The organism is Cryobacterium suzukii (assembly GCF_004403185.1).
GTDB lineage: Bacteria > Actinomycetota > Actinomycetes > Actinomycetales > Microbacteriaceae > Cryobacterium > Cryobacterium suzukii.
Map to the genome: position 1 here is coordinate 170,200 of NZ_SOHJ01000004.1, position 56,864 is coordinate 227,063.

54 protein-coding genes and 1 tRNA gene (2 of these 55 only partly in view) are annotated in these 56,864 nt (G+C 63.0%); 23 read left to right on the forward strand and 32 right to left on the reverse strand.

Annotation, left to right across the window (positions count from 1 at the left end):
- Positions 1 to 1,182: the 3' portion of a sensor histidine kinase gene (locus E3T39_RS05190; protein ID WP_134513665.1), read on the forward strand. 537 nt of this gene lie to the left of the window's left edge; 1,182 of the gene's 1,719 nt are visible here — the last part of the coding sequence; its start codon lies off the left edge, out of view; it ends in the stop codon at positions 1,180 to 1,182.
- A 134-nt stretch (positions 1,183 to 1,316) separates the two neighbouring features.
- Positions 1,317 to 1,607, forward strand: coding sequence for a WXG100 family type VII secretion target (locus E3T39_RS05195; protein ID WP_134513666.1), 291 nt, complete (start codon positions 1,317 to 1,319; stop codon positions 1,605 to 1,607).
- Between the two features lie 157 nt (positions 1,608 to 1,764).
- Here the strand turns inward: E3T39_RS05195 and groL are convergent, their stop codons facing one another.
- From groL to E3T39_RS05220, 5 genes are all read right to left on the reverse strand, one after another.
- On the reverse strand, positions 1,765 to 3,393 hold the full coding sequence (gene groL / locus E3T39_RS05200; protein ID WP_104127600.1) for a chaperonin GroEL: 1,629 nt from the start codon (positions 3,391 to 3,393) through the stop codon (positions 1,765 to 1,767).
- Positions 3,394 to 3,534: 141 nt separating this feature from the next.
- Entirely contained in the window at positions 3,535 to 4,587 is a 1,053-nt protein-coding gene (locus E3T39_RS05205) for a DUF3048 domain-containing protein (RefSeq protein ID WP_134513667.1), read from the reverse strand.
- 71 nt (positions 4,588 to 4,658) lie between these two features.
- The gene (locus E3T39_RS05210; RefSeq protein ID WP_035834941.1) at positions 4,659 to 4,862 is read right to left on the reverse strand and encodes a cold-shock protein; all 204 of its coding nucleotides are present in this window, start codon (positions 4,860 to 4,862) and stop codon (positions 4,659 to 4,661) included.
- A 282-nt stretch (positions 4,863 to 5,144) separates the two neighbouring features.
- Entirely contained in the window at positions 5,145 to 5,708 is a 564-nt protein-coding gene (locus E3T39_RS05215) for a LytR C-terminal domain-containing protein (protein WP_134513668.1), read from the reverse strand.
- A 56-nt stretch (positions 5,709 to 5,764) separates the two neighbouring features.
- Positions 5,765 to 6,082 (reverse strand): DUF3263 domain-containing protein, encoded by a 318-nt coding sequence (locus E3T39_RS05220; protein WP_134513669.1) that lies wholly within the window; start codon positions 6,080 to 6,082, stop codon positions 5,765 to 5,767.
- A gap of 230 nt (positions 6,083 to 6,312) precedes the next feature.
- On the opposite strand from E3T39_RS05220, the gene msrB reads away from it, so the two are divergent.
- Positions 6,313 to 6,714, forward strand: a complete 402-nt coding sequence (gene msrB, locus E3T39_RS05225) for a peptide-methionine (R)-S-oxide reductase MsrB (protein ID WP_134513670.1) — start codon at positions 6,313 to 6,315, stop codon at positions 6,712 to 6,714.
- 4 nt (positions 6,715 to 6,718) lie between these two features.
- Complete coding sequence (locus E3T39_RS05230) at positions 6,719 to 7,300, forward strand: nitroreductase family protein (protein ID WP_420898139.1); 582 nt, start codon at positions 6,719 to 6,721, stop codon at positions 7,298 to 7,300.
- A 45-nt stretch (positions 7,301 to 7,345) separates the two neighbouring features.
- On the opposite strand, the gene E3T39_RS05235 is transcribed toward E3T39_RS05230, so the two are convergent.
- From E3T39_RS05235 to E3T39_RS05250, 4 genes are all read right to left on the reverse strand, one after another.
- Positions 7,346 to 8,344: a DMT family transporter gene (locus E3T39_RS05235; RefSeq protein WP_241979530.1), complete on the reverse strand. Its 999-nt coding sequence runs from the start codon at positions 8,342 to 8,344 to the stop codon at positions 7,346 to 7,348.
- A 163-nt stretch (positions 8,345 to 8,507) separates the two neighbouring features.
- Positions 8,508 to 10,103, reverse strand: coding sequence for an ABC-F family ATP-binding cassette domain-containing protein (locus tag E3T39_RS05240; protein WP_134513671.1), 1,596 nt, complete (start codon positions 10,101 to 10,103; stop codon positions 8,508 to 8,510).
- 206 nt (positions 10,104 to 10,309) lie between these two features.
- Positions 10,310 to 10,382: transfer RNA gene (locus tag E3T39_RS05245), tRNA-Thr, on the reverse strand.
- A 114-nt stretch (positions 10,383 to 10,496) separates the two neighbouring features.
- Positions 10,497 to 11,411, reverse strand: coding sequence for a DsbA family protein (locus E3T39_RS05250; RefSeq protein WP_134513672.1), 915 nt, complete (start codon positions 11,409 to 11,411; stop codon positions 10,497 to 10,499).
- Positions 11,412 to 11,621: 210 nt separating this feature from the next.
- On the opposite strand from E3T39_RS05250, the gene E3T39_RS05255 reads away from it, so the two are divergent.
- Together E3T39_RS05255 and E3T39_RS05260 are read left to right on the forward strand one after the other, a co-directional pair.
- Positions 11,622 to 12,719 (forward strand): ABC transporter ATP-binding protein, encoded by a 1,098-nt coding sequence (locus E3T39_RS05255; protein WP_134513673.1) that lies wholly within the window; start codon positions 11,622 to 11,624, stop codon positions 12,717 to 12,719.
- A 68-nt stretch (positions 12,720 to 12,787) separates the two neighbouring features.
- Complete coding sequence (locus tag E3T39_RS05260; protein WP_134513674.1) at positions 12,788 to 14,098, forward strand: DUF4032 domain-containing protein; 1,311 nt, start codon at positions 12,788 to 12,790, stop codon at positions 14,096 to 14,098.
- Between the two features lie 163 nt (positions 14,099 to 14,261).
- Here the strand turns inward: E3T39_RS05260 and E3T39_RS05265 are convergent, their stop codons facing one another.
- The 3 genes from E3T39_RS05265 to cysS form a co-directional block, all read right to left on the reverse strand.
- On the reverse strand, positions 14,262 to 15,248 hold the full coding sequence (locus E3T39_RS05265) for a type IV toxin-antitoxin system AbiEi family antitoxin domain-containing protein (protein ID WP_134513675.1): 987 nt from the start codon (positions 15,246 to 15,248) through the stop codon (positions 14,262 to 14,264).
- 360 nt (positions 15,249 to 15,608) lie between these two features.
- A complete protein-coding gene (gene rlmB / locus E3T39_RS05270; protein ID WP_134513676.1) occupies positions 15,609 to 16,742 on the reverse strand; it encodes a 23S rRNA (guanosine(2251)-2'-O)-methyltransferase RlmB in 1,134 nt (377 codons plus the stop codon).
- Complete coding sequence (gene cysS / locus E3T39_RS05275) at positions 16,742 to 18,151, reverse strand: cysteine--tRNA ligase (protein WP_420898140.1); 1,410 nt, start codon at positions 18,149 to 18,151, stop codon at positions 16,742 to 16,744. Before cysS ends, rlmB begins: the two co-directional genes overlap by 1 nt.
- Before the next feature lie 131 nt (positions 18,152 to 18,282).
- Here cysS and E3T39_RS05280 point away from each other — a divergent pair, with 131 nt between their 5' ends.
- Positions 18,283 to 19,233, forward strand: coding sequence for a sugar-binding transcriptional regulator (locus E3T39_RS05280; protein ID WP_198416087.1), 951 nt, complete (start codon positions 18,283 to 18,285; stop codon positions 19,231 to 19,233).
- Here the strand turns inward: E3T39_RS05280 and E3T39_RS05285 are convergent.
- Positions 19,230 to 19,661 (reverse strand): PTS sugar transporter subunit IIA, encoded by a 432-nt coding sequence (locus tag E3T39_RS05285; RefSeq protein WP_166784045.1) that lies wholly within the window; start codon positions 19,659 to 19,661, stop codon positions 19,230 to 19,232. The genes E3T39_RS05280 and E3T39_RS05285 overlap by 4 nt on opposite strands.
- Positions 19,662 to 19,832: 171 nt before the next feature.
- Between E3T39_RS05285 and E3T39_RS05290 the strand changes: the two genes are divergently transcribed.
- Both E3T39_RS05290 and E3T39_RS05295 read left to right on the forward strand, forming a co-directional pair.
- The gene (locus E3T39_RS05290; protein ID WP_134513679.1) at positions 19,833 to 20,117 is read left to right on the forward strand and encodes a PTS sugar transporter subunit IIB; all 285 of its coding nucleotides are present in this window, start codon (positions 19,833 to 19,835) and stop codon (positions 20,115 to 20,117) included.
- Between the two features lie 87 nt (positions 20,118 to 20,204).
- Positions 20,205 to 21,641 (forward strand): PTS galactitol transporter subunit IIC, encoded by a 1,437-nt coding sequence (locus E3T39_RS05295; RefSeq protein WP_134513680.1) that lies wholly within the window; start codon positions 20,205 to 20,207, stop codon positions 21,639 to 21,641.
- A gap of 76 nt (positions 21,642 to 21,717) precedes the next feature.
- On the opposite strand, the gene ptsP is transcribed toward E3T39_RS05295, so the two are convergent.
- The 12 genes from ptsP to E3T39_RS05355 form a co-directional block, all read right to left on the reverse strand.
- The gene (gene ptsP, locus E3T39_RS05300) at positions 21,718 to 23,373 is read right to left on the reverse strand and encodes a phosphoenolpyruvate--protein phosphotransferase (RefSeq protein WP_134513681.1); all 1,656 of its coding nucleotides are present in this window, start codon (positions 23,371 to 23,373) and stop codon (positions 21,718 to 21,720) included.
- A 103-nt stretch (positions 23,374 to 23,476) separates the two neighbouring features.
- A complete protein-coding gene (locus tag E3T39_RS05305; RefSeq protein ID WP_134513682.1) occupies positions 23,477 to 24,865 on the reverse strand; it encodes an NAD(P)H-dependent oxidoreductase in 1,389 nt (462 codons plus the stop codon).
- Between the two features lie 146 nt (positions 24,866 to 25,011).
- The gene (locus E3T39_RS05310; RefSeq protein ID WP_134513683.1) at positions 25,012 to 25,440 is read right to left on the reverse strand and encodes a transcriptional regulator GutM; all 429 of its coding nucleotides are present in this window, start codon (positions 25,438 to 25,440) and stop codon (positions 25,012 to 25,014) included.
- The gene (locus E3T39_RS05315; protein ID WP_134513684.1) at positions 25,441 to 25,815 is read right to left on the reverse strand and encodes a PTS glucitol/sorbitol transporter subunit IIA; all 375 of its coding nucleotides are present in this window, start codon (positions 25,813 to 25,815) and stop codon (positions 25,441 to 25,443) included. It lies immediately after the preceding gene.
- A gap of 63 nt (positions 25,816 to 25,878) precedes the next feature.
- Positions 25,879 to 26,919, reverse strand: a complete 1,041-nt coding sequence (srlE, locus tag E3T39_RS05320; protein ID WP_134513685.1) for a PTS glucitol/sorbitol transporter subunit IIB — start codon at positions 26,917 to 26,919, stop codon at positions 25,879 to 25,881.
- A 3-nt stretch (positions 26,920 to 26,922) separates the two neighbouring features.
- Positions 26,923 to 27,624 carry a PTS glucitol/sorbitol transporter subunit IIC gene (gene srlA, locus E3T39_RS05325; protein ID WP_134513686.1) on the reverse strand — a complete coding sequence of 234 codons (702 nt, stop codon included), beginning with the start codon at positions 27,622 to 27,624 and terminating at the stop codon, positions 26,923 to 26,925.
- A gap of 184 nt (positions 27,625 to 27,808) precedes the next feature.
- Entirely contained in the window at positions 27,809 to 28,066 is a 258-nt protein-coding gene (locus tag E3T39_RS05330; RefSeq protein ID WP_134513687.1) for an HPr family phosphocarrier protein, read from the reverse strand.
- Between the two features lie 37 nt (positions 28,067 to 28,103).
- Entirely contained in the window at positions 28,104 to 29,363 is a 1,260-nt protein-coding gene (locus tag E3T39_RS05335; RefSeq protein ID WP_134513688.1) for a dihydrolipoamide acetyltransferase family protein, read from the reverse strand.
- Between the two features lies 1 nt (position 29,364).
- Positions 29,365 to 30,384, reverse strand: coding sequence for an alpha-ketoacid dehydrogenase subunit beta (locus E3T39_RS05340; RefSeq protein ID WP_134513689.1), 1,020 nt, complete (start codon positions 30,382 to 30,384; stop codon positions 29,365 to 29,367).
- Positions 30,385 to 30,389: 5 nt separating this feature from the next.
- On the reverse strand, positions 30,390 to 31,361 hold the full coding sequence (locus E3T39_RS05345) for a thiamine pyrophosphate-dependent dehydrogenase E1 component subunit alpha (RefSeq protein WP_134513690.1): 972 nt from the start codon (positions 31,359 to 31,361) through the stop codon (positions 30,390 to 30,392).
- Positions 31,362 to 31,543: 182 nt separating this feature from the next.
- Positions 31,544 to 32,746 (reverse strand): 2-C-methyl-D-erythritol 4-phosphate cytidylyltransferase, encoded by a 1,203-nt coding sequence (gene ispD, locus E3T39_RS05350; RefSeq protein ID WP_134513691.1) that lies wholly within the window; start codon positions 32,744 to 32,746, stop codon positions 31,544 to 31,546.
- A 190-nt stretch (positions 32,747 to 32,936) separates the two neighbouring features.
- Positions 32,937 to 33,419: a CarD family transcriptional regulator gene (locus tag E3T39_RS05355; protein WP_104192043.1), complete on the reverse strand. Its 483-nt coding sequence runs from the start codon at positions 33,417 to 33,419 to the stop codon at positions 32,937 to 32,939.
- Positions 33,420 to 33,597: 178 nt separating this feature from the next.
- Between E3T39_RS05355 and E3T39_RS05360 the strand changes: the two genes are divergently transcribed.
- Positions 33,598 to 34,113 (forward strand): hypothetical protein, encoded by a 516-nt coding sequence (locus tag E3T39_RS05360; RefSeq protein ID WP_134513692.1) that lies wholly within the window; start codon positions 33,598 to 33,600, stop codon positions 34,111 to 34,113.
- Positions 34,114 to 34,175: 62 nt separating this feature from the next.
- Here the strand turns inward: E3T39_RS05360 and E3T39_RS05365 are convergent, their stop codons facing one another.
- Positions 34,176 to 34,859, reverse strand: a complete 684-nt coding sequence (locus E3T39_RS05365) for a response regulator transcription factor (protein WP_134513693.1) — start codon at positions 34,857 to 34,859, stop codon at positions 34,176 to 34,178.
- Entirely contained in the window at positions 34,856 to 36,046 is a 1,191-nt protein-coding gene (locus E3T39_RS05370) for a sensor histidine kinase (RefSeq protein ID WP_134513694.1), read from the reverse strand. Before E3T39_RS05370 ends, E3T39_RS05365 begins: the two co-directional genes overlap by 4 nt.
- Before the next feature lie 180 nt (positions 36,047 to 36,226).
- On the opposite strand from E3T39_RS05370, the gene phoU reads away from it, so the two are divergent.
- Positions 36,227 to 36,883, forward strand: a complete 657-nt coding sequence (phoU, locus tag E3T39_RS05375) for a phosphate signaling complex protein PhoU (protein WP_134513695.1) — start codon at positions 36,227 to 36,229, stop codon at positions 36,881 to 36,883.
- A gap of 376 nt (positions 36,884 to 37,259) precedes the next feature.
- Here phoU and E3T39_RS05380 read toward each other — a convergent pair whose 3' ends face one another.
- From E3T39_RS05380 to E3T39_RS05395, 4 genes are all read right to left on the reverse strand, one after another.
- Positions 37,260 to 38,012, reverse strand: a complete 753-nt coding sequence (locus E3T39_RS05380) for a phosphoglyceromutase (RefSeq protein WP_134513696.1) — start codon at positions 38,010 to 38,012, stop codon at positions 37,260 to 37,262.
- 30 nt (positions 38,013 to 38,042) lie between these two features.
- Positions 38,043 to 39,260 carry a CAF17-like 4Fe-4S cluster assembly/insertion protein YgfZ gene (gene ygfZ / locus E3T39_RS05385; RefSeq protein WP_478213412.1) on the reverse strand — a complete coding sequence of 406 codons (1,218 nt, stop codon included), beginning with the start codon at positions 39,258 to 39,260 and terminating at the stop codon, positions 38,043 to 38,045.
- Positions 39,261 to 39,462: 202 nt separating this feature from the next.
- A complete protein-coding gene (locus tag E3T39_RS05390) occupies positions 39,463 to 40,158 on the reverse strand; it encodes a heme-binding beta-barrel domain-containing protein (RefSeq protein WP_134513698.1) in 696 nt (231 codons plus the stop codon).
- 142 nt (positions 40,159 to 40,300) lie between these two features.
- Complete coding sequence (locus E3T39_RS05395) at positions 40,301 to 40,552, reverse strand: hypothetical protein (RefSeq protein WP_134513699.1); 252 nt, start codon at positions 40,550 to 40,552, stop codon at positions 40,301 to 40,303.
- 72 nt (positions 40,553 to 40,624) lie between these two features.
- Here E3T39_RS05395 and E3T39_RS05400 point away from each other — a divergent pair, with 72 nt between their 5' ends.
- The 8 genes from E3T39_RS05400 to pstB all read left to right on the forward strand — a co-directional run bounded on the left by E3T39_RS05400 (position 40,625) and on the right by pstB (position 49,816).
- Positions 40,625 to 41,317, forward strand: a complete 693-nt coding sequence (locus tag E3T39_RS05400) for a response regulator transcription factor (RefSeq protein ID WP_166784046.1) — start codon at positions 40,625 to 40,627, stop codon at positions 41,315 to 41,317.
- The gene (gene mshD / locus E3T39_RS05405; protein WP_134513700.1) at positions 41,286 to 42,158 is read left to right on the forward strand and encodes a mycothiol synthase; all 873 of its coding nucleotides are present in this window, start codon (positions 41,286 to 41,288) and stop codon (positions 42,156 to 42,158) included. Before E3T39_RS05400 ends, mshD begins: the two co-directional genes overlap by 32 nt.
- A gap of 254 nt (positions 42,159 to 42,412) precedes the next feature.
- On the forward strand, positions 42,413 to 44,584 hold the full coding sequence (locus E3T39_RS05410; RefSeq protein WP_134513701.1) for an RNA degradosome polyphosphate kinase: 2,172 nt from the start codon (positions 42,413 to 42,415) through the stop codon (positions 44,582 to 44,584).
- Positions 44,584 to 45,531, forward strand: coding sequence for an NUDIX hydrolase (locus E3T39_RS05415; RefSeq protein WP_255455917.1), 948 nt, complete (start codon positions 44,584 to 44,586; stop codon positions 45,529 to 45,531). Before E3T39_RS05410 ends, E3T39_RS05415 begins: the two co-directional genes overlap by 1 nt.
- Before the next feature lie 212 nt (positions 45,532 to 45,743).
- Positions 45,744 to 46,835 (forward strand): phosphate ABC transporter substrate-binding protein PstS, encoded by a 1,092-nt coding sequence (gene pstS / locus E3T39_RS05420; RefSeq protein ID WP_134513702.1) that lies wholly within the window; start codon positions 45,744 to 45,746, stop codon positions 46,833 to 46,835.
- A 144-nt stretch (positions 46,836 to 46,979) separates the two neighbouring features.
- Positions 46,980 to 47,921 (forward strand): phosphate ABC transporter permease subunit PstC, encoded by a 942-nt coding sequence (gene pstC / locus E3T39_RS05425; protein WP_134513703.1) that lies wholly within the window; start codon positions 46,980 to 46,982, stop codon positions 47,919 to 47,921.
- Positions 47,921 to 49,009 (forward strand): phosphate ABC transporter permease PstA, encoded by a 1,089-nt coding sequence (pstA, locus tag E3T39_RS05430; protein ID WP_134513704.1) that lies wholly within the window; start codon positions 47,921 to 47,923, stop codon positions 49,007 to 49,009. The genes pstC and pstA overlap by 1 nt, the downstream gene beginning before the upstream one ends.
- A 27-nt stretch (positions 49,010 to 49,036) precedes the next feature.
- Complete coding sequence (gene pstB, locus E3T39_RS05435; RefSeq protein WP_104192028.1) at positions 49,037 to 49,816, forward strand: phosphate ABC transporter ATP-binding protein PstB; 780 nt, start codon at positions 49,037 to 49,039, stop codon at positions 49,814 to 49,816.
- 182 nt (positions 49,817 to 49,998) lie between these two features.
- Here the strand turns inward: pstB and E3T39_RS05440 are convergent, their stop codons facing one another.
- Positions 49,999 to 51,492 carry an amidohydrolase gene (locus tag E3T39_RS05440; RefSeq protein ID WP_134513705.1) on the reverse strand — a complete coding sequence of 498 codons (1,494 nt, stop codon included), beginning with the start codon at positions 51,490 to 51,492 and terminating at the stop codon, positions 49,999 to 50,001.
- A gap of 315 nt (positions 51,493 to 51,807) precedes the next feature.
- Here E3T39_RS05440 and E3T39_RS16095 point away from each other — a divergent pair, with 315 nt between their 5' ends.
- The 4 genes from E3T39_RS16095 to E3T39_RS05455 form a co-directional block, all read left to right on the forward strand.
- Entirely contained in the window at positions 51,808 to 51,972 is a 165-nt protein-coding gene (locus tag E3T39_RS16095) for a hypothetical protein (RefSeq protein WP_166784047.1), read from the forward strand.
- Positions 51,973 to 53,184: 1,212 nt separating this feature from the next.
- Positions 53,185 to 54,162: a sugar ABC transporter substrate-binding protein gene (locus E3T39_RS05445; protein ID WP_134513706.1), complete on the forward strand. Its 978-nt coding sequence runs from the start codon at positions 53,185 to 53,187 to the stop codon at positions 54,160 to 54,162.
- 70 nt (positions 54,163 to 54,232) lie between these two features.
- Entirely contained in the window at positions 54,233 to 55,834 is a 1,602-nt protein-coding gene (locus E3T39_RS05450) for a sugar ABC transporter ATP-binding protein (protein WP_134513707.1), read from the forward strand.
- Positions 55,835 to 55,841: 7 nt separating this feature from the next.
- Positions 55,842 to 56,864: the 5' portion of an ABC transporter permease gene (locus E3T39_RS05455; protein ID WP_134513708.1), read on the forward strand. Its footprint extends 15 nt past the window's final position; only the first 1,023 of its 1,038 coding nucleotides appear in the window; its start codon is at positions 55,842 to 55,844; its stop codon lies off the right edge, out of view.

Here is a 56,864-nt window from a genome sequence, read left to right on the forward strand (position 1 = left end):
GGGGTGGTCTTGATCGGGGCCATGCTCACCCGAGTGCTCGTCACGACCACCTTCGTGCCGCTGCGTGAGGCCGAGCAGACCGCCGCGGCCATCGCCGACGGTGACTTCAGCCAGCGCCTCGGCGGTGCCACCCCGAACACCGAGGTCGGTCGCCTCAACCGTTCGCTCAACATCATGCTCAGCCGCATCGACCGTGCTTTCAAGGACCGCGCCCGTACCATCGACCAGATGCGCCGCTTCGTCGGCGATGCGAGCCACGAATTGCGCACCCCGCTCGTTTCAGTCCGTGGCTACGCCGAGCTGTACCGCATGGGTGCGCTGCAGACGCCCGAAGATGTTGCCCAGGCCATGGAACGCATCGAAAAAGAGGCCATTCGCATGGGCGGCCTAGTCGAGGATCTGCTCGAACTGGCCCGCCTCGACGAGACCAAGCCGCTGGCTCTGACCCCGGTGGATCTCGTTCCGCTGGCCCGCGACGCCGCCCTCGACACCATGGCCAGCTCCCCCGGCCGCCAGGTCACCGTACTCACTCCGCCGCCGGTCGATCCGGGCGGCGACGACCTCGATATGAATCTTGACGGGGACTCCGGAGACGGAAACGACTCGTCGGAGAGCGTCACCACCGGCGCCATTACCCGCCCGACGGGAACCGGCACACCGACCGGCGCCATCGCCTTTGCCGGCGCCACCCTCGCCCGGCTGCGCACCCGCAAGCCCCGTCGGGGAAGCTCCGTTACGCCCGACGCCGACCTCACCACATTGCCGGTGGATGCGCAACTACCGCCGATCGTCATGGCTGAAGAGAACAAGATTCGCCAGGTCATCACCAATCTCATGGGCAACGCGATGCGTTTCACCGCCGCTGACAGCCCGATAGAACTCGAAGTCATGGTAGATTCGCGCAACCAGCGGGCATCGATCGCCGTGATCGACCACGGCGAAGGTATTCCGCCGCAGATTCGAGAGAAGATCTTTCAGCGCTTCTGGCGTGCCGACTCCTCTCGCGCCCGCGAAACCGGCGGCAGCGGCCTTGGACTGGCCATCGTCGCCGCGATCGTCGCGAGCCACAACGGCACGGTCGACGTCGTCGAAACCCCCGGCGGCGGCGCGACCTTCCGCGTTTCACTCCCGCTCGCCGGCACGCCGAGCGCACCACAGCACGCGCAGCCCGTCATTCCGTAAGGCACTTCGCCGCGTCCTCTACAGGCGGCCAGCGGCGGTATCCACGCACAGATCCGTTTCAGAGAGCGGATGCCGCGCTCTCACCTTCTACGCTGACAGTCACCAACCACTGTTATGTAGGAGAAGGGCACAACATGACGAGCTTTCAGGTCGACAGCGATGCGGTTCAGAGCACAGCGAGTACCGCCCGTGGCACCATTGCGCGCGTGCAAGCAGATGTCGGCGACCTCAACGCCCAGCTGACCAGCCTCGAAGGCTTCTGGACCGGCCAGGCCTCCACGGCCTTCCAGGGGGCATTCGCCGAGTGGCGAGGCATGCACCAGCAGCTGGAAGAGAGCCTGACCCTGCTGAACCAGGCCTTGAGCGTGGCCGGGCAGCAGTACGCCGAGACCGAGCAGGCTAACACCCGCCTGTTTGTTCGATAGGCATCCGCTGTAATTGTGGGGCTGCCGGTCATTCCCGGGGGAAGAAGTTTCGCGCCCGTGTGGCCACAAACTCAAGAGTCGGACGTGCGAGACGCACAAAGTGGGCGCCCCCGAAGGAGACGCCCACTTTGTGGTGTTCGTTGGTGCTGGCTCGGACTTAGAAGTCCATGCCACCCGAGGGGTCGCCGGCCGGAGCCGAGTTCTTCTCGGGCTTGTCGGCAACGACGGCCTCGGTGGTGAGGAACAGTCCGGCGATCGACGAAGCGTTCAGCAGCGCGGAGCGGGTGACCTTCACCGGGTCATTGATTCCGGCAGCGATCATGTCGACGTACTCGCCGGTGGCGGCGTTAAGGCCCCATCCGACGGGCAGGTTGCGCACCTTGTCGGCGACAACGCCCGGCTCCATGCCGGCGTTGAGCGCGATCTGCTTGAGCGGGGCGTCGATGGCAACGCGCACGATGTTCGCGCCCGTCGCCTCGTCGCCGACGAGGTCAAGGACAGCCTTGCTCTCGAATGCGGTCTTGCCAGCCTGGATGAGTGCAACGCCACCACCGGCGACGATGCCCTCTTCAACAGCTGCCTTGGCGTTACGCACTGCATCTTCGATGCGGTGCTTGCGCTCCTTGAGCTCAACCTCCGTTGCGGCTCCGGCCTTGATGACAGCAACGCCGCCAGCAAGCTTGGCGAGGCGCTCCTGGAGCTTCTCGCGGTCGTAGTCGCTGTCGGTGTTCTCGATCTCGGCACGGATCTGCGAAACGCGACCGGCGATGGCTTCGACGTCGCCGGCACCCTCAACGATCGTGGTCTCGTCCTTGGTGATGACGACCTTGCGGGCGTTACCAAGAAGGTCGAGCGTGACGTTCTCGAGCTTGAGGCCGACCTCTTCCGAGATGACCTGTCCACCGGTGAGGATGGCGATGTCCTGCAGCTGAGCCTTGCGACGGTCTCCGAAGCCAGGAGCCTTGACGGCGACGGACTTGAAGATGCCACGAATCTTGTTCACAACGAGCGTGGCCAGGGCCTCGCCGTCGACGTCTTCCGCGATGATGAGGAGCTGCTTGCCGGTCTGGATGACCTTGTCCACGATGGGAAGCAGGTCCTTGATGTTGGAGACCTTGGAGTTGACGATCAGGATGTAGGGGTCTTCGAAGACCGCTTCCTGACGGTCGGGGTCGGTGACGAAGTACGCCGACAGGAAACCCTTGTCGAAGCGCATGCCCTCGGTGAGCTCGAGCTCGGTGCCGAAGGTGTTCGACTCCTCGACGGTGACAACACCTTCCTTGCCGACCTTGTCGATGGCCTCGGCGATGATCGCGCCGATTTCGGTGTCTCCGGCGGAGATGGACGCGGTAGCGGCGATCTCTTCCTTGGTCTCGATCTCCTTGGCGCTGGCGATGAGCTCGGCAATGACAGCAGCCGTGGCCTTCTCGATGCCGCGCTTCAGGCTGATCGGGTCGGCGCCGGCTGCGACGTTGCGCAGGCCTTCGCGAACCAGGGCCTGGGCCAGAACGGTTGCGGTGGTCGTGCCGTCGCCGGCAACGTCATCCGTCTTCTTGGCGACCTCTTTGACGAGTTCCGCACCGATCTTCTCGTACGGGTCGTCGAGTTCGATCTCCTTGGCGATGGACACACCGTCGTTGGTGATCGTGGGGGCGCCCCACTTCTTCTCCAGAACGACGTTGCGACCGCGCGGGCCGAGGGTGACCTTGACGGTGTCGGCCAGAATGTTCAGGCCGCGCTCAAGCCCACGACGGGCCTCTTCATTGAATGCAATGATTTTTGCCATATGTGTAACTCGTCCCTCCCGGACGTTCCAAACGATGATGGGGTTAGCACTCAGGTGACGAGAGTGCTAAATAGATTCTGGCACTCTGGGGTCGAGAGTGCAAGCGAGCATCCGGGGTTATGCCGGGCCAGCTCCCGACGGTCAGGGAACGAGATCGGTCGAGCCGGTGCCGTTGGGCACCAACTGAAACCAGGTATTGCCCGGGGCGAGCCGAATCGTCACTCCATGACCATCGACGAGGCGGATCGGTGCGGTCTGAGAGTCCTTGCTCCAGGTGGCCGCGAGGGTTTTTCCACCGGTCGAGATCGACGCTTCGCCCGAGGCGATGAGCTCGGTCTTGGGGATGCTTTGGTCGACGGTGATGTCCACCCGCAGCACGACAACGTTGGTGGCGGCGAGCTGCACACCGTCGCCGGTGAGGTCGGGCGCGCCGTCCTGCGCGCGCAGGTAAGCGGTGGCTTCAGCATTCCAGGTCCAGCTACGGGCGCTCGCGTCGGAGAACCGGGCGTTGATCACTGAAATCGGGGCGCCGTCCACGGCAGCGGACGCCCCGGCGAGCGTGGCCGCATAGGCGTATTGCTGGGCGGGCGGGGCGACTGTGATGTTGCGGTTGACGAATTCCGAGGCGGCAAGAATGACGTTGTGCGGGGCCGCGGTAGCGTTCGAACGGGAGAACAGGCCAGTCGTGTCATAGTCGAAGATGGCACTGATCTGACCGGTCGCGGTCATGGCGTCGACGAATCGCTGCTGGCCGCCCGAAAACGCCACGAGGCCGCTGAACGGGGCGATGATGTCGGGGTCCATCGGGCGGATCGACCGTACCGGTCCGACCTGGTCGGGAATGCTCGACTGCCACACGGCGACGTACCGGGTGATGCCGCCCTCAACCAGTTCTTCGAACACGAGGTCGGTGCGGTCGATCGCGACCTGCGGGCGGGCCGCCACATGGTTGTCGATCTTGGCCGCGAGGGAGGGGTTCGTCGACGATCCGACTGCCATAGCAATTCCGGTGAGCGGGGCGATCTCCGCGGCGGCGGGGGCAACATAGCCCGAAGTCCAGGCGGGAGCTGGCGTCTTGGTCGGTGTCGCAGTACTGCCAGAGCATCCGCTCAGCAACAGTGCCGGAACGATCAAAGCGAGCAGAACCGAGGGCTTGAACGGTCGCGCGGAGCGAGTTGTCTTTTTCTTGGTCACCGGTAAACACTAACGCCGCCCGTTGCAGCGGGCGGCGTTAGGTGGGGGACAGACCCCGATTACGGGGTGAGTCAGGCCGGTCGAACCGATTCAGCCTGGGGGCCTTTCGCTCCGGCACCGACCTCGAAGACGACCTGCTGGCCTTCTTCGAGAACCTTGTACCCGCTCATGTCAATGGCGGAGTAGTGGACGAAAACGTCTTGTCCTCCCCCATCGACAGTGATGAAGCCGAAACCCTTTTCAGCGTTGAACCATTTAACGGTTCCGTTCGCCATGTGTTACTCCTTGCTCAATTTCGACGGCACCGCCCATTGGCTGTTCCGGGCCGTGTCGCAGAAGCTGCGTTCATTCTGTGCGAGCAGCAAATCCCCGAGAGCAAGTCTTCTGTTGCAAGTTACCTACTGGTGCAAGTTACCTTGGGCGAGTGTTCTTGATCCGGGCGGGTATTGCCCGAACAAAATGTGTGACCAAAACCAGATAATACTGAAGCCACGGCGAAAGAAAAGGGGCTTGACGAATCGGGCAACGCCCACTAGGTCCGAAGTTTCGAGTGCCTGTCAGCCAGCTGGCAGCACGTAGTCGTTGCCGACGACGACTGTGAGGTCCGCTCCCGAATCGACGAAGCCGGTCGAGACGACGATCTTCGATCCCGGCAGTGAAGCAGCGATGCCGCGGGCGGCGCCTTCGTGGCTGGCATCGGCATAGTAAACGACGGTGGTCGGTTCGGTGTCGGTGCTGGCGTTGCCGGTGGCGGTGACCACCCAGCCAGCGGCGGTAAGCGTGTCAGTGACGGACGCCGCAACACCGTTCGTCGCGGAGCCGTTCAACACATTCACGGTCAGCGTCGGATCGACGGTCGGTTCGACGGTCGGAATGGCGGTCTCGGTGGGGACCGGAGTCGAGCTGGGCGACGACAGGCCAGGGATGTCGGAAAAGTTGAGGCGGTTGTTGATCGCGAAGATTCCGACCACGCCGACCGCAATCAATAGCACGGTGGCGCCGAGCGCCCACCAGAACCCGATCCAGCCGCGGCCTTGTCTACGCGGAGCACGATGGGCACCAACTCGGTCGAGGGCCTGCATGTGGGTGTCGAAACGGTCTTTCGCAAATTTTCGCGCCATAGTGATTGGATCCTTGATTGGCCGGCCGTCGCATGCCGGCGAAATGCGGTCAGGTACTAGTCGTGAGCGGGCAGCGAACGACTGGCGCGCGCCTCGGATCGTGCGGAACGCATCCGCTGCAGTCGGTTCACGAGCATCGGGTCGAAGGCCAGCGCCAACGGTGAATCGACCAGTGCCGCCAATAGCTGATAGTAGCGGGCGGCCGACAGACCGAAGGTGGCGCGGATAGCCTCCTCCTTGGCGCCGACATGCCGCCACCATTGCCGTTCAAAGGCAAGCACGGCTGCGTCGCGTTCGCTGAGTTGGGTCAATCCCGGAACGCTTCTGGCGGGCGGAGCGGGAGGTTGTACGTGGGGCGGTGTTCTCTCACTCATTGATACATCTCTCCCCCAAGGCAGTTTCGACGGGTTATCCGACGGACTTATCCTATTTGTGGGCGGCTGGATGTTCCCTCCGGCACGCCCGGAACGTGCGGAGTCGAGCGGTCTATCGCCGTGCAAACGCTGCGAAACGGCCCGGCCCGGAATGCGGTTATCACCGCACGAGTTTAGGCTGAGTAGACGTTGTCCGTTTGTGGGCGGCCGGATCGAAGGGACATCCCACCATGGACTACGCAATCAAGAAGTCAAACAGCGAGTGGCGCTCCGAACTGGGCGACGAAAAATATGCTGTGCTGCGCGAGGCAGGTACCGAGCGCCCCGGAACCGGCGAGCTGCTCGACGAGAGTCGGGCCGGCACGTACACCTGCGGCGCCTGCAACGCCGAGTTGTTCAAGAGCGGCACCAAGTTCGATTCCGACTGCGGCTGGCCGAGTTTCTACGAGTCGGTGCGACCCGAAGCGGTCGAACTACTCGAAGACCGCACCCTCGGTAGCGTGCGCACGGAGGTACGTTGCGCAAACTGCGGTTCACACCTGGGGCACGTTTTTCCCGACGGATTCGGCACTCCGACCGGCGATCGTTACTGCATGAACTCAATCTCGCTCAACTTCACGCCCGCCGAGTAGAGCGGTGAGTCTGCCTCTCTCGACAACAAATGTTGCCACGTCTGCGGTCTTTCAGGCCGTCAATTGCCGGCGCAGCTATTCCAAGGTGACAGCTCCCGCGCCAACTCGGGCCGAGTTGTTGCCCCTGGTGGCGGCAGCGGCACGGGTGGCCGATCACGGCGCGCTTCGGCCGTGGCGCCTGCTCGAACTCCGCGGCGAAGCACGGGAGCGACTGGGATCGGCGTTTGTGGCGGCATCGGGTTGCGAAGGCGGTGAAGCCATCAAACTGGCCGGCAAGCCGCTGCGGGCGCCGCTGCTGATTGCAGTGGTCGCCGTACGGCGCGTCAGCGACAAGGTGGCCGATTGGGAACAGGATGCGTCGGCGGCGGGCGTCGCGCACCTGCTCACGCTACTGCTCGACGACGCTGGCTGGGGTGCGATGTGGCGCACCGGGCCGCTCGCGCGCACGGCAGCGGTGCGTGCGGTGCACGACCTCGCCGACAACGAGGAGCTGCTCGGATGGCTGTATGTCGGCGGCATTCCAGTGGACTGCAAGCCTGGTGTGCGGCTGTCAATCGACCCCGCGGAGTTTCTCGAGGTTCTGTAATCGAACTCGGGTCCTCGGCGCTGTTTCTAGGCGCCGGCGCTGGTCTTAGGCGCGGACGTGGCCGGGGCGACGCCAGCGCACCGCGGCGATGACCACGGCCACGAGCGCCAGCGCGGTCCCGACGATGGTCGTCACTCCGAGCGGATGCCCCGCCGTTGGCGCGAGCAGATCCAGCGCGAGGGCGCAGACCAGCTGGCCGGCCACGATGCATAGACCGAGCATCAGTACCCCGGTAGTGCGCACGACGACCGCGGCCCCGGCGATGAAGACACAGCCGATGAGTCCGCCGGTGTAGAGCCACGGGTTTTCCGGCAAGTCGAGCGCGAAACCCACCAAAAGGCTGTGCACGAGGGCGGCGAATACAAGGGCGATGGTGCCGGTGAGAAAGTTCAGGAAGGTCGCCGTGAGCGCGCTCTGGGCCGTGACCCGCACCTGACCGTTGACGGCCTGCTGCCAGCCTTGACCGATACCGGCGACGAGCGGCAGAGCGAGCAGCCAGAGCGCGCCGCTGCCGCGCAGTTCGCCGCTCACCGTGAAGGCGACGGCGATCAGGGCGAGCGCGGCACCAACGATTTTGGACGCGTGCAGGGGACGTCGCCCGCCCGGGCCGATGCCAAAACGATCCATGAGCACACCGCTCACGGTCTGGCCGGCCACCACGGCGACCGTGAACAACGCGATGCCGAGCGGCGCGGCGACGAGGCCCTGCGACAGCACGAACAAGGCGCCGGCCAGGCCGCCGAACAAGTGCCACCAGGAAAGGTGTTTTGCCGAAACAGCACGCGCGACCAGTTGAAGGCCGCGGCGTCCGCGGCGAAACACGGTCAGGCCGAGGCTAAGAATGACCAGGCCGGAACCGAAGGAGATGACGGCGGCGATGAAACCGTCGCCGATTTGATGCCCCAGTTCGCCGTTCACCCGTGATTGCACGGCGTACATGGCGCCGATCAGCACCGAGAAGACGAGGGCCAGCCAGACCGGTACAGCGGATGCCCCGAGCGCGGCTGACGCATCCGTTCGTTTTCGTGCGCGGTCATGGGTCACCCGGTAATACTACGAGATCGGGTGCGCTGCCGCGCCGCCCGGCCCATCTGGCCCGCCCTTGGGCCGCTGGGCCGCTGGGCCCACCTTGTGACCGTGGGCCCAGTTTATAACCTGGGCCCACGGTCCGGGCCCAGGCCCCGTCCATAGAAGAGGGCGGGGCGGGTCAGGCGGCGCGCACTTGGATCTGGCCGGGGGTGGCTCCGTCGCTGCCGAAAACCAAGCGGCGGTTGGCGATCTTGTCGGTGAAGAAGCGGTCGTGACTGACCACAACGACGGCGCCGGGAAAGTGCACGAGGGCGCGTTCCATCACCTGGGTGCTCGACATGTCGAGGTGGTTGGTCGGTTCGTCGAGCAACAGCACCGAGGCTCCGGAAAGCAGACACTGGGCCATCGCCACGCGGGCGCGCTGACCACCCGAGAGAGCGCCGATCTTCTGCTTGAGATCGGCCTCGCTGAACTGGAACATGGTCAGAAATCGATTGACCGACTTTTTCGTCGCGGTGAGGGCAAGGCTGCCGGGCATCGCGTTGACGGCGTGGCTGACGGTGTCGCTCTCGTCGAGTTCGGCCAGAATTTGGTTGTACGAGACGACGCCGGCCCCGCTGGCCCAGGCAACCGAGCCGTGGTCCGCAGTTTCTTCGCCGGTGAGCACCCGCAGCAGGGTGGTCTTGCCGCTGCCGTTGCTGCCGAGCACCACGATTCGGTTGCCGCGGCGCACCTCAAAACTGAGGTTTTCGAACAACAGTTTGTCGCCGTAGCTCTTGGCGAGGCCTTCGACCCGACACAGCACGTCCTTGACGTGCAGATTGCCATAGATCTCAGTGATGATCTGGTCGACTGGGCGCGGTGTGCGCGACTTCTTGATGTGGGCCAGCTGGTTGCCGAGCTGGCGGCTCTCGGCCTTGGCTGCTTCACGGCGGTCGGCGATGCCCTCGGCTTCGAAAGCGAGCAGCTCGGATTCATGCACGAACTGGGCCTCGAGCGTCTTGAGCCGAAACTGCTTCTGCACGATGTACTCACCGAAGTTGCCGGGATACTCGTGCAGGTGAAAGTTCTCCACCTCGATGATGCGAGTGACGACGGCGTCAAGAAACTTGCGGTCGTGCGAGACCACGATGGCAGCGCCCTTGAAGCTCTTGAACCAAGCCTCGAGCCACTCAACGCCGGCCACGTCGAGATAGTTGGTGGGCTCATCAAGAAGTAGCACGTCGGGGGCTTCGAGAACGATCTTGGCCAGGGCTGCACGGTTGCGCCAGCCGCCGGACAACTCGTCGATCGCGCAGACACGGTGCGCCTCGTTAAACCCGAGGGTGGTCAGCGCGGTGTCAATGTGGCGTTTGTAGTCCCAACCATCCAGCCGGTCCATCTCTTCGAACAGCTCGCCCTGCCGGGTGATCAGCCGGTCGAGTTCGGCGCTGGCCGAAGCGTCGATGGCGATTGCCGCGTCGATCGCCGCTAGTTCAGCCTCGACCGCTTTCACGTCCACGAACAGCGCGTCGAGGACTTCGGTGATGGTCTGGGCGCCGTTGAGTTCGGAGAACTGGGAGAAGTAGCCGACTCGGACGCCGTCCTCGAGCGTGACCTCGCCGGTGTCGGGCGAGACCTGGTCGAGGATGAGCTTGAGGATGGTGGATTTGCCGGAGCCGTTCTTGCCGATCAGGCCGACCCGGTCGCCCGGTTCGAGGCGAAAGAACGCTTCGCGCAGAATCTGCGTGTTCTCAAAGCGAATACTGACGTCGTTCAGCCGGATCAGGCTCATGCGTGTTTCCTTTCAGGGCGCGCGGGCATCCGCTCCTAAAACCCCAGCCATCAGTGTACGTGGCGGCCCGGTGCGGCCCGGCGGCCCTTGGCGGTGGCGCTTGCGAGCGCGCAGCGACTTGCCTACGGTCCGGTCTGTTCGGGGCCTGAGCCGCCTGCACAGTAGAGAAAACCCCCTACTTCCCAGTCGGGAGTAGGGGGCGGGAGGGCCGGCCACGGGACTTGAACCCGTAACCCCCACTTTACAAGAGTGGTGCGCTACCAATTGCGCCAGGCCGGCATGAGGCGCGAGGCCTCAGTCCACCATCCTAAATGATTTCAGCGCTGCCTCGGGCAACAGCCAAGCGGATGCGCGTGGCGCGAGTTGACGCACTCGCTTCTACGACGTGGGGCACTACCCGCCGGGGGTCGGCTCTGGCGTTGGCGTGGAGGTGGAGTACGTCTCGCCAAGGGCCACCTGAACGAAGGACGCGAACTCTTTCGGGTCTTCGAGTGATCCGGTATATGGCTTGCCGTTGACCAGAATGGTCGGCGTTCCAATGATGGACTCCATCGAGGAATTGGGGATAGGACCGTCGAGCGCACGGTTGGTCGCCGCCGTAACCCACGACTCGTACGTGCCGTCTTCGATGCAGGAATTGACGTTGGAGAGGGCCGTGCTCACGCCCGATTCCCGGACGACGGCCTTGATCTCGTCGTTGCTGCGGCCGGGCGATGTCTCTTCCGGCTGGTCGACGAACAGGGCGGAGCTGAAGGCGAAGAAATCATCCGGCGAATAATTGGCGACGCACGCTGCCGCGTTCGCCGCGCGCAGGGAGTACTTGGTGCCGGCGGATTTGCTCGTGAGAATGGCGACCGGGTGAATTTCGACTGTTGCAGCGCCGGAGTCTACCCATTGGGCGATTTGTTCATTGTTGGCGTCTTCGAATTCGCCGCAGAGCGGGCATAGGTAGTCGACGTAGACGCGGATGTTGGCTATCGCGCCAGTGGTATCCGGCTCGGACGGCCTCGGGTTCGCGTCGGGTTGCAATGCGGGCGTCAGAGCGGTAACCATGCCCTCGCCGATGAGCGCGCCGTCACTGGCCATATTTTTAGGGCCCGGACCAGCCGGTTTGATCGAATTCACGATGATGACGGAAACCAAAACGACGATCGCGACGGCTGCGATGGCGATGCCGCCCTGCAAAAATATCTTGTTGCGGCGGTCCTTCTTCTTTTGACTGACTCGAAGCTGCTTGGCTTTCACCCGGGCGGCGTCACGCCGCCGGTTTTTTGAGGGACTGCCGTCGCCTGGCCCGCCAATAGTCATAAAAGATCGCTTTCGAGAAGTGGAGGCGCGCGTGAAGGCACCTCTGAAATAGTAGGTCCCCTGACTGGGAATCGACCAAACGGGGCGCGAACCCGCGCCGGAGCATCCGTCGTGTAATACTGATACAGACGCGTGCTTCGGCACGCGATGCATAAATCCTATTCACAACGGATCGTCCGGCACGTTCCTGCCGGTGAAGGAGTAATAATTATGGCTTCAGTGACCTTTGACAAGGCAACTCGGCTCTACCCTGGTTCCACGAGGCCGGCCGTTGACCAGCTCGACCTCCAGGTCGCCGATGGCGAATTCCTGGTTTTGGTCGGCCCGTCCGGCTGCGGCAAGTCCACCTCACTGCGTATGCTCGCCGGCCTCGAAGAGGTCAACGACGGCAATATCTTTATCGGTGAGCGCAACGTGACGGATGTTCCGCCGAAAGACCGTGACATCGCTATGGTCTTTCAGAACTACGCGCTGTACCCGCACATGACCGTCGCCGAGAACATGGGTTTCGCGCTCAAGATCGCTGGCATCAACAAAGACGAGCGCGCCGCCCGCGTGCTCGAAGCGGCCAAACTGCTCGATCTGGAGCCCTACCTCAGCCGCAAGCCGAAGGCCCTCTCCGGTGGCCAGCGTCAGCGCGTTGCCATGGGCCGCGCGATCGTGCGTCAGCCGCAGGTGTTTTTGATGGATGAGCCGCTCTCCAACCTCGACGCCAAGCTGCGCGTGCAGACGCGCACCCAGATTGCTTCGTTGCAGCGCCGGCTCGGCGTCACCACCGTCTACGTGACCCACGACCAGACCGAGGCTCTCACAATGGGCGACCGGATTGCGGTCCTGAAGGACGGCGTCCTGCAGCAGGTCGGTTCGCCCCGCGACCTGTACGCGAAGCCGCAGAACGTGTTTGTGGCCGGCTTTATCGGCAGCCCCGCGATGAACCTGTTCCTCGCGGACACCGTCGATGGCGGCATCAAGTTCGGCACGGCGACCGTTCCCGTGCAGCGCGAGACGCTCTCCAGCTCGACCGGCAAGAAGGTCACCGTTGGCATTCGCCCGGAAGACATCCAAATGTCGTCCACCGCCGGCGACGGCCTGCAGATCGAGGTCGACCTGGTCGAGGAACTCGGCGCCGACGGCTACCTCTACGGTCACTCCACGATCGAGGGCAAGCGCACCGACATCGTCGCGCGCGTCGACGGCCGTTCGCACCCGAACGCCGGCGAGACGGTGTACCTCACGGCCACACCGAACCACCTGCACGTCTTCGACGCTGAAAGCGGCCTGCGCCTCGGCGGCGCCGTCACCGACTAATCAGTATCGTAAAACGGCTGGCGGGAGTTCGCTCCCTCCAGCCGTTTGTTGTTTGTTAGGGTCAAATAATGAGCGGTTCACTCAACATCACCTCGGCCACGGTCGATCCTGCCCTGCTCGACCTGCCGTGGCAGCTGCCCCTCGACGCATGGCCGAATGAGAACATCGCCTCGCTGCCGAAGGGCATCTCCCGCCACCTTGTGCGGTTCGCCCACCTGAGCGGGCGGGTGGTCGCCATCAAGGAGACCACGAGCGAGATGGCCAAGCGCGAATACGAAATGTTGCGCACCCTGGCCAACCTCGAGATTCCCTGCGTCGAGCCGGTAGCGGTCATCACCAACAGAACGGATGCCGCGCTCGACCCGCTTAATTCGGTTTTAGTCACGCGTCACCTCAAGTTTTCGCTCCCCTACCGCGCGCTGTACTCGCACGAGCTGCGCCCGGATACCGCCACCAGGCTGGTCGACGCCCTCGCGGTCCTGCTGGTGCGCCTGCACATGATCGGTTTTTTCTGGGGCGACGTTTCGCTTTCCAATACCCTGTTTCGCCGCGACGCCGGCGCCTTCGCCGCCTACCTCGTCGACGCTGAAACCGGACAGCTGTACGCGGGCGGTTTGTCGAATGGTCAACGCGAAAACGATCTCGAAATCGCCCGAGTGAACATCGCCGGCGAGCTAATGGATCTGGAGGCCGGCGGTCGCGTCGCCGACGAGCTCGACCCGGTACGCGTCAGCAACGGCATCGTCGCGGCCTACCGGCTGCTCTGGCAGGAACTCACCGGCTCCGAGTCCTTCTCCAACTCCGAACGCTGGCGAATTGCGCAACGGGTGGAACGCCTCAACGACCTCGGCTTCGATATCGAGGAACTCGCCATCAAAACCGACAAGACGGGTTCAAGCGTACGCATCCAGCCGAAAGTCGTCGACGCTGGCCACCACCAGCGCCGGCTCCTGCGCTTGACCGGCCTCGATGCAGAAGAGAACCAGGCCCGCCGGCTGCTGAACGACCTCGACTCTTATCGTGCTGCCTACGGCGATCCTGGAGCCGACGAAGAGATGGTCGCGCACGAGTGGCTGGTGCGGGTGTTCGAACCGGTAGTACGGGCCATTCCGGAGGACCTGCGAGGCAAGCTCGAGCGGGCCCAGGTGTTTCACCAGTTGCTCGATCACCGCTGGTTCATGGCGCAAAACCAGTCGCGGGACATTCCGCTCGCCGAGGCCGTAACTTCGTACGTGCAGGACGTACTGCGCCACCGCCGCGACGAGGCGACCGTGATCGACCCGCTCACCGGGGCCATCACCCTGCCGATTCGCACGCAGCTCGGCGACGACGCGTCCGCTGACCCCGACGATGCCGACGACTGGATGCTCAAGGTCTAGCCCTGCGCCAGGTGAGTTCTGGCTTCTCTTGTGGACGGGGCCCAGGCCCCGTCCACGGGCCCAGTTTATAGGCTGGGCCCGCGGTCACAAGGTGGGCCCAGGCGCCGTGACGACGGAAACTCGCGCCCCCTCAGGGTACGCGCGGGGCGCATCCGCTGCCGGTTTAGGCGCGCGGAACGTCGTGCTGAATCATGAATTCGTAGAATAAGCGGGGAGAGTAAGCCGTGTCCCAGTCCCAGCGATCGAAGCTGGCGACTTCCGGGCGCAGGAGATTTTCGCGATTCTTCTCGACGACAACCACATCGCCCGGGTGCCGGTCGCCCAATATTGCGCCCCGGGTGTACTTGATTTTGCCGTCGAATTCGCCGATCTTGCGCACTCCACGCCAGAAGAAGTCGACCCAGTATTCACGGCCCTGCACGACGAAGCACACCTGAAGTTCGGGTATCTCGAAACCCAACTCGGCCATGCGCACCCGGCTCAACGACTCGCCAGGATTGGCAGCCAGCGGATTCGCGAAGTCTATGACCCGACGCACCTTCGGGCCTCCGCGTCTCGGATGCACCATCGCCAGTTCCGCATAGAGGTCGTCCTTGGAGAGTACCGGCGCGCTGAGGCTGCCCTGCCGACGTTCCCGCTGCCCGCGCTCCTGCTCCACGCGCAGGGCGTGGTCCATCATCGTGACGCCGACGAGAAAGCTTGAGGTTGCCGCCACGTCGATGAGGGTGCGCGTAAGGGTGGTGGCAGCGCAACCGTTTATCGTGACCGGCTCCGGCTCGACCACGCTCCGATGGCTCGTGGTGAATCGGGCGCTGCTGCCGCCGGCCGTGTCGTTGTTGATCGCGTGCACGACCTTGGGCCACGGTCCGATGATGGGCAAATTGTGCAGCGCTGCCGCCGAATGATGGGAGAGGAGGAGCGGTTCCTCGGCCGTGACCACAGTGGCACGAACGAATAGTCGATAATGGTCGTCGCTCTCGGCACTGCGCCAGGTGTCCCCCAAGGCATAGACTCCCCGGCGGATGCGTACAAGCTCACCATTCGCAAGCAGTGCGCGCACCGCGCGGGTGTTCAGGCCCGCTGCCCACAGGGACTCGGCGAGAATCAGGCCGCCGTTGTGGGCACTTGGAACATCCAGAATCTCGAGCATGACCAATGGTCACCATGTTCAGTAGGTGGATGGTGTGACATCGACTGATCTGCGGAAATCGGGCGGAAGCATCCGCTGTGGAGGACAGGCAACGGTCGGAACGTCCAGGCAATCGCGATGGTCGCCAGGCCCACCTTATGAACAGGGGCCCAGTCTATAAACTGGGCCCGTGGACGGGGCCCGGGCCCCGTCCGAGAAACCGCACCGACACGATACTCGAACCGCGCGGGCCGAACGCGAGACGTGTCGCCACCCGATTTCGGCACACTCTACGCGACGGGCCCACCCTATGGCCATGGGCCCAGTCTATAAACTGGGCCCGTGGACGGGGCCCAGGCCCCGTCCCAGCGGGGGCGGGGGCTAGAGCTTCGCGGCGGCCTTTGCCTGCTTGATCTCGGCGCGGAGGCGGGCTACCTCGTAGAGGGTGACTCCGGCAGCGATTCCGGCGTTGAGCGACTCGGTCGCCGCGCTGATCGGAATCGACACGATCGCGTCGCAGGTCTCGGTGACGAGGCGGGACAGGCCCTTGCCCTCGCTGCCGACGACGATCACGATCGGGCGCTCGGCGAAGCCGGTGCCGAGGTCGGGCAGTGACACGTCACCGTCGCCGTCGAGTCCGAGCACGAACACTCCCTGCGCCTTGAGCGCCTTGAGCGTCTGGGTGAGGTTGCTCGCCATTGCGACGGGCGTGCGGGCGGCCGCGCCGGCGCTGGTCTTCCAGGCTGAGGCGGTCACGCCGACCGATCGGCGCTGCGGCACGATGATTCCGTGGCCACCGAATGCAGCGGTCGAGCGGATGATCGCGCCCAGGTTGCGCGGGTCTGTGATGCCGTCGAGGGCCACGAACAACGGCTTGTGGCCGCGGCTGATGGTGAGTTCGAGCAGTTCCATCGGGTGCGCGTACTCGTAGGCGGGGACTTTGAGTGCGAGCCCCTGGTGCACGGCGTCGCGACCGGCGAGACGGTCGAGTTCGGGGCGCATGACCTCGAGAATGGGGATGTTGCGGCTCGTCGCCATAAGCAGCACCTCTTTGACCCGCTCATCCATCTCGATGCGCGCGGCAATATAGAGCGTCAGTGCGGGGATCTTGGCCCGCAGCGCCTCGAGCACCGAGTTGCGGCCGGTGACAATCTCGTGCTCGTCGATCTGCTTCGCGCGACGCGTCGAGGATCCGCCGCCGCCGGTGTTGCCGGTGCCACGCTGGGGCGCACCCTGCGAGGCGCCGCGGGCGCCTCCCCGAGGGGCTCCGCCACGGGCGCCGCCGCGGTTGGCGGAAGCATCCGCTGCGGGCCGCGAGTTGAAGCCGCCAGCGGCGGTGAACCGTTCGGCGGCCGCCTTGCGCTTGCCGGCGGGGTGGTACGGACGGTCTTCAGCCTTGGGGGTGGGCTTTTTACCCTCGAGCGCCTGGCGGCCCTGGCCGCCGGAGCCGACCTGGGCTCCACGGCTGCCCTTGCGCACCGCTCCGGTGCGCGATTTGCGGTCTAAGTTCTTCATCAGTCAAAGCTCCAATGGGCACCCGACGGGGTGTCTTCGATGGTGATTCCGGCGGCGACGAGTTCGTCCCGGATTCGGTCTGCGGCCGCGTAGTCGCGGTTTTCCCTGGCGAGGTTGCGGTCGCCGAGCAGTCGCTCGACCAACGCGCTCAGGGCCACCATGGCCGGTTCGTCCGTCGCCACGGCCCAGCCGGGCGACAAAGGGTTGATTCCCAGTACTTCGCTCATCGCGAGTACTTCACTGCGAGCGGATGCCGCAGCGTGCAGGTCTTCGGCATCCAGCGCGGCGTTGCCGGCGCGCACGGTGTCATGGAGCACGCCGAGCGCCTGTGGAATGGCGAGATCGTCGTCCATAGCAGTGGCGAAATCGTCGGGCACGACCTCGACGCCGCTCCCAGCGAACCGGGTGCCGGCAAGGCGGCGGTCGGCACGGTCGAGAAAACTTTCCACGCGCTCGAGGGCAGCTTCAGCCTCGACCAGCGAGCCGTCGTTGTAGTCGATGGTGGAGCGATAGTGGGCAGCACCGAGGAAATAGCGCACGACGATGGCGCGGGCCTGGCTGAGCAGTTCGGCCGCGAACACCGAGTTACCGAGCGACTTCGACATCTTCTGACCGTTCACGTTCACCAGGCCGTTGTGCACCCAGTAGTTCGCAAAGTCGCTGCCGGCCGCGTTGGACTGCGCGAGCTCGTTCTCGTGGTGCGGAAACCGCAGATCGAGGCCACCGCCGTGAATGTCAAAGTGGTCGCCAAGGTAGCGGGCGGCCATGGCGGAGCACTCGATGTGCCAGCCCGGACGGCCCTGCCCCCACGGTGAGACCCAGGCGGCGGAGGCGGGCTCGCCGGCTTTGGAGCCTTTCCATAGGGCGAAATCGCGCGGGTCGCGTTTGGCGCGGGGTGAGGCGTCCGTTGCCGCTTCCATATTGCCGGGCGACTGGTGGGTGAGTGCGCCATAGGCCGCCCAGCTCGCACTGTCGAAGTAGACGTCGCCGGATTCGTCGGGGGCCGCATAGGCGTGGCCGCGCTCGATCAGGGTGGCGATGATGGCCTGCATCTCGGTGATGCTCGCCGTCGCGCGCGGCTCGTACGTGGGCGCAAGAATGCCGAGGCGCTGGTAGCCGGCGGTGAACTCGAGCTCGTACCGGTAGGCGAGGGCCCACCACTGCTCGCTCGACCCTGTCGCGTTGATCAGGATCTTGTCGTCGATGTCTGTGACATTGCGTACGAAGGTGACGTTCAGGCCACGGTAGCTGAGCCAGCGACGAAGCTGGTCGTAGACCAGGGCGCTGCGCAGGTGACCGATGTGCGGGCTGGACTGCACGGTGGGTCCACACACGTACATCGAGACCTGCCCCGCTTCGAGGGGGACAAAGTCGCGCAAGGCCTGCGCCTTCGAATCGTACAGTTGCATGCTCACGCCTCCCAGTTTAGGTCAGGGGTCTGACCCGGCTCGGGTAGGCGCGGGACCCGGGCATGGACTCATGCTGATACAATCCAACTCTACGTCACGCCAGCGGGCGATCTGACCCAGGGAGCCCCTTAATGCCCAGCCCACGCGAACAGGAAATGTTTGTTCGTGCGGCGACCCTGTATTACATCGATGGCAAGTCTCAGGCTGAAGTCGCCACTGAACTGGGCATTTCTCGTTCCAATGTATCGCGGGTGCTCACGAGCGCCCGAGCGAATGGGATCGTCGATATTCGAATCAACGCTCCGTTTCGGCGAGATTCCAAGCTGGAACGTGACCTGATCAAGAAATACGGGCTTCAGGAAGCGCGCGTCGCGCCGAGCGGAGCCCCAGAAATGCAGCTCGCACGTGTGGGTGAATTGGGCGCGCAGTGGCTGATGGACCACCTTCCCTTCGAAGGTTCCATCGCGCTGTCCTGGGGATCTGCCGTTCAGGCCGTTGTCGAGGAAACCGCGCGGGATCCCACACACTCCACCCTCGAGATTCTTCCCCTCGTCGGCGGTTTGTCGATCGTGGACGCCGCCCGGGACGGGAACGTTCTCGTACGGGCCCTCGCGATCAAGCTGGGCGCCCGCCACCGGCGCTTGTATGCTCCGGCCGTGGTCGAATCCACGACAGCCCGCACGGCGTTCCTCACCGAAACGTCGATCCGAACAGTGCTGGAAGCAGCCAGCGAAGCTCAGATCGCCATTGTCGGCATCGGCAGCGTTGGCGAGGGCGCGTCCTCGGCAATCATCGATTCGATGTCACTGTCAGCCACTGAACTCACTCAATTTAGTGATTCCGGTGCCGTTGGCGACTGCTGCACACGGTACTTCGACACCAATGGCAGGGCTGTCGATTCGTCAGTCAATGACCACGTGATTGCGATCGACCTCGCGAGCCTACGAAAAATTCCCAAGGTAGTCGGCGTCGCTGCCGGCATCCATAAACTAGCGGGAACACACGGGGCGCTCAAGGGCAAACTCCTGCACTCGCTGGTTGTCGACTCCACTCTCGCTACCGCCCTCCTCGCTCTGGACTAGGAACCCGCTTCCGCAGTGAGCAGGTGGCCGAATATTGCCACGAGGCCATCCAGATCGGTCGCCTCCTCGAGGCGGTCGAACCAGTCTGGGGTCTGGAACAATCCGATGAGCTGGGTGAGGAGGAGGATCTGCTCGCGCGGATCCTGCACCAAAATCATTACAGCGACCCGCGCGTCGACAGACGATGCGGCGCCGCCCATCTCGCCGAACTGGACCGGACGCGCCAGCACCGCAACGCCGAGGCCTGATTTGAGCACGTGGACCGTATCCGCATGCGGAATCGCTACGGGGATCTGCGTGGGCAACCCGGTGGGGAAGATTCTTTCGCGTGCAATCAGTGCCGCGCGAAATGTCGGAGCCACCCAGCCATTCTTCTCTGCCTGGTCAGCGAGCGCTTCGAGCACATCGACGTCGTGGTCGGCGTCCAATCGAAAAATGCTAATTTCTCGATGCACTGACGTTGCCGCGGGAACAGACGTTGTCGAGTTGGTTTCCATATAGTTCCTTACCTCGCCTAGAGCAACATCTTCACATATGACCCGCTTTAGTGCATAATTGTGACACATGGGTCAATGATGACCCTATAAAGGGGATAAGAAATGGCACACAAAAAGATATTGGTCGTTTGTGGAACGGGGGCAGCCACTTCCACGGTCGTCGCGGTGAAATTGAAAGAGTTTTGTCTCACCAATGGATATGACGTATCCATTACTCAGGGCAAAGTCTCTGACATTCTGCGTGGGCAGGCGTCAGCAGATTTCATCGTAGCGACGACCCAAGTTCCGGCATCAGTCGCCGTTCCGGTCATTGCCGGGCTACCTTTTCTCACTGGTATGGGCCTGGACCAGACGTTTGCACAAATTGAAGCTGCGCTCAAGGCCTAGTCCACCGCGCACCGTCCGTGACCTGTTCACCATGGCTACCTTGAAAAGCCATACCGGACATCTACCTTCGCTACTGGAGTTCTAAGAATGAATATCGTTCAAGAGATTCTTGAAAATATGACGAGCTACCTGACCTCTCTTGGTGCGGCCGTGACCCTGCCGATTTTGATCACCATATTCGGAATGATTCTTGGCCAAAAATTTTCGCAAGCGTTGAGAGCGGGCGTTCTCATCGGCGTCGGATTCATTGGAATCAATCTGGTTATCGGTCTGATGGCATCAACCGTGGGGCCGGCAGCGCAAAATTTCGCCAAGAACCTTGGCGTCGATCTCACCATCCTCGACGTGGGGTGGCCAGCCAGCGCCGCCATCGCCTTCGGGTCAACGGTCGGTGCGCTTATCATCCCAGTTTGTCTCGCCGTCAACATGCTCCTGCTGTGGTCGGGCCTTACGCGGACGTTCAATATTGATCTGTGGAACTACTGGCATTTCGCGCTGGTGGGGGCTCTGGTCGGCGGTGTGACCGGAAGCTTCTGGCTCGGACTCGCTGCGTCGGCCGTCCATATGACGATCGTTTTGGCCCTCGCCGACCTGTCTGCACCCTGGATCCAGAAATACTTCAATTTTCCGGACATTTCCTTTCCCCACGGCACAAGCGCCCCTTACATTCTCTTAGCGGTGCCGTTGAACTGGATTTTCGACCGCATTCCCGGTTTTCGCAAGCTCAAAGCTGATCCCGAGAGCATCGAACGTCGATTCGGTGTATTCGGCGAATCGATGATTCTGGGACTCATCCTTGGCATTTTCATCGGACTGGCGGGCTACGGATTTGACAATCCCCGCGCAGATTCAATCTCCATCCTCGTTCTGGCGATCAGCCTGGCAGCCGTCCTCCTATTGCTCCCGAGAATGGTGTCCATTCTCATGGAGGGCCTGATCCCCGTGTCTGACTCGGCGCGGACATTCGTGCAGAAGCGTTTTCCCGGTCGCAAGTTCTACATCGGGTTGGACCCGGCCATCGCGGTCGGGCAGCCGGCCGTACTCGCGACGTCTCTAGTCCTAGTGCCCGTAACGGTGCTCGTGGCGATCGCTCTCGCACCGGCCGGCAATCAGGTACTACCTCTCGTAGACCTGGCTACGATCCCCTTCATCATCGCCATGATGGTTCCAATTTTTCGGGGAAATATCATCCGCTCGGTTATCGGTGGCGCGATCGTTATCGGCGCTGGCCTGTTCATCGCGACCGCAACCGCTCCGCAATTTACCAAGATCGCGGCTGATTCTGGCTTCACCGACACACAGGGATCACAGCAAATCTCGTCCCTCGTCGACGGCGCAAACCCGCTGACGGGGCTTTTCTTCGCCGCTGCCAACTTGGGTGGGTGGACCGTTGCCGCCCTCGCCGCGATCGCGATCGGATTCGCCTTCTGGGTGAGCCGAGTGGAGAAGCGACGCGACATTGCTCGTGCATCACTGGCCACGGATAATGTCCAACCTTCCGTCACCACTGCGACTGGTGCATAATTCACGGTCCAGTTGCACGCACGAAGCGGCCCTGAGAAGACACGTCTCAGGGCCGCTTTGTCTGTCTGCACCTGGGTCAGGCCGTCGTGAACGCCTGCGCGAGGGCGCGCGCCTCCGCAGCACTGGACGCACCAAGCACCTGGGTGGCGAGCCGGGCAGCTTCGGCGCGGGTAAATCGCAATAGTTCGGCCCGAACATCAACCAGGGCTGCCGGGGTCATTGATAGAGACGTCGCGCCGAGGCCGACCAGCACAACGGCCAAAAGGGGGTCGCTGGCAGCTTCACCACAGACACCAACAGGAGTGCCGGCTGAATGGCCAGCGTTGCCGATGAGCTTAACCAACCGCAGCACGGCCGGATGCCACGGGTCCTGGTAGGACGCGACGGAACCCAGCATTCGGTCGGCCGCCATCGTGTACTGCGTGAGATCGTTCGTTCCAATACTCACGAAGTCACAGGCCAGTGCTACCTGATCAGCCATCAGCGCGAGTGCAGGAATCTCCGCCATAACTCCGGCGACGCGAATTCCCAGTTCCCGGGCGAGTTCAACAAAATACCTGGTCTCCGCCAGATCTGTGACCATCGGCGCCATCACCCAGAGTTCGGCGGACGTGGCACGCTCAGCACCAGCCAGAGCGGTGAGTTGGTCGCGAAGCACCGCTTCGTTGGCGCGAAGCGCTCTAAGCCCACGAAGGCCTAGTGCCGGATTCTCTTCCAGACCGCCATGCAGAAACTTCAGCGGCTTATCGGCCCCGGCGTCGAGGCACCGCACGACCACTTTCTGCCCCGGAAAGGCTGCGAGGACAGACGTGTAGTGCGCCTGCTGCTCGGCAACCGTCGGTGCGGCCGTGGAATCCAGGAAGAGAAACTCCGTCCGGAACAGTCCCACTCCTTCGGCCCCCAACCGCACGGCCTGAGCGCAGTCAGCGCTGGATCCCAGATTGGCCAACAGGGGCAACGGCTCGCCATCACGCAGCGCCCCGGGGGCAAGGTCGAGGTATTGTTCGCGCGACAGTCTCGCAATTCGCTCCTCCGCAGTGGCAATTTCGTCAGCGCTCGGTGCCATGGTGATGCGCCCCGTCTCCGCATCGACGATGAGGATGGTTCCGTCGCTGATGTCGTCCGCGTGTTCGACGCCCACGACGGCGGGGAGGGACAGCGAACGCGCCAGGATCGCCGTGTGCGAGGTCGGCCCGCCGTCACGGGTGACGAGAGCGAGTACCTTGAGCGGGTCGAGGAGCACCGTATCTGCCGGGGCGAGATCCCGGGCCACGAGAATATATGGCGTCAAAGATTCCGGCAGACCCGGTGCGGGTACCCCTCGCAGCACGGCTATGACGCGCTGCGCCACGTCGTGGAGGTCGGCGGCTCGCTCAGCCAGATATCCGCCCAGCTCGATGAGACGCTCGGCAAATTCAGCGAAAGCATCGAAGACCGCGCGTTCCCCAGTGCTGCCCGCGTCGATTCGCGCGTTCACGTCATCGACGAGCGTTGGGTCCATGGCCATCATCGACTGTGCTTCCAACACCTCCTGCGCTTCACCACCGGCTGCTTCTGCGCGCTCGAGCAAATCAGTGGAGACCGTGGCGAACGCGGCGCTGACCAGCCGCTGTTCGGCCGGGGCACCCGTCGTGCGACGAGCCCGTGCCGGTTCCGCCAGAGCGACCGGCATCCGCAACACCGGGCCGACAGCCATCGCGCGCCCCACGCCAATACCGCACAGTTCTTTCACGAAAGTTGCTCCTTCTTCTCTCAACGTTCACCCTTGTTAACCCGCAAAGCCGGACATCGCCGCTCATTGGGGAGCGATGATGTCCGGCGAATTTAGCCCCGCGCTATTTGATCAGCGACAGCAGGTGGCTGTCTTCCAACACGCTGTCGGTCAGCAGCTGGCTGTCTTCCAACACGCTGTCGGTCAGCAGCTGGGTCTCTTCCAACAGGCCATCGGTCAGCAGGGCATCCTGCAGCTTGCGCAGGATGACAATGGTCTTGGTCTCGTCCAGGGTGACGTCGTCGTAAGTGATCGGCGTGCCCTTCGCGACGTTGCGACGCAGCGTTGCAGCGGATGCGAGCCCAATCGGCAGCTCGCGCCCAGCGCGGGCCTCGACAGCAGAAACAGCGTCACCATAAACGTGTTCGCCACCGATGCCGTCGATCTTCTCGCCAACGACGAGGTCACGCTTGGCCATCGCGGAAACGTCGGCATTCCAGGCCGCCGGTGCGAGCGACGCCTGCCGATCGATGATGACCTCACCGATGGAGAGCACTGCCTCAACGCTGGCGAGGTGGTACGGGCGGTAGAACGCGAAGTACGGGCCGTCGCCGAGCTTCAAGTAGCGCAGCTCTTCCCGAACCACGTCATCGTCGGCTTTGGCCACGACGAACACGCCGGGGGCCACGGGGCCGGTCGCATAGTCGACGACCCCACTCGAGGGAAGGATACCGCCGTCACTCACCGGCTTGAAAATATCGTGCAGCGTGGGCACTGTGGCCGGCGGCCCGTTCATCGACCGTTTGCTCAGCTGAAGGTCTGCAGCATTCGCGAGAGCTGCCATCTCGATCATGGTCTTGGTGCCGTCGACGAAGCTGCACAGCATCCGCGGATTCATGCCCTTCGCTGCCGCCTCATCGACCAGCATTGCCGGAGTGGCCGCGCTGTTCAAGGGGTTGTTCTTGCCCTTGCCCGCACACACAACTTCGAGTCCGATGTCCTGCACGTACTCCACGAGCTTGAGACATTCCACCGGCTCGTCGCCGCGGCAGACCGTGTAGATGTTGCCGGTCTGCGCGGCGATGCGCGCCAGCAGCAATCCAACGGTCACGTCGGCCTCAACGGTCATCAGGGCAACATCCTTGCCGCCCAGTAGTGACGCCAGGGCAACCTTTGCTGCGATCTCGGGAACGCCCGAGCATTCAATGACGAGATCGATCGGCAGTTTCGTGAGCGTCAGTGCGTCGTTCACGACGACGTGTCGCCCCGCCTCGATCGCCCGGCTCAGTACCGACGTATCACCGTCCTGAACCACGTCATCAATGCCGGCATTCCGCAGGGCGGAAATTGCTCGCTCAACCGCAACGTCGGCGACGGCGGTGATGTCCACGCCCTTCTGGCGCGCGATTTGCGCAATGAAACCCGATCCCATCTGGCCGGCGCCGACCAGGCCGACGCGTACCGGGCGTCCGATTTTACTTTCACGTTCAAGAAGCTTGCGTGTGTAGCCCATGAGGTCCTCCAGTGATATTCAAATTGTTCGCACGTATGTGATTAGCGTACTCACTTATGTGAATACTGCGACGCGTGGGTGTGCTCCACACAACGCCGGGTTCGATTTAGTCGCGCCCGCAGCGCAAACTGCCGGTCGCGTCGCTTTTAGGCTGGCTCCGGGCGCGCCGGGCGCTGACGACTCGGCGCGCGGGCACCCTTACGGCGTACGATCTCCGCCTGTTCAAGGCACCCCTGAACGGCCTTCTTCATGCTTTTCCCGGTGGCTCGCTCAACGACAGAGAGTGAGGAGCCGAGGAGTTCCGCGCGTACTCGGAATTTGGCCAGCACACTGCGCCCGACCATGGCCTCCGCTGCCAGCACCTGCTGGTCGGTTGAATCAAGCACCAAGACAACTACGGCACCACGAAGGATGCCCTTGCTGCGGCCGGAGACCAGGACATGGGCGCTGTTGCCACCGAACTGCTGCGCCAGACGCCGGGTAACAGCAATGTAGGCACGCTGCTGAAAGTAACTGAATAATCCGCTCAGGAGCAGGGCCCCCAACAGGAAGAGAGCAAATCTGCCGGTGTCCATTTAGGCACCCATAATCAGTTCAATCGTGGCGCCAGGTTGTGGCAGCCCCAGCGCTCCCTCAGCGTGAAGGGCACCGGGTAGCAGGTTCGTGCCGGCCGCCGGATTGCAGTAAACCACGATGTGGCCGAGCTGCCTCAGGTTCTCCCCGGCACGTTCGCCGACGGCGGTGACCGTAACGCGGGCCTCACCAACCCGCAACACGTCCCCCGGCTGGGGATCGCGCTGCGGATCGTGCTTGATGGACTTGTGCACGATGCTCACTTCGGCCAGTTCAGCCGGACACGGTTCCCCGAAGAAGATGACCACACCACCCTCAACCATTTCAAGGGCGTCCTCGCCAATTGAGATGACTTCGCTGTGAAAGTACTGGCTCATGATAATGCTCACTATCTATCCGGTTGTAGCGTCAGACTGGCGTACTGGGGGTTCGTGGTAGGTCTACAGCAGGAAGCTGACCAACCACGCGATAACGACTGCGATGGGTGAGGTGATAAGGCGGGAGAACAGTACGGCGGGAACGCCGACGGCGATTGTCTCCGGCTTGGCCTCGCCGAGCGCCAGACCGACCGGCACGAAGTCACACCCGACCTGTCCGTTGATGGCAAACAGCGTCGGCAAAGCGTAAGCAATCGGCAGTGCGCCGGTGGCGATCTGGGTTCCCATGAGGACTCCAACCACCTGCGCGATTGCAGCTCCCGGCCCAAGGATGGGCGAGAGGAAGGGCAGCGCCGTAATCACACCGAGCAGAATCAGTCCCCAGGGACTGGACGTGAGCGGAGTCACCGCGTTGGCGATCCAGGTTGAGATGCCGGTGAACGTAACAAACCCAATGAGCAGACTCACGTACGCCATGAACGGCAGGATCGTCTGAAGGGTCAACTGGATGGCTTGGCGGCCCGACGACAACAGGGTATTGATAATGTTGCCGACAATGGCCCCGAAGCCTGCCGCCGCCGTGGAAAACGCCCCGACGATGCCCCTCTTTCCGGAGCCGTTTCGCGGCTGCACGCGGATACGCTCCTGCGGAACTACTGTCGGACGCGAGCTGCTGACATGAGCACCGGCCGCCGCTTCTGCCGCAGGAGCGTTCGCGAGGGCCCCATCAAAGATGGCAACGTTGCTCGTTCCCACGGCCGAGACGAAGAGGTCTTCAGTGATGTACTTCGCCAGCGGGCCAGATGGCTCGCCCGGGAACACGTCAACGGTGAGGAGCTTCTTCTTGGGGTAGACCCCGATTCGGGCCGTGCCGCCACAGTTGATGACGACGACCGCAACGCGAGCGTCATCCATGCCCGTCGTGAATCCATCAACTGCTTCGGCGCCCGAAAGTTCCGCGATCCTGGCGGCGACGGGGTGAATGCCACCCCCAGTGACCGAGAGCACAACGTTGCGCTCCTCGTTCGGACTGACCAGAAGGCCGGGTCCCCATCCGCCGTTGCCGGCGCTGACAAAGACATCGTTATAGAGAGAGTTCGACATGGTTCAAGCCATCCCATCGATGGGCGCAGCAGCGGAGGTCTTTTTGGAGGAACGTGATGCGGCGGAGGCCTCAGCGAAGGCTCGGTCGTAATCGTCGAAAACCGCGGTGAGGCCCTCACGGCGAATGAGCATCCTGGTAATCCATTCTGTGACCACGCCGCGGATGAAGATCACCACGATGCCGGTGGCGAAGTAGAGCAGCGCCAGTTGGGCGTACGACCCCGGGCTGACCTTGAGCACTCCAGCGGCAACACCCGTCCAGACGAAAATTTCACCGGCATTGGCATGTGGAAAGAAGGCCGTGACCGGGTGCACGAACGAAACGGCTGCGTCATAGAACGCGGGCTTCTGGCGTTCCGGAAGATACATTCCGAAGGAAAAGCACATGGGGTTGGTCAACACGATGACGGCGATGACGGGCATGACCGTATAACGCGTGATCGCATAGCGGGCCGACCACTGGACAGCCCGAGTCATTCGCGCCTCGCCGATCCAGGTCGTGATCGCGTACATGAGTGTCAGCAGCACGATCAGCGTGGGCAGAATGCCCGTAACAAGCCCCATGAAGGCAGCGCCCGATGCATTGAACAACCCAATGAACTGCTCGGCGCCCCACGTGAATGCCATCAGGACGGGGTTGTCGCCCGATGGAACGGGAGGTGCCGGGTCGACCGCGCTGGCGACCAGATCCAAGATTCCGATCATTGTTACACCTTTCTCAGCCGCAACAGGGTTGTCGGCGTTGGATAAAGGGCCGACTCCTGAGACCAGGAAAGTGTCATCATCGACTGCTTTTATTTAGATGGTAATCACATATGTGATTTTTTACTACACTTTTGTTTCAGAGTTCGGCGTGGCGGTGCCGCAGCCAGTGAGGCCGGTGTGGGACTTAGTCCGAACGCCCGAGCAACTCCACCAGCTCGTCGAGGATCACTTCGGCTCCTTCGCCGCTCGCCTCGATCGCCACTTCTTCGCCGCACAGGACGCCCAGCGATATCACGCCGAGAATGCTCGCAGCATTGGCCGTTTTGTCACCCTTGGTGACCGTGACAGCGATACCACTGCGGGTGACGGCCTTGGTGAAGAGCGAGGCCGGACGCGCATGCAGACCGTGTTCGGACGCCACGCGCACAGTTCGTTGAGTCATTTTTCTATCCATTCGCAGGTTCTCCGATCGGAGAAAGTTACCGGGTTAATCGAGAAGTGGTGCCACCCAGCAAGCGCTGTGGACTGGAGACTATGTCTTTAAGACTAGCGAGAAAACGAGCCGCATCCCCACCATCGGCAACGCGATGATCGACGGTCACGCCAACAATGCAGGTCAATCTCGCTCCGAAAGCTCCTCCGTCCACGACGAGAATTCGATCTTTCACCGCTCCAGCCGAGAGCGCTGTCGCCTGCGGTGGTGTCAACAGCGCATTGAACGAATCCACTCCCAGCCCCCCGAGATTGGAGAACACGCTGGTACCGCCGGTGAGCACTGAGGCCTCGACTTTTCCCTCCCGAGCGCTGACGATGGCCTCCGAGATCTGCTGCACCAGCTCAGCGAGCGGGACGACATCCGGATTTCGCAGCACGGGCGCCAGGAGGCCATTCGGTGCGTCGATGGCGAGCGCGATGCCGATGTCGTCGTTGGGCACGACACCATCGGCCGTCCAAAAGGCATTCAGCGTCGAATGTTCGCGGAGTGCGAGCGCCTGCGCTCGCACCAGGAGGGCCGTCCAACTGGCACCGCCCAGTTCGGTCTTGCGCACGCGCGCCACGCTCGAGAGGTCCAATTCGAGGAAGGCCGTGAACTGTGGCACCAACGCCGAGGCCGTCATGACCCGTGCCACCTGCTGCCGTGTTCGTCGTCGACGGCCAGCGGCAGCATCCAGCGGGGCGTCGGGTGCGGGAGAAGGAAAAGGAGAAGGCGTGGGAGCGACGGCACCCTCAACATCCACTACCCGAATCGTTCCCCACGGACCGGTCGGCGTGATCGAGTGCAGTTCCAGGCCGTGTTCCCGAGCCAGGACTCGCGCACGCGGCACAGCCGGCCGCCACTCGGAGAGAACAGCGGATGCCGCACCGACGGTTGCAATCGGCGCTCCGGCCGGCGCGATCGCGACCGGTTCAGCCAGAACTGCCGGCCTGAGCGGTCGGGCCGGCTCGACGTAGGCGTCGGGGACCGGCTCGTCGAAGACCCCACCGAGCAGGTCGTCTGCGTCAGTGGTGATCATGCCGATGGCTACTCCCACCTTGATCACGTCATTTTCAAAGGCCATGATCCTGGCCAGTGTTCCGTCGAACGGCGACTCGACCTCCATGTCGACCTTGTCGGTCGCCACTTCACAAATTGCCTCGCCGGCCTTGACGAAGTCTCCCTCGCTTTTGAGCCAGGCGACCATGGTTCCCTCCTCCATGGTCATGGACATTTTGGGCATGGTCAGTGGCAGATCGGCCATCTCACCACTCCCGAACGAGGTCGGTGGCGGCCTGCACGATATCTTCGACCTGCGGCACCGCAGCGCGTTCGAGCTTCGGTGCGTATGGGATGGGAATGTCCAGGCCGGCCAGGCGCTTGATCGGGGCACGCAAGTGCGTGAATGCGTCGGACTCCGCGATGATTGCCGAAATTTCTGACATGAACCCGAGCGTGCGTACGGCTTCTTGTACAAGAAGCACCCGGCCGGTGGCCTTGACCGTGCGAAGAATCGTGTCGGTGTCGAGGGGCTTCAGCGTGCGCGGATCGACGACCATGGCACTGATGCCGATCTTAGCCAGCTCCTCGGCCGCTTCCATAGACCGGCTGACCTCGATGCCGGTGGCGATGATGGTGAGGTCGGTACCTTCACGGCGAACCGCGGCGACACCGAGGGGGATGCGCGCGCTCCCGACACTGACATCACCGGTGGTTTTGTAGAGGAGTTTGTGCTCCAAAAACATCACCGGATTCGGGTCATCGATGGCGGCCAGAAGCAGACCCTTGGCATCGTCCGCTGTGGCCGGCATGACGACCTTGAGGCCAGGAACATGCACGAACCAGGCTTCCAGACTCTGCGAGTGCTGGGCCGCCGCGCCAGTACCGGATCCGCCCGGCGCACGTATAACCATGGGTACGTTCACTGCGCCGCCGAGCATGAAGTGAATTTTCGCTGCCTGGTTGGCGATCTGGTCCATGGCCTGGGCTGTGAAGTCGGAGAACTGGATCTCGACGATCGGGCGCATGCCCGTCATGGCAGCACCAACCCCGAGTCCGACGATTCCCAGCTCGCTGATGGTCGTGTCACGGATTCGGTCAGCGCCGACTTGGTGCATGAGCTCGCCGGTCACTCCGAAAGCACCGCCATAGGTTCCGACGTCTTCCCCCATGAGGAAGACCGCCGGGTCGGCGGCCATTGCGAGCGCGAGAGCTTCGCGAATGGCTTCAGCGTAGGTCATGACCGTGGTTTCGACGGCAGCCAGTGTTGATTGTGTGAGAGTCATGTCCATTACCTCGCGTAAACGGCGGAGAGCAGGTCATCCGCGGTGGCATCGGGAGCAGCATTGGCGCGCTGAACGGCCGTGCGCAGCTCGGTTCGAACGTTGGTGCGGATGGCTTCGAGATCGTCGTCGGTGAGCGTTCCCGCCGCGCGTACGATGTCCTCGAACTTGGGAATGGGATCGCGGAGTCGCCATTCTTCGATTTCTTCACGCGTGCGGTACAGGTTTTTGTCGGACTTCGAGTGCCCCCTCCACCGGTACGTTTTGGCCTCGATGAACGTCGGACCGCCGCCGTTCCTGGCGCGGTCGACGGCCTCCTGGGTGGCTTCGTAGACGGCCTGAATGTCGTTTCCGTCGACGGTCACTCCGGGAATGCCGTACCCCTTGGCACGGTCGGACAGCTGGTCCAGATTGAAGGCCGTGTCCGCCGGCATCGACATGCCGTACATGTTGTTCTCACACAGGAACACCACCGGGAGTTGCCACATGGCCGCCAGCACGACACCCTCGTGCCAGGCTCCCTCCCCCATTGCGCCGTCACCGTGAAACGACACTGCGACCTGTTTGGTCCCGCGCATTTTTGCCGACAGTGCAGCACCCGCGGCGATCGGAATCCCTCCGGCGACGATGCCGTTGGCTCCCAGGTTTCCCGTGGCGGTATCGGCGATGTGCATCGAACCGCCGCGTCCGCGGCAATAGCCGGTTTCCTTGGCGAGGAGTTCGGCCATCATACGTTCCATGTCGGCGCCCTTAGCGATGCAGTGCCCGTGTCCACGGTGAGTCGAGGTGATGTAATCATCGATATTGAGTGCCAGGCAGGCCGCAGTCGGCACTGCCTCCTGTCCGATTGAGAGGTGCATGGTGCCATGCATTAGTCCACGTCCGTAGAGGTCTTCCACCGCTTCTTCGAAGCGGCGAATCTTCCACATTGTGCGCAGTACGGACACAGACAGTTCAGGATCAACGGCGATCTGTTTCATGAAGCGCGCCCTTCCAGAGCGGTAGGTAGGAATCTCGGAATACCCAAGAACACCCACAGCTGTGGCTCCGTAAATTAAGGACGCGCACCTTTGTGAGTAGCATATTCACGTTTGTGCTCAGTATGCACGTATGTTCAGCGACACGCAAGTCGTGAAAAGCTACGAAGGGTACGGCTAGGCGCCTACACCGTGATGGCCGGGTCCGCTGCCGTGCGGGCATGTAGAAGAACCGTCGCGATGGCAGCCATGCCCTCGCCCCGGCCCGTGAAGCCAAGCGAGTCGGTGGTCGTCGCTGAGATGCTGACGGTCGCGTTGAGGATGTGACTCAACAACGATTCCGATTCGAGTCGGCGCGGCGCGAACTTGGGCCGATTTCCGACCAGCTGCACCGAGACATTGCCAACGACAAACCCGGCATCTTTGACGAGCGCCAGCGTCTCCCGCAGGAACACTTCACCGCGCGCACCGGCCAACCGTGGTTCCGCGGTGCCGAACACGCTACCCAGATCCCCGAGGCGAACCGCGGAAAGCATCGCGTCGCAGATCGCATGGCAGACGACATCGCCGTCGCTGTGACCGTGCAGCCCGGCGACACCGGGCCAGAAGAGGCCCCCCAGCCACAGCGGGGTCGCATCGTCGTAGGCGTGGGCATCCGTTCCTGTTCCCACCCGGATGCCCGCGGCCGCGGATCCGCTGAAGAGCTGTTCAGCGCGGCGCAGCTCCCAGGCTGTGGTGATCTTGAACGCGAGGGAATCGCCGGCTATGACCGAGACCGCGTAGCCAGCAGCAGCGACCAAGGCTGAATCGTCGGTGAATTCGTACTTCGCCAGCGCGTGGGCACGAACCAACTCATCACGAGGAAACCCCTGAGGGGTCTGGACAGCGGTGAGGACTGATCGATCCACAGTCTCGACGACGAGACCGAATTCGTCGATGCGTTTGATCGTGTCAGCGACCGGAAGTCCGGGCACGACAGCCGCTTGCGTACGCTCCACCTCGGCAGCTATGGAATCGAAGACCATGCTCGGGGTGAGCGGCCGTGCCGCATCATGCACGAGAACGATCTTGATGGAAGGCGCCAGTTTCAACAGTGCAGCAGCCACCGACTGTTGGCGCGTCGCCCCACCGACGACCACGGTTACGCAGTCGCCGGTGTTTCCCGGAACAGCTCGGGCGAGCTCGATGGCAAGGGGCACAAACGACTGGGGAACGGTCACGATGATCTGCGGTGATTCCCGCATTCCAAAAACGTTTTCGAGAGCGTGCGCCAGCGTTGGCCGTCCCGCCAAGTGCACGAACGCCTTGGGCTCAGCACGACCGAGGCGCGTGCCATTTCCAGCCCCTAGAACGATGACCGCTATTAGGGGAAGGTCAGGTCTACTCATAAGTTATTAGGATCTCCAGGAAACCAAAGCATCGGGTGGTTGCTGTGCAGTTTCGCGCCTTGGAGAGGCTACTTCATTCGCACGGGAAACGCACGACCGCACGCATGTTGTCAGGCTGGACCCAGGTCGATCGAGATGGGTGTCGAAACACGTTCCAATGAGGACGCTCGGCCGCAAACAACCTCGGCCATCAAGAGGCAAGGACCTCGTCGAGAACGGTGGATGCCTTCTCTTCGTCGGTCTTTTCTGCCAGGGCCAGCTCGCTGATCAGAATCTGCCGAGCCTTAGCCAACATCCGCTTTTCGCCGGCGGACAGGCCACGGTCCTGGTCGCGGCGCCACAGGTCGCGCACCACCTCGGACACCTTGATCACGTCGCCGCTGGCCAGCTTTTCAAGATTGGCCTTGTACCGGCGGGACCAATTGGTGGGTTCTTCGGTAAACGGCGCCCGCAGCACTTCGAAGACCTTGTCGAGGCCATCTTGGCCGATGACATCGCGAACGCCGACCAGGTCAACGTTTTCGGCGGGAACTTCGATGGTCAGATCACCCTGGGTGACATTCAGCTTGAGGTACAGCTTCTCTTCACCCTTGATGATGCGGGTCTTGACCTCCGTGATCATCGCCGCGCCGTGGTGGGGATATACGACGGTTTCGCCAACCTCAAACAGCATGGATGTCATCCCTTCAGCGGCCTCAAGTTTACCACAGTTAAGAGGTGCTACAGTTCGCGCGCCCCCCGCGAGGCACGCCGGCGACAATTGCCCGCCCACACACGCCGCTAAGCTAGTGACAAAGCGAATTTTGCAGCGTCGGCCCCTGCCGACCGCTGCTTCAGTAAGTGGAGGTCTTGTGAGAGCGCGCATCGCTGCATCCGTCGTCTTGGCGACTGGCATTCTGTTGGGCACGAGCGCATGCGGGTTTTTCACACCGCAGGCCACTTCGATTGCCTACAACGCCAGCGACGGCGTCAGCGGCGATGTCGGCGAAATTCACATTCGCAACGCCATACTGTTTTCCACCGACGGTGAACTGGCCAACCTGGTCGTCTCCGTGGTGAACCCGACGGACTCCGTGCAGAGCCTGCTCGTGCAGTACGAGTCGAGCACCGGAAAGGTGTCGCAGAACGTTCCGGTCGAGCCCAACACGACAGTTACCTTCGGCACTGACGGCGCGGCCTCGGTCGTTTTGGAGAACATGGACAGCCGGCCCGGCTCGCTGTTTCCGCTGTTCTTTCAGTACGGCGAAGAGACCGGCATCGAGCTACTGGTGCCCGTACTGACCGGTATTCAGGAAGGATACGACGACTTACTGCCGACGCTCGCACCGACCGAGACGCCAACACCCTCGGCCACGCCCGCCGCGTAACCGCCCGACGACTCAATCAGGCCGCCGTCCCTTGCGGGTCGGCGGCCTGAGCTGTATTCGGGCTACGCTTCGAATCGGTAGCCGAGCCCGCGCACGGTGACGAGCATGACCGGTTCAGAGGGTGCCGTCTCGATTCGCGAGCGGATGCGTTTGATGTGCACGTCGAGCGTTTTGGTATCGCCGAAATAGTCGGTGCCCCAGACACGGTCGATGAGTTGACCGCGGGTGAGCACACGCCCGGCGTTCCGTAACAGAAATTCGAGGAGTTCGAATTCTTTCAACGGCATATTGACGAGATCGCCGGAGACGGTCACGGCGTGCCGTTCCACGTCCATGCGCACCGTGCCTGCCGTGAGCATGGTGTCCACGTCGGTTGCGCTCTGGTCTTCGTGCCGCCGCAGCACCGCGCGAATGCGGGCGACCAGTTCACGGGTGGAATAGGGCTTGGTGACATAATCGTCGGCGCCCAGTTCGAGTCCGACGACGATATCGATCTCGGAATCCTTTGCGGTGAGCATGATGATCGGCACGGTCGAGCGGGTGCGAATATCCCGGCACACCTCGGTGCCCGGAATGCCGGGCAGCATCAGATCGAGCAGAATGAGATCGGCGCCGTTCTGGTCGAACTCGCTGATCGCGCTCGGTCCGTCTTCGGCGACGACGACCTCATAGCCTTCACGTTCGAGCAGAAAGCTGAGCGGCTCGCTCAGTGCGCTCTCGTCTTCAACTAAGAGGATGCGTGTCATAGTGTGTCTCCTGCGGCCGCACGGGCGACCGGTCGCGGTTTGTTCGGGCGTGGTTCGATGATCGGTGCAGCAGCCTCCGGGAGGCGGATGGTGAAGGTGGATCCGCTGCCGGGCTGTGACCAGACGCGAATGTCGCCGCCGTGGTTCTGCACGACGTGCTTGACGATGGACAGGCCGAGGCCGGTACCGCCGGTGTGCCGCGACCTGGCCTGGTCGACGCGGAAGAAGCGTTCGAACACCCGGTCGAGGTCGCCCTCGGCGATGCCGACTCCCTGGTCGGTAACGGTGATCTCGACGATGCCCTTCTGTAGCCGCACGCCGACGCCGACTCGCGACCCCTCGAGCGAATAGTTCACCGCGTTTGCGACGAGGTTGTGAACGGCGACGATGAGTAGGGCTTCGTCACCGAAGACCCGGGCCCCGGACTTCTTGCCGATGACGATCGTGATGCGCTCGGCCTCGGCGACGACCCGACTTTGATCGACCGCTGCGGCAACGATGTCGTCGACACTGAGAATCTCCGGTTCGGCGAGGGCATCCTGGGCCTGCAGCCGGGACAGCTCGATGATCTCCTGGGTAAGGCGGCCCAGCCTCGCCGACTCCGTCGTTAACCGGTTGGCAAAGCGGCGAACCTGCTCCGGTTCATCCGCTGCCTGGTTGAGAGCCTCGGCGAGCAGACCGACAGAGGCGATGGGAGTTTTCAGTTCGTGGCTGATATTGGCCACGAAGTCGCGGCGCACCTCGTCGAGGCGAAAGGCTTCGGTGCGATCCTCAGCCAACAACAGCACATAGCGGGTGCCTAGCCGGGCCAGGCGCACCCGAAAGCGCATACTCGCGTCGCCGAACGGGCCGCGGGAGAGCACCAGATCTTCGGAGATCGGCTCGCCGGTCTGCCGGACCCGACGGGCGAGTTCAAGCAGTTCCGGGTGAACCAGCTGCTGGTTCCAAACCAGGCCCAGGGTGAGAGCGCCCGGGCTGGTCTTGATGACGTTGTTCGACGGGTCGAGCACAACACCGGCGGTCTCGAGGGCGTCGAGCACCTGATCGATACCATCGGGCACAGCCGGGTTGACGACGTCCGCAGCGCGGCGGCCGTGACGCTCGGCGACGTGCACGAGCGACACGAACCCGGCACCAACACCGAGTCCGAGTGCCAGCGACAGCAACACCAGCCACGTCGATTCCATCTATACAGATTACTGACAGTATCTGCCCGTCGTTCGCAACGCACCTACGCCGCGCCCTGTACTTTAGTAAGTGTTCAAGTGGGCGGCACCTGCCGTTAACCTAAATTCGACATCATAAAGCGGTGGCCAAGGCTGGTCACACAGATCGTGCGTGTTCGCGCGGCAAGGAAGGATCACCCCATGCGCGATGTATTCCAACAAGAACTCGCCGAAGTCCAACAGCGACTCGTCGATATCGCCCGGCTCGTCGCGATTTCTATGGACAAAGCAACACGCGCTTTCAATGAGAGCGACGTGAGTCTCGCCGAAGAGGCCATCACCGAAGACGAGAAGATCGACGAACTCACCGTTGAGCTCGATGAACTCGCCATCACCATTCTCGCGCGCCAGCAGCCGGTCGCCCGCGACCTGCGCATCGTGGTCAGCGCCTTGCGCATCAGCGCATCCCTCGAGCGGATGGGCGACCTCGCCACCCACATCGCCCAGCTGGCCCGCTACCGGTTTCCCGACAAGGTCATCCCCAAGGGGTTGCGCGGCACTTTCGCCGAGATGGGCGCCCTCGACGTGGTTATCGCGAACATGCTCACCGAGTTGCTCACCAACCAGGACATGCACCTCGCCGAAAGGATTCGCAACGAAGACGACCGGGTCGACGCCCTGCACCTGAGCGTCTTTGACGCTGTGCTCGGCGAAACCTGGAAGGGACTCGCCGCCGACACCGTCGACGCGACCCTGGCGAGCCGGTACCACGAACGTTTCGCTGACCACGCAGTCTCGATCGCCAAGAAGGTGCAGTACCTCGGTACGGGCGCCTGGCACCAGGACGACAGCGCCTGATTTCATCGCACCACCGCATACATATGGGGTAGCCACGACGGACGCGGGTGTCCGGTTTGGTGACCACAACGGATGCGCGCGCCCAGTTTCGGTAGCCGCTACGGTAACCGGCGTAGCGCGCACCGAAATGGGGCGCGGCCGCGAGGCGTGGGGCGCCGCGGGTGTTGAAATCCTGTGAGCGGCCCCGAAGTAGGTGCTCCGGGGCCGTTGCCACGAGTTCGCCGAGACGCCACCCGCGTAACTCGTGCAATTTGCAACCCGCCGATATTCCGACCGCAGAATTACGCGATACTCGCGGCGGCGTCCGACAATTTGCAGGAGTTGTGCGCCTGAAGAAGTACGCTCCGCGGCTCGGCGAGCGATTCAGCCAGCGAAACTACTTCTTATTGCCCTGGGCGGCGACGGCGGCCGCGCCGGCCGCAGCGGCTTCGGGGTCAAGGTACTCCCCCGGCCCGATCGGCATGAGGTCTTCGCCGAGCTGGTAGACGAGCGGAATTCCGGTGGGAATGTTCAGCTCGGCGATATCGGCATCGCTGATTCCGTCGAGGTGCTTGACCAGGGCACGCAGGGAGTTTCCGTGCGCGGTGACCAGTACGGTTTTACCCGCGCGCAGGTCGGGCGCGATGTCGGACTGCCAGTAGGGCAGCATCCGCTCGACGACGTCTTTGAGGCATTCGGTGCGGGGCAGGTCGGGGCCGAGGTCGGCGTAGCGGGCGTCGTGCGCCTGCGAGAACTCGCTCGAGTCGTCGAGCACTGGCGGTGGGGTGTCGTACGAGCGGCGCCAGAGCATGAACTGTTCCTGGCCGAATTTGGCCTGGGTCGCAGCCTTGTCAAGGCCCTGCAGTCCGCCGTAGTGGCGTTCGTTAAGGCGCCAGGAACGCTTCACAGGGATCCACATACGGTCAGCTTCTTCAAGCGCCAGGTTCGCGGTCTGGATAGCGCGGGAAAGCAGGCTGGTGTGCAGCACGTCCGGCAGCAGGCCGGCATCCTTCAGCAGCACGCCGGCGCGCGCGGCTTCGCTCGCGCCCTGTTCGCTGAGGCGCACGTCCACCCAGCCGGTGAACAGATTCTGCTGGTTCCAAGTGCTTTGGCCGTGGCGAAGAAGGACGAGTGTGTAGGGGGCAGACATGTGCCCACTCTATCGAGGGTCGTGGTGGATTCAGTGACCGGGGGTGCGAATGCCGAGGCGGGGCAGGCGCGGGATGTCGGCGACGGACCCGGCCGACTGCGGCACGATGATCTCCTGGCTGGCCGAGATGACGATACCCTCGGACTCGACGTAGAGCGTCGACGCAGCCGGAATGGTGCGCTTGATCACCGCGAGCGCGATCGGTCCGAGCTCGTAGTGGATTCCGCTCGACGTGATGACCCCGACGGTGACCCGCTCGGCTTCTTGCTCTGGCCTGACACGGTCGGCCTGCACCGGGTCGCCGGGAGCGGGCAGCACGCCCTCTGATCCGTCGAGGTGAAGCAGAACCAGCCGGCGCGGTGGGTGGCCGAGATTGTGCACCTTCGCGACAGTTTCCTGCCCGCGGTAGCAGCCCTTGTTGAGGTGCACGGCCGTGCGCAGCCAATCCAGCTCGTGCGGGATGCTTTTCTCATCGACCTCGCGGGCTCGGCGCGGCCGCCAGGCGGCGATGCGCAGCGCTTCGAGAGCGAGGAGACCTGCGGGTTTCACTGACGAAGTCGCTGCGGAGCCGACGGGCGGGACGGTCGCGGCTCCGGCCGCGAGGGCATCGCGCAGGGCCGGCAGGCTGGCCCGGGGCACCAGGGTTTCCGTGTAGGTCCAGTGGGTTCCGGGGTGCTCGGGGGTTTCGGCATACTGGTAGCCGCCGCGGGCGACTTCGGCCCACGGATCGAGCCAGGTCAGCGGCACGTCGTTCGGGGCTGCCGGGGCGATACCGACGGTGGCGGGAGCATCCGTCATGGCACCGATCGTGGCGTAGGCCAAGGTATGGTCGACGACCTGCACGCGCAGCATGAACTTCATGCGGTCGAGGAACTTCTGCAGGCCCGGCAGCTCGGCAGCCTCGATCAAAAGCCAGGTCTCGACGCCGTCGTCGAGTACGCGGATGGCGTACTCGAGACGTCCGGTGGGGTCGAGCAGCAGCATTTCGGTGGATTCGCCCGGCTTCATGCTTTTCAATTCCTGGCTGGCGATGGAGTTGAGCCAGGTGAGACGGTCGGGGCCGACGACGGAGAGCACGCCGCGATGGGAGAGGTCGACGATGGCGCTGCCGGCAGCGAGCGTGCGCTGCTCGATCATGGGGTTGCCGTAGTGCGCGGCGACGCCTGCGTCGATTCCTTCGGCCTGAACCGCGCCGGGCAGTCCGAGCAGCGGGGAGGAGGTCAAGGCCGGGTCAGTCATGTCGCTCAATTCTGCCGGCCCGGGTTGAGGGGCGGCGATCGTGCTTCGGTGCGTGGGTCTTACGTATCAACAGTACGACCGCGCGATTTATTCGGTGGCGGGGCGGGCGGGGCGCACTGCTCGCGCGACCGGGCCCACCTTATGAACCTGGGCCCAGTTTATAAACTGGGCCCAGGGACGGGGCCCAGGCCCCGTCCACAAAGAGAGGGGGCTATTGCACTCGGGCCAGGCGGCCGGAGGCGTGGGTGCGCAGGTCTTGGCCGAGGGCGGCGATGTCCCAGGCCCAGAGCAGGTGGTTGTCAACCAAACCGTACAGGCGGGTGGCGGCGGCGTAGGGCTTGGCTCCTGCGGTGCGGAGCACGGCGTCCGTTGCGAGATCGATGCGCGGACCCTTCACCTGGCCGAGGTAGAGCTCGGCGACACCACCGGGGTGCACGAGGGTGACCTCAATGTCGAAGCCGCCATCACGGTTGCGTAGCGTTTCGACAGCAGCAGCCGAGGTGAACGGACGCTCTCCGGTGCCGGGCAGCAGGCCAGGGCCCGGGTCGCCGTCACCCTGGTGACGGCTGAGCCGCCAGTATCCGGTTTCGGTGACCAACGGTGTTTTCTCGTCGGACATCATCTCGGGGGGCAGCGCGGCGACGGCATCCGTTTCGGCAGGAGCGTGCGAGCCAGCGGATGCGGCGGCATCCGTTTCGGCAGAAGCAACCGCAGGCTCTAGCCAGGTATAGGAGCTGTAGTTCAGGTGCGGCAGGCCGTCGTGGCTGAAGCTGATGCGGTGGCCGAACGTGCGGCTGACCGACTCCTCGCCGATTTTGTATTCGAGTACTCCAGAGCCTTCCCAGACCCCGATCAACCAGGAGAGTGGTACAAGTTCGGACGGCAAGCCGACCGGAAGGTCAATCATGGGTACTTACCGCTGCCCCCGGAACAGCTTGAACACGACCATGCCCGAAACCCAGGCGATCGACAAGCTGGCCAGTCCGAGAAGGCCCAGGAAGAAAAGTTCTAGCGCTAACAGATCCATGCTGCGAGTCTAGTGCGAGTGGTCAGATCGATACGACGATCGTGGCCACCACCAGAATGACGATGGCTCCGGTGATGCTCATGGTGACCCGTTTGACGTAGCCCTCTTTGGTGCGGGTGGCGATCTGCAGGCCCAGCGTGACGAGGGTACAGACGGCCAGGGTGAGGCCGATCCAGCTGATCGCGGACCCGTCGGTGGCGAGAATCGCAGTCAGAATTGCGCCCGCAATTGCCAGCACCCACACGGTCGCGATCGTTTTCCAGTGCCAGTTCACGTCTCTATTCTGCCTGAACGCCCGCGTTCCATGGCACGCTAGTATGAAATTCGAGATGCTTGGAGGGCGCGAGTGGCGCAGTTGTTGATCCTGACCTCGGCGGCCAACAATGACGTCCTCCCCGCCCTGGCATTGCTGTCGCACAGCGCGCGGATGATTCCGGCCCAGGCTGACCAGCTCATTAATGCGCCCGATTCGGATCTCCTCCTGGTCGACGCCCGCAGCAATCTCGCCGGTGCCAAGTCGCTCTGCCAGATTTTGCGCACCATGGGCAGTTCCACTCCCCTACTGCTCGTCATCACCGAGGGAGGGCTGGCCGCCGTCAGCCCCGACTGGGGCGTCGACGACGTCATTCTCGACACGGCCGGCCCGGCCGAAGTGGATGCCCGCATTCGCCTGACCGCCGGTCGCCTCGCCCGCACGGAGCCGTCAAACACGATTCGCGCCGCCGGGGTCGTCATCGACGAGGCGAGCTATTCTGCGAAGGTGCACGGCAAGCCGCTCGACCTCACCTATAAGGAATTCGAGTTGCTGCGGTTTTTGGCGGCGCATCCAAGCCGGGTGTTCACTCGAGAACAGCTGCTGAGCGAGGTCTGGGGTTACGACTACTTCGGCGGCACCCGCACGGTCGACGTGCACGTGCGGCGCCTGCGGGCGAAGCTCGGCGACCAGGAGTCGCTCATTGGTACGGTGCGCAACGTGGGCTACCGTTTCAATGTGCACGAAGAGAACGATGAGCGGGTTCCCCATTCTGTCCGCGCTTAGTACAGCGGATGCCGCTGGGCTGGCTACCTTTCACCAGGTCGCCGATTCCGCGCTGGCCTTCGACGGCTACGCGCCGTTCAACGAGCAGGCGCTGTATGACCTGCAGGCGGGCCGTCGCACCGCCTATCTGGTGCGAACGAACGAACTCGTCGTCGGGGCGTCGCTCACAGGGCAGGGCGAGATCGACCTCGTGATCAGCCCGGCCTATCGGCGGCGCGGGTTCGGGCGCGCAGCGGCGCGCGATCTCGCCGCGATCGAGCCGAACGGCGTGACCGCCTGGTCGCACGGCGATCATCCAGCCGCCCGGGCACTCGCGAACGAGCTTCACTTTGTCGCTGCGCGCACGTTGCTGGAGTTGCGCAGGCCGCTGCTCGACGAGGCTGCGGCATCCGCTCTACCCACTGGCGAAGATATTTCGGCGTTCCGGGTGGGGATTGACGAGCCGGAGTGGGTGGCGCTCAACGCGCTCGTGTTTGCAACGCACCCGGAACAGGGCGCCATCACCGAGGCCGACCTGGCGGCGCGGCAGGCGGAATCGTGGTTCAACGCGGACGACTTTCTGATTTTGCGCAACGCGGGGGGCCGCATGATCGGCTACAACTGGCTCAAGGTCGACGGGGCGATCGGCGAGATCTATGTGGTCGGGGTGCATCCGGATGCCGCTGGCCGCGGCCTCGGACGAGTGCTCATGCAGGCCGGCCTGCACCGCCTGGCCGAGGCTGATTGCACGACCGCTTCGCTCTATGTCGAGGCCGACAGCCTCGGCCCGGTGCACCTGTATCGGGCGCTCGGTTTTGTCGATCACACGGTTGACGTGCAGTACCGCCGGTTCACGGACTGAGAGCACCGTACCCGCCGCCGCGGGTGCATATCTCCTACATATTCTCCAACGCCGCCGTAAGTTCCGCATGATTCCGCGGACGGAAAAGTGGCGGCCCACAAATTGCAATAGTTATGCGCGCGACGCGGGGCCACCGCGGCGCGAGGTAACGCTTGGTACCCGACGCGGCGGAAAGTCAACAGCCCCGAGATTATTTCGCCAGACGTTCACCCCGATCGTCGCGGTGGCGTGACCAAGGGTGTCAGGATGGTCAGATGGACGGCGAAATCACCCAGGCAGACTCGGGACTCACAGACTACGACGACGATTTTGACCCACTCATCGAAAAACTGGACCCAGCGCTGCCCGACGACCGCTACCTCGACCGCGAACTGAGCTGGCTCGCCTTCAATCAGCGCGTACTCGAACTGGCCGAAGACGAAAGTCTGCCCGTGCTGGAGCGCACCAACTTTCTGGCCATCTTCGCCAGCAACCTCGACGAATTCTTCATGGTGCGTGTCGCCGGTCTGAAACGTCGCATTCTCACCGGGCTCGCGGTGCCGACCAACGTGGGTCGCGCCGCCCAGGACGTGCTCAGCGACATCTCGGCCACAGCCCACGCCCTGCAGGATCGCCACGCCCTCGCCTTCCAGAAACTCGTGCGCCCCGCCCTCGCCGAGGCCGGGATTGAAGTCGTCGACTGGCAGAGCCTCGATGACTCCGATCGTCGTTCGCTCCGTACCTATTTTTCTAACCAGATTTTTCCGGTACTGATGCCCCTCGCGGTTGATCCGGCGCATCCATTTCCTTATATTTCGGGCCTGTCGCTGAACCTGGCCGTGCGGGTGCGCAACTCCAAGACCGGCAAGCAGGAGTTCGCCCGGCTCAAGGTGCCACCCATGCTGCCGCGCTTCGTGCGGGTCGACCGCCGGGAGTCAGTCGACCGCATCCGCTATATCGCGCTGGAAGACCTGATCGCCAACCAGCTCGGCGATCTGTTTCCGGGCATGGAGATTTTGGAACACCACGTGTTTCGGGTCACCCGCAACGAAGACGTCGAGATTGACGAAGACGAAACCGAGAACCTGATCAAAGCGCTCGAGAAAGAGCTGCTGCGACGCCGGTTTGGCCCGCCCATTCGGCTGGAGATCACCGAGGACATGGACGAGGTCACCCTCGGCCTGCTCGTGCGCGAACTCGATGTGACCGAGCAGGAGGTCTATCACCTGCCAGCGCCGCTCGACCTCGGTGGCCTGTTCGACCTGCGCATCGACCGCCCGGACCTGCACTTCGCCAAGCACGTGCCGACCACGGCGGCCCAGCTGCTGCCGAGCGAGCCGAACGCCGAGCAGGATATCTTTGCAGCGGTCGCCAAACACGACGTGCTGCTTCATCACCCCTACGAGTCGTTCGCGACGAGCGTGCAGGCGTTTCTGGAGCAGGCCGCGGCCGACCCGAACGTGCTCGCCATCAAACAGACGCTGTACCGCACCTCGGGCGACAGCCCCATCGTCGAGGCACTCATCGCCGCCGCCGACAGCGGCAAGCAGGTTCTCGCGCTGGTCGAGATCAAGGCCCGCTTCGACGAACAGGCGAACATCACCTGGGCCCGCAAGCTCGAGAAGGCCGGCGTGCACGTGGTCTACGGCCTGGTCGGCCTGAAAACGCACTGCAAGCTCGCCCTCGTGGTGCGTTATGAGAAGGGCGTACTGCGGCATTACAGCCACGTCGGCACCGGAAACTACAACCCCAAGACCAGCCGCATCTACGAAGACCTCGGCCTTCTGACAGCGGATGCTCAGGTCGGCAAAGACCTCACCCGCCTGTTCAACGAGCTGTCGGGCTATGCCATCGAGAAGAAGTTCAAGCGCCTGCTGGTGGCTCCGCTGCACCTGCGGAAGGCTTTGCTCAAGCACATCGCGGTCGAGACCCACAACGCGCTCGAGGGCAAAACGAGCGGCATCCGAATCAAGGTCAACTCCATGGTCGACGAGGACATCATCGACGCGCTGTACCGGGCCAGCCAGGCCGGCGTACAGGTCGATGTCTGGGTGCGCGGCATTTGCAGCCTGCGCCCCGGCGTCGCGGGTATGAGCGAGAACATTCGGGTGCGGTCAATTCTGGGCCGGTATCTCGAACACTCCCGCATCTTCTCCTTTCACAGCCTCGGCGGCACCCAGGTGTACATCGGCAGCGCCGACATGATGCACCGCAACCTCGACCGCCGGGTCGAGGCGCTCGTTCGGCTGGTCGATCCTGAGCACCTGATCGAGATCGACGAACTGTTTGAACGAGCGATGGACCCGCGCACGTCAAGCTGGTGGCTCGACGAAACCGGCCAGTGGACCCGCCACGACGTCGACGAAAACGGCGTGCACTTGAGCGACATGCAGAACAAGCTGATGCAGCAAATCAGTGCGCGCAAGCGGCCGACCGGACGACGCTAGTGGCCGTCAAGGCTAACGACCCCGCCGTTTACGCCGCCGGCGCCGTGTGCTGGCGACTGATCGAGGGTCGCATGCAGGTGCTGCTGATCCACCGCACGGTGCACGGCGACGTGACCATTCCCAAGGGCAAGGTGGATCCGGGCGAAACGCTGCCCCGCACCGCAGTGCGCGAGGTCGAGGAGGAGACCGGGCTGGCCGTGGCCCTCGGAGTTCCGCTCGGGGTGTCGCACTACGACATGCCCGACGGCCGCACCAAGATCGTGCACTACTGGGCTGCCGAGATTACGCCCGATGCCATCGCGCGATCCACCTTTGTGCCGAACGGCGAGGTCGCCGCCATTGAATGGGTCACCATCAAGAAGGCGCGTACCTATCTGAGCTACCCGGCCGACGTCACCATTCTCGAGGCGTTCTCCGCTCTGGTCGATGCCGGTGTGACCCGCACGTTTGCGGTGATCGCGCTGCGGCACGGCAAGGCGGCGGCGCGCACCGGCACCGGGCCCGACGCGCGTCGTCCGCTGACCGCTCGCGGCGTGAAGCAGGCGGCGAGCCTGGTTGACACGATCACGGCGTGGCGCCCACTGCGCATTATTTCGAGCACGGCAACGCGATGTGTCACGACGGTGGCCCCGCTGGCTGCCGCCACGGGTATTCCGATCAAGCAGAGCGAGCTGATCAGCCAGGACGCACTCGAAAGCGGCGAAGCGGATGTTCGCACCGTCGTCGGCAAGCGCGTGCGGGCCCGTAAGACGGCCGTGCTCTGCAGCCACGGGCCGGTACTTCCGGAGATCATGCGCGAGATCGCGCTGGCGACCGGGAGTCAGACGTCGACGGCGCTGTTCGACGCCGCGGATCTGGATACCGGCGGGTTCTCCATCGTGCACCTGTCGTCGGAGAATCCGGCCGCTGGCATCCTCGCGATAGAGACGTACCCCGCGACGGCCTAGGCAGGACAGTTGCACAGCGACGCATCCGCTGATCATGTGTGCCGAGACCACCAGGATGGGGGCCACAGACTCGGCAAGCGTTATCTCTCGTTTACCTTCTGTTTACCATTAGGTCGGGCGATGGTTACTTCAAAAATCTAACCTCGTACACGGGCCAGCACCGGCTTGTATAAGCAATCACAGTCTTGTCAAAACCCTGAAAGGGAAAATACGTGAACTTCAAGCGTTTCGGCCGCCCCGCGGTCATCGCCATTGCCGCAGGCCTCGCTCTCTCGTCCTGTGCAGCAAACGAAGGCGCCGCCCCGGCGGCCGACGAAGCATCTGCCAGCACCCTTACCGGTACCCTCAACGGCGCCGGCGCCAGCTCGATGGATGCCGCCCAGCAGGCCTGGATCGCCGGCTTCCAGACGGCCAACACCGGCGTCACGATCAACTATGAGCCCTCCGGCTCCGGTGGTGGCCGCGAAGCCTTCATCGCCGGCGGTACCGACTTCGCCGGCAGCGACTCCTACATGAGCGCCGACGAACTCGCCGGCACCTTTGCCTCCTGCGCTCCCGACAGCAAGGCCGTCGACCTGCCGGTCTACATCTCCCCCATCGCCGTGATCTTCAACGTCGATGGCGTTGACGAACTCAACATGGACGCTGACACGCTCGCCAAGATCTTCTCTGGTGCAATCACCACCTGGGACGACGCGGCCATCGTTGCGCTGAACCCCGACGCAACGCTCCCTTCCGACATCATTCACGCCGTGCACCGCTCGGACGACTCGGGTACCACCAAGAACTTCACCGACTACCTCGGCCAGGCTGCACCCGACGCCTGGGCCGAAAAGGCCTCTGACACCTTCCCGTTCCCCGGCGAAGGCGCGAAGGGCACCTCCGGCGTCGTTGACGCTGTCACCAACGGCACGAACATGATCGGCTATGCCGACGCTTCGCAGGCCAAGGATCTCAGCACGGCCAAGCTCATGGTCGGCACCGATTTCGTGGCTTACACCCCCGAGGCCGCTGCCGAGGTTGTTGCCGGATCGCCCCTCGTGGCCGACCGCGCAGCCGATGACCTCGCGCTCGACCTGAACCGCAAGACCACCAACCCGGCGGAATACCCGCTGGTGCTGGTGAGCTACGCGATCGTCTGCAACGAGTACGCCGATGCTGCACAGGGCGAGCTCGTCAAGGCTTACATCGAGTACATCGCCAGCGCTGCAGGCCAGACTGTCGCTGAAGAGGCCGCTGGTGTCGCACCGTTGACCGACCAGCTCGAAGCCGACGTCGCCGCGGTTCTCGCGACCGTCAAGTAACAACTCCACACACCTGCCCGGTCTCTTCTCGCACACCTGCGAGGGCAGATCGGGCAGACTGGGGTGTACGGCCAGTTGCGTCCAGCCGCATGGCACCCCCGTTTCACATAATTTCACCAGCTCGACGCTACTTAGGAGACCGGCATGACCACCGCTGCCGCCACGACCATTAAGGCCAGGCAACGCCCCGGCGACCGCATCTTCTCGTCGGCCACCGTGATTTCCGGAAGCCTGATCCTCGCCGTGCTCGCCGCCGTGGCCATCTTTCTGCTCGTCGAGAGCCTGCCGGCCTTCGTCGCTGGGCCAGACGATTTCAACGGAGACATCACCAACTTCTGGTCCTACGTCGGCCCGCTCGTGTTCGGCACGATCTACTCGGCCGTTCTGGCGCTGCTCATGGCCGTGCCGGTCGCCATCGGCATTGCCCTGTTCATCTCGCACTTCGCCCCGCGCAAGCTCGCGCAGAGCCTCGGCTACCTGGTCGACCTGCTCGCCGCCGTTCCCTCAGTGGTGTTCGGCCTGTGGGGCATCGGCGTATTGGCCCCACTCGTGCAGCCGTTCTACACCACCATCGTGGACTGGTTCGGCTGGTTTCCGCCCCTTGCCGGCCCAGCCTCGGGCACCGGCCGCACCATTTTCACCGTGTCGATCGTGCTCGCCGTGATGATTCTGCCGATCATCACCGCCATCTGTCGGGAGATCTTTCTGCAGACCCCGCTGCTGCACGAAGAAGCAGCCCTGGCCCTCGGCGCCACCCGCTGGGAAATGATTCGAATGGCCGTGCTGCCATTCGGCCTGCCCGGCATCATCTCGGCTTCGATGCTCGGCCTCGGCCGTGCGCTCGGCGAGACCATGGCCGTGGCCATGGTGCTCTCCCCTAGCCCAGAAGTGATCTTCCAGCTGCTCACCGCACAGAACTCCAATACGATCGCCGCGAATATCGCGCTGAACTTTCCGGAGGCGCACGGCGTCGGCGTGAACATTCTGCTCGCGACCGGCCTCGTTTTGTTCGTCGTGACACTGCTCGTGAACATGCTGGCCCGGGTCATCATCAACAGCCGTAAGGCATTTTCGGGAGCCAACTGATGTCATCCGTTACGGAAGCCTCGCCGCTCACGAACTCGCTCACCGCGGGCAAGCTGCCCCGGCGCTCGGCGCTGTGGGTGCTGCTCGCCAGCTGGGCCGTGTCGGCCGCCGTCTTCGCGATGCTTTATCTTTCGGGAGCCGTGGACGGCTTCAACATTGTGGGCACAGTCGTGTTCGGTACCGTGCTGTATTGCGTGGCCATCTACGTGCTCTCGCGCCTGGTCGAGGGCTCGCGCAAGGCCAAGGACCGGTTAATGACCGCGCTGGTGACCGCGGCGTTCGTCATTGCCCTGCTGCCGCTCATCTCGATCATCTACACGACCGTCGTGAACGGGCTGCCCGCGTTTCTCACACCGACGTTCTTCACCTCCTCGCAGCGCAACGTGGTCGGCGCTGGCGGCGGCGTGCTGCACGCCGTCATCGGCACGCTTTTCGTGACCGGCATGGCGACGCTTATCTCGGTGCCGATCGGGCTCCTGGCCTCGATCTACCTCGTGGAATACGGTCGCGGACGGCTGGCCAAAGCCATTACCTTCTTCGTTGATGTAATGACCGGTATCCCCTCGATCGTCGCCGGCCTGTTCGCCTTCGCCCTGTTCGCGCTACTGTTCGACGACCCGGGGATCCGCTTTGGTTTCGGTGGAGCTATCGCGCTGTCGGTGCTGATGATTCCCGTGGTGGTGCGCTCGAGCGAAGAGATGCTCAAGCTCGTGCCGAACGAACTGCGCGAGGCCGCTTTTGCACTCGGGGTACCGAAGTGGCTGACCATTCTCAAGGTCGTGCTACCCACATCCATGGCCGGAATTGTGACCGGAGTCATGCTGTCTATCGCCCGCGTGATCGGCGAGACCGCCCCGCTGCTGATCATTGCCGGATTTACGGCCAGCATGAATTACGACCTGTTCAGCGAGCGGATGATGACCCTGCCGGTGTTCGTGTACACGCAGTACGCCAACCAGGGCGCCGACTCGCAGGCCTTCATCGACCGGGCCTGGGCCGGAGCGCTCACCTTGATTCTGATCGTAATGCTGCTCAACGGTCTCGCCCGTCTGATCGCCTACTGGTTCTCGCCCAAACTGGGCCGCTAATTTTTCATTCAGTATAGAAAGGGACCTATGTCCAAGCGCATCGAAGTCAACGACCTCAACGTGTACTACACCAATTTTCTGGCCGTCGAGGGCGTCTCGATCGTCATCGAGCCGCGCACGGTGACCGCGTTCATCGGGCCGAGCGGTTGCGGTAAGAGCACATTCATTCGCACTCTCAACCGCATGCACGAGGTCATCCCCGGCGCCCGCGTCGAGGGTGAAGTGCTCATCGACGGCAACAACCTGTACGGCCCGGGCGTTGACCCCGTGCTCGTGCGCCGTCAGGTCGGCATGGTCTTTCAGCGGCCGAACCCGTTTCCGACCATGTCTATTCAGGACAACGTGCTCGCCGGCGTCAAGCTCAACAACCGCCGCATGTCGAAAACGGATGCCGACGACCTCACCGAAAAGGCCCTCCGCGGCGCCAACCTCTGGAATGAGGTGAAGGATCGCCTGGCACGCCCCGGATCGGGGCTGTCGGGTGGGCAGCAGCAGCGACTCTGCATCGCCCGCGCCATTGCCGTCGAGCCCGACGTGATCCTGATGGACGAGCCGTGTTCGGCGCTCGACCCGATCTCGACGCTGGCCATCGAGGACCTCATCGAAGAGATGAAGCAGGAGTACACGATCGTGATCGTGACGCACAACATGCAGCAGGCTTCACGGGTGTCGGACCGTACGGCGTTCTTCAACATTGCGGGCACCGGCAAGCCGGGCAAACTCATCGAGTATGACGACACGACGACGATCTTCTCGAATCCGAGTGTTCAGGCCACAGAGGACTACGTGTCTGGACGGTTCGGGTAAGGATTTTTTAGGGCGAGCTGGGCATCCGCTCGCCGAGGTGTGAGTTTGCGTCGGCGAGACGTGAGTTGCAATCGATTTGATCGACTAAATGGACCGAAACTCACGGCTCGGCGAGGTCGTTGGGTCGAAACTCACGGCTCGGCAACGAGATCGCGCGGAAGCCACGTTGACTCGTGGCCGGGTCAGGGGGCCACGAGGGCGGCGCCGTGGGTAGCGCGGCCGGCGAGCAGCGTGGCGGCCACGGGCATCCGTTCAAAGACGGCATCGGAGACCTGAAGCGGGTCACCGTCGAGGATGGCAAGGTCGGCGACATCGCCGACGCGCAGGCGGGTGCGGCCGCGGGTTGACGCGGCGAGTGCCTGACTGCGGGTGATGACCTGATCGGGGCGCCAGGGTTCGCGGCCGTCGCTCCGAGCCCTGGACGACGCCGCGCTCATGGCGGTGAAGGGATCGAGGGGGGCGACGGGGGCGTCGGATCCGAACACGAGGGTGGCGCCCGCGTCGAGCAGCGAACGCAGGGCGAAGACGCGGTCGGCTCCGGCGGCCCAGTTGAGCTCGATGGCGTCGCGGTCGTCGAGGGCCTGCTCCGGCTGCACGCTCGCCGTGACGCCCAGGCGGGCAAAGCGGGCGAAATCCTGGCCCTGTACAAACTGAGCGTGCTCGATGCGGCCGGCCGGGCTGATGGGGGTGTCACGGCCGATTCTGCCGGCGCGCTCGAAGGCGTTGAGGGCGACGGTGTTGGCCGCGTCACCGATGGCGTGCACCGCGGGGAGGAGCCCGACTTCTCGCGCCTTCAACAGAATCTCGGCGAGCTCGTCTTCGCTCACGACGAGCACCCCGTGCCCGCCGAGCGGGTATTCGTCGACGCAGAAGGCCGTGCGGGTGTTCAGCGACCCGTCGATAAGCATCTTCAGCGGCCCCACGCGCAGCAGGCCGCGGGTGTCTGCGATGCGGTCGCCGGTGCGTATCCGCTCGGCGAGGGCGCGGTCAAGGTCGGCGAGGTAGACGCCGGCATCGATGCGGAGGGCGTCGAATCCGTTGGCGATGCGGCGCTGCCACGGGTCGAGGTTCCAGGTCATTTCAAAGTCAACGACGCCGACGACGCCGCGGGAGGCGGCGCGACTCCCGGCCTGGGCGGCCAGAACGTCGACTTCGGCGTCGGGCAGCTGGCCGAGTGCGATCGTGAGGTCGAACGCGGCCCGCTCCCTCAGCAAGCCGGACTCGTCGACGTGCACGTCGAAGCGAGCGGCGGCCGCGCTGTTGAGCCAGACGCAGTGCAGGTCATGGCTGATCAAGGCGGTCGGATGCCCCTGCGTCACCTCGTCGAGACCGCGCAACGTCGGCAGATCCGCCCAGATCGCATCGCGGAATCTGACTCCGATCAGCGGGGTCGGCCTCGCGGCTGTGGAGATCTGCGCGCGCACGATCTCGAGCGCCTCGCGGGCTGAGGAGGCAACGGAGAGGTCGAACCGGGCGCCGGCGAGCGCCCACTGGGTCATGTGCACGTGTTCATCCCAGAGGCCGGGGATGACGGTGCGGCCCTCGAGGTCGATGGATGGGGCATCCGTTTTGGTGTTTGGAGGCGCGATCTGCGTGATGATTCCGTCGGAAATATGCAGGTCGGAGAGGGTGGTTTCGCCGGGTTGTATGACGGAGCGCAGAACGAGGTCGGGCATGATTCGTCTTTCAATCAAGGGGCAAGATGCAACCCTACAGGCGGGCGTCGAAGTTGACACTTCGTCAAGAAAGCGCAGATAACTACGGCGAATATGGCCACGGTATGACCGTCAGAACCGATTTGCGGTTCTGCCTAATCGACCATGCTGACAGGAACTCGCCAATGCTAAACGAATTCTCCGCAATCACCGCACTCTGCGCAATCGCCGTCTTTGCGATCCCGGCCTCAGCATCCGCTGTTGACTATGTTCCCGGCGGCGATGTGAACGTGACGGAGTCGGGACACCCCCCACCCGGCCACAGTCACGGTGACGGTGACGGCCGAACCAGGCTCTTTTCCTGACGATTCCAACGCCGATCTCAGCATCTCCGGCGCCCTCGTCACCAGCCGGGGTACAGCGAAGTCTCCCGTGGGCACGTTGAACGGCGCCGGTGCGGTGAGCTTCACCGTCGCGCTTCCCGCCGCCGTTGGCTCTTAAACGGCCACCATCACCGGCGCCCAGACCGGTCGCGCCGGCTCGGCCGTCATCACCGTGGTCACTGCCGCGTCTACGAGCACCAACACACGACTCGCCGCCGCGGGATACGACGCCCCGACCACACTCATACGGACGCGAAAACTCCCCAAAACGGTCCCATGATTGGCACGCCGTTTACTCGGCCCGACTCACCCTCAGCGTCTTTCGCGTGCCACCCTGGGCGGTCTTCGGCGTGCAAATCGCCTGATTGGCCGGCATTTGCATACCCGGCAGCATTGTTCTCGACATCGGCGACATCGATAACGCTCACACCGCCCTCGAGTCCCTCGCGTCGACACCGTCATCATCACCGGCAGCGCAGACATCTTTCCCGAATGCTCCAACTCAGCTGCACCCCCGCATCCGGACCCGGCCCGTCGCCGAAAACTGGTCACTCGTCGGCGACCTCGTCATGCTCTGACGCACCAATAAAGACCCACGGGTTCGAGATCGTGCCTTCTATGCGGGTGCCTCGTTCACCGACCTTCATCTGGGTAGTCTTCGTGACCTGGAAGCGAAATCCGTTTATGCGAACGCTCAGGCGCTGGTCACGAAAATCGAAGCTGACACATCCGCCACAGGCAGCATGGTGCAGGTGCAGGTGCACCTTTCAACCTTGATTGATGGATTTCCGACCCTAACCAAATCCCCGGTAGCCGGCGGCGAAACCACCGTAGGTGCGCCGATCAGATGAGTGACGCACTCTGACCGGCGCGGAATACGGCTGCACCACAAATCGACCAGGCTCGTGAACACGAAGCAGCGGGAATGACGCCTTTCACTAATTAAGCGAAATTGGTCTACAGAGGCTAATCACCGATGGGGTTAGCGAATTGCCGCCGAATACTGTCCCTATTCGAAATTCTGAGTCTACAGTTTTGGAGCTCGATATCAATCGGAATTTGTATCCCATTTTCAGTCGGTGCTAACAGAGCGCGACAGAACTAATTACGACGACAAAACCAAATGGCAATCTCGTCAAGCACAGACTCGCGCCCCGAATGCCCGCACAAATAAGTTGACAAGAACGGCGCGCAACGACAAGATAAGCAACGACCTTCACAAACGTGAAGTTGTTCACAAATGTGATCCTAGCAACACCCCGATCACCGCTACACAGCGGAGTGGAAGATGCTACGTGCGCTCGCAGTGAAATGATGTTGGGAGACAAAGATGTCCAAAGGCTCATGTAGGAACATCATCGGCGGGACCGCCGCAGCGGCGCTCCTCCTCACCGGATGTTCAGCCGTCACAACCGGCGCGGGCGATGAAGCAGTGACGATCGGAATCGTTCAGCTCGATACGTCGACGATTTTTGCCAACCAAGAAGCTGAGGCGCAGAAAGCGGCCTACGAAGCCCTGGGTTGGGAGACGGTCGTGACGAATTCGGCCGGGTCCCCCGCCACAGCTATCTCCGCGATGCAAAATTTTGTTCAACGAGGCGTCGACGCAATCGTTGTGCAGACATACACCTCGGAGCAGATCACGTCGGGCCTGGCAGCGGCCAAGAAGGCGGGAATTCCCGTGTTTAACACTGCTGGAGGAGAAGCTGGTGTGGACATGGCGGGCGCTATCGACATAAACCTCGCGGAGCCAATCAACTCCCTTGTTGTTGACGAGGTGAAGTCAGGCGAGCGGTTCGAACTTCTCACTCTCGTCTTCGAAAGCGGCACGCCGTGCAGGATTCGCAACGACGACCTTCTGACACGATTAAAGGATTACCCAAACGTCACCATTACGCGACAAGACGTGATCGTGCCTGGGGCGCAGCAGCAGGCACAGCAGGCGACCTCAGGATGGCTGCAAGCGAACCCGGAGACGTCTGGAACGAAACACATTATCTGGCCGTGCTTCGCCGATCCTGCCGTCGGCGCAGTGTCCGCCGAGAAGCAGCTCGACCGCGGACCGTACTCGATGTACACGTGGGATCTCACTGGACCCGCGATCGAGGCGATTCGTGACGGCTCAATGAACGGCGTGGCATGGCTTGATGCGGACAAATCCGGACAAGCTATCGCCGACATGATCGAAGAGTACTTCGAGGATCCCGAGGGTTGGGAGCCGCGTACTGAGGAGGGGCCACATGAGGTGGTAACGCCCGACAACCTCGACGCTTTCCTCGAAAAGCATCCGGAAGTCACCGCGAAGTAATCAACATCTGCCTCGGCTGGACTTGCCTGTTGTGGTAGGCAGCACATGATGCTCAAAGGGGAGTACACGCATGACCGACCAATTCGCGCTTCGAGTCACAGACGTTTCAAAGTCATATGGACGCACTCGCGCCCTAGACAACCTGAACATGGGAGTGCGACCCGGCGAAATACGGGCTCTGCTTGGCGCCAATGGCGCGGGAAAGTCGACTCTGATCAAGTGCGTCGCCGGCATTATTTCGCCGGATGTGGGAATCCTTGAAGTGAACGGTGTGCCTCAGACCAAGTTCAGCGTGAGAAACGCTGTGGCCGCGGGCATCAGGGTCGCGCATCAGGAACTCATGGTGGTCGGCTCGATGACGGTCGCAGAAAACCTGACGCTCGGCGCTCGTCTTTCAGCAACCACGTCGAGCCCACGGCAGCGCGATCGCCTGTACCGCGAGCTTTTCGACGAGTGGGGTATACCTTTCACGCCGTCGGCGGTCATGCGAGACCTGGCTCCCCCTATTCAGGCGACAATTTCCTTATCCAAAGCCCTCGTAGGCGACTCGCGTGTACTTTTACTCGACGAGCCGACGGGGGCCTTAGGTCCCGTCGAGGTGGAAGGTCTTTTTCGAATTATCCGCCGCAAAGCTCGTGAGGGGACGGCCGTAGTCTATGTATCGCACCGTCTGGCCGAAGTTGCGAGGCTGTGCAGTGACGTCACCATTTTACGAAGTGGACGCGATGTCTATTCTGGAGAGATTTCCGACGTCACCGAAGATGAACTAGCGGAAATCATTACACGTGACCATGCGGAGACAGCATTCACCGGCGGTTCTGTTCGGGGAGACGCGGTGAGGACTGCGCCTACGCTGGCCACACACCCACCCGCACCGTCACGCTCGAATTCTGACCGAGTCGTACTCGATCTATCCCATCTCGTGCTTCACTCTGGCGTGAAGGATGCGAGCTTGAGCGTTCGGGAAGGTGAGGTCGTGGGGCTCGCGGGCCTCGTCGGGTCGGGGCGTTCCGAGTTACTCGAAGCTATCGCGGGAGTGCGCCCTATTGTTTCCGGGGAGATGACACTGAACGGCGTGCAGTACCGGCCACGAGATCCCTATGCAGCCGTGGCCCGCGGCATCATCATGGTGCCGGAAGAGCGCGCAGCGCAGGCCATCTTTGCAACCAGAGACATTTTGTTCAACATGTCGACTTCTCGCTTCAGAAGCCTGGGGCGCGGGCCCGGCGGCTTCTTCTCGGCCCCTCGCGCGTATGCCGATCGAGCCCGTGAACTCGCTCGAGACCTCGGGCTCAAAGCCGGTGCGCTCACCGATGACATCGGATCGTTAAGTGGTGGCAATCAGCAGAAAGTCATTCTCGGCCGAGCAATGATTGATGGCCTGACTGTTCTCCTGCTCGACGAACCAACGCGAGGGGTGGACGTTGGCGCTCGAGCGGATTTCCAACGACAAATCCGAGAGTTAGCGTCCCGAGGTGTGGCAATTATCTATGTTGCGTCAGAGCTTTCCGAGCTTTCGGCGTGCGATCGGATCGTCGTAATCACCGAGGGGCGCACGATTACGGAGGCACCGACCGGTGTCGACTTCAACGAGGAGAAGCTCACGGCGCTGTGCTTTCCTCGCTCAGAACTGCAGGCGATTGCTGCCAATAGTCCCTTCGAAACGGAGTAGAAGAATTATGAGTAGTCAGAACGTCATAGATCGCCCCGTGGCCACCGTCGCTGATAGGGATGCCCGTGATTCCGCAGGGCGGCGAGCAGTTCGCCTTATCGGGCGCTACGGCACGCCAGGAGTATTCGTACTCCTTCTGATCGTCTTCGGTATTCTCGAGGGGGGAATGTTCTTCTCCGTAAGTAACTTCGTCAATGTGCTCGTTCAATCGGTAATCCCGATCGTTATCGCGCTCGGACTAACAATCATTTTGCTCGTCGGCGAGTTCGATCTCAGCATTGGGTACAACGCTAGTCTCGCTGGAGTGCTGACGGCCTCTCTGTATTCCGGACCGCTCATTCAGAAGGTGCTCGTACTGCTGCTGGTAATAGCTGTTGGGGCATTGATTGGTTTCCTGAACGGCATCATCGTAACGAAGCTCGGAGTCAATGCCTTGGTGGCGACTCTGGGCGTGGGAAGCCTTGTTGTAGGTGCGAACTACCTTGTCACCCGGGGCTCGCCATTGACATTGAAGTCAGATGGCACCGAGCTCACGAACGTCTTCCTGTCGGGCATCGGCCCGGTCCCCTGGGTAATCATCATCGCCGCCGCTGTTGCCGTCGTCATGTGGTTGGTGCTGAATAGAACCACACTTGGTCTGGAGATCAAGGCTGTTGGCGGTAACCGCGTAGCGTCGGAACTCAGCGGGATCCGAGCTCATCGAGTGATTATCATGTCGTTCATGATCGGCGGCGCGTTTGCCGCCATTGGCGGAATCCTCCTGACCGCGAACGTGGGCAGCGGCCAAGTGGTGGGAGGAGATGGCTACCTGCTCTCGTCCTTTGCGGCGTGCTTCCTAGGATCGGCCGTCCTCCGTGACGGCGAGTTCCATACCGTCGGGACTGTCGTGGGCGTACTCACCATCACCATCGGCTTCAATGGGCTCGCTATCTACGGGGTCGGTGCCTCGGCGCAGTTCTTCTTCCAAGGCGCCCTGCTGATCGCGGCAGTGGGCATGAGCACTGCTGCACGACGAATTATTATGGGTCGG

Coding starts and splice junctions, on each gene's coding strand:
- E3T39_RS05195 (WP_134513666.1), top strand. CDS start 1,317: ATGACGAGCTTTCAGGTCGACAGCGATGCGGTTCAGAGCACAGCGAGT.
- groL (WP_104127600.1), bottom strand. CDS start 3,393: ATGGCAAAAATCATTGCATTCAATGAAGAGGCCCGTCGTGGGCTTGAG.
- E3T39_RS05210 (WP_035834941.1), bottom strand. CDS start 4,862: ATGGCGAACGGAACCGTTAAATGGTTCAACGCTGAAAAGGGTTTCGGC.
- E3T39_RS05215 (WP_134513668.1), bottom strand. CDS start 5,708: ATGGCGCGAAAATTTGCGAAAGACCGTTTCGACACCCACATGCAGGCC.
- E3T39_RS05220 (WP_134513669.1), bottom strand. CDS start 6,082: ATGAGTGAGAGAACACCGCCCCACGTACAACCTCCCGCTCCGCCCGCC.
- msrB (WP_134513670.1), top strand. CDS start 6,313: ATGGACTACGCAATCAAGAAGTCAAACAGCGAGTGGCGCTCCGAACTG.
- E3T39_RS05240 (WP_134513671.1), bottom strand. CDS start 10,103: ATGAGCCTGATCCGGCTGAACGACGTCAGTATTCGCTTTGAGAACACG.
- E3T39_RS05250 (WP_134513672.1), bottom strand. CDS start 11,411: ATGACTATTGGCGGGCCAGGCGACGGCAGTCCCTCAAAAAACCGGCGG.
- E3T39_RS05255 (WP_134513673.1), top strand. CDS start 11,622: ATGGCTTCAGTGACCTTTGACAAGGCAACTCGGCTCTACCCTGGTTCC.
- E3T39_RS05260 (WP_134513674.1), top strand. CDS start 12,788: ATGAGCGGTTCACTCAACATCACCTCGGCCACGGTCGATCCTGCCCTG.
- E3T39_RS05265 (WP_134513675.1), bottom strand. CDS start 15,248: ATGCTCGAGATTCTGGATGTTCCAAGTGCCCACAACGGCGGCCTGATT.
- rlmB (WP_134513676.1), bottom strand. CDS start 16,742: ATGAAGAACTTAGACCGCAAATCGCGCACCGGAGCGGTGCGCAAGGGC.
- cysS (WP_420898140.1), bottom strand. CDS start 18,151: ATGCAACTGTACGATTCGAAGGCGCAGGCCTTGCGCGACTTTGTCCCC.
- E3T39_RS05280 (WP_198416087.1), top strand. CDS start 18,283: ATGCCCAGCCCACGCGAACAGGAAATGTTTGTTCGTGCGGCGACCCTG.
- E3T39_RS05290 (WP_134513679.1), top strand. CDS start 19,833: ATGGCACACAAAAAGATATTGGTCGTTTGTGGAACGGGGGCAGCCACT.
- E3T39_RS05295 (WP_134513680.1), top strand. CDS start 20,205: ATGAATATCGTTCAAGAGATTCTTGAAAATATGACGAGCTACCTGACC.
- E3T39_RS05305 (WP_134513682.1), bottom strand. CDS start 24,865: ATGGGCTACACACGCAAGCTTCTTGAACGTGAAAGTAAAATCGGACGC.
- E3T39_RS05310 (WP_134513683.1), bottom strand. CDS start 25,440: ATGGACACCGGCAGATTTGCTCTCTTCCTGTTGGGGGCCCTGCTCCTG.
- E3T39_RS05315 (WP_134513684.1), bottom strand. CDS start 25,815: ATGAGCCAGTACTTTCACAGCGAAGTCATCTCAATTGGCGAGGACGCC.
- srlE (WP_134513685.1), bottom strand. CDS start 26,919: ATGTCGAACTCTCTCTATAACGATGTCTTTGTCAGCGCCGGCAACGGC.
- srlA (WP_134513686.1), bottom strand. CDS start 27,624: ATGATCGGAATCTTGGATCTGGTCGCCAGCGCGGTCGACCCGGCACCT.
- E3T39_RS05330 (WP_134513687.1), bottom strand. CDS start 28,066: ATGACTCAACGAACTGTGCGCGTGGCGTCCGAACACGGTCTGCATGCG.
- E3T39_RS05335 (WP_134513688.1), bottom strand. CDS start 29,363: ATGGCCGATCTGCCACTGACCATGCCCAAAATGTCCATGACCATGGAG.
- E3T39_RS05340 (WP_134513689.1), bottom strand. CDS start 30,384: ATGACTCTCACACAATCAACACTGGCTGCCGTCGAAACCACGGTCATG.
- E3T39_RS05345 (WP_134513690.1), bottom strand. CDS start 31,361: ATGAAACAGATCGCCGTTGATCCTGAACTGTCTGTGTCCGTACTGCGC.
- ispD (WP_134513691.1), bottom strand. CDS start 32,746: ATGAGTAGACCTGACCTTCCCCTAATAGCGGTCATCGTTCTAGGGGCT.
- E3T39_RS05355 (WP_104192043.1), bottom strand. CDS start 33,419: ATGCTGTTTGAGGTTGGCGAAACCGTCGTATATCCCCACCACGGCGCG.
- E3T39_RS05365 (WP_134513693.1), bottom strand. CDS start 34,859: ATGACACGCATCCTCTTAGTTGAAGACGAGAGCGCACTGAGCGAGCCG.
- E3T39_RS05370 (WP_134513694.1), bottom strand. CDS start 36,046: ATGGAATCGACGTGGCTGGTGTTGCTGTCGCTGGCACTCGGACTCGGT.
- phoU (WP_134513695.1), top strand. CDS start 36,227: ATGCGCGATGTATTCCAACAAGAACTCGCCGAAGTCCAACAGCGACTC.
- E3T39_RS05380 (WP_134513696.1), bottom strand. CDS start 38,012: ATGTCTGCCCCCTACACACTCGTCCTTCTTCGCCACGGCCAAAGCACT.
- E3T39_RS05390 (WP_134513698.1), bottom strand. CDS start 40,158: ATGATTGACCTTCCGGTCGGCTTGCCGTCCGAACTTGTACCACTCTCC.
- mshD (WP_134513700.1), top strand. CDS start 41,286: ATGAGCGGGTTCCCCATTCTGTCCGCGCTTAGTACAGCGGATGCCGCT.
- E3T39_RS05410 (WP_134513701.1), top strand. CDS start 42,413: ATGGACGGCGAAATCACCCAGGCAGACTCGGGACTCACAGACTACGAC.
- pstC (WP_134513703.1), top strand. CDS start 46,980: ATGACCACCGCTGCCGCCACGACCATTAAGGCCAGGCAACGCCCCGGC.
- pstA (WP_134513704.1), top strand. CDS start 47,921: ATGTCATCCGTTACGGAAGCCTCGCCGCTCACGAACTCGCTCACCGCG.
- pstB (WP_104192028.1), top strand. CDS start 49,037: ATGTCCAAGCGCATCGAAGTCAACGACCTCAACGTGTACTACACCAAT.
- E3T39_RS05440 (WP_134513705.1), bottom strand. CDS start 51,492: ATGCCCGACCTCGTTCTGCGCTCCGTCATACAACCCGGCGAAACCACC.
- E3T39_RS05445 (WP_134513706.1), top strand. CDS start 53,185: ATGTCCAAAGGCTCATGTAGGAACATCATCGGCGGGACCGCCGCAGCG.
- E3T39_RS05450 (WP_134513707.1), top strand. CDS start 54,233: ATGACCGACCAATTCGCGCTTCGAGTCACAGACGTTTCAAAGTCATAT.